The following is a 56994-nucleotide window of genomic DNA, read 5'->3' as shown; positions in this document are numbered from 1 at the left end:
CCTGGCCCGCACCCTGATCACCGCCGATCTGAATGCAGCGATCGTGCGCCCGACCGCCGCCAGCTACACCGGCAGCGTGGCCGTGGGTGGGGTGGTGCCGGTGGCCGATGCGGCCGCATCCACCAGCGTGCCGACCACGCCCGTAGCGCCGGTGGCCACGCCACGTCCGGCTGCGCGGCCGAAGCCGGTGCGCAGCCACAAGGTGGGCAAGGGCGAAACCCTCGGCGCCATCGCCGCGAAGTTCCAGTGCGATGTGCCGACCCTGGCCCGCGCCAACGGCCTGAAAGCCCCGGCCTACAGCCTGCGCCACGGCCAGACGCTGAAGCTGCAGGGCTGCGACAAGTAATCCCCCACGACCCCTGGAACCTGCATGGACCTCGAAGACACCCGCAACCTGTTCGCCAACCTCCGCGAAAACACCGACTGGGACATCAACGGCCCGTTGCTGTGGGGGTACTTCTTCGTCCATTCCAGCGCCGAGCCGCTGCAGGCACTGGCGGATCATCTGCAGGCGCAGGGCTACAGCTTCGTCGAACTGTTCGAACAGGAGCCGGAAGAGGGCGGTGCACCGTTCCATGTGCTGCATGTGGAGCGCGTGGAGATCCACGACGAAGCGTCGCTGGACCGCCGCAACCAGGAGTTCGCGGCGTTGGCTGCGGAAAAGGGTGTGGAAGACTACGACGGCATGGACGTCGGCCCTGCACCGGCCCTGCAGTAACGCGCGTACCAGTAGTGCCGGCCGCTGGCCGGCAATGCTCGACGCGTTGGATCAACGGAGATGCCGGCCAGCGGCCGGCACTAACGGAAGCCTCAGCGCAGCTTCGCCAGGGCCTGGCCCAGCTGCACCGGGCTTTCGGCACCCAGCTGCGGGGCAAACTCGGCCACGCCCGGCGGCAGCAGCACGATCACGGTCGAGCCGTAGTTGAAGCGCGCCATCTCGGCGAAGCGCTCCAGCTGGATGCCCTGGCCGCGGTAGTCCTTGCGGGTGATGCGGTCACCGTAGGCCGGAATTTCTTCGCCGCTCCACACGGTTTCCACGCCGGACACCAGCAGCGCACCGACCATCACGCTGACCATCGGGCCGAAGCTGGTGTCGAAATGGCAGACCAGGCGCTCGTTGCGCGCGAACAGGCGCGGCACGCCGTTGACGGCGGCCGGGCCAACGCTGAACAGGCGGCCGGGCACGTGCACGGTTTCGCGCAGGGTGCCGGTCCACGGCATGTGCACGCGATGGTAGTCGCGCGGCGACAGGTACACCGTGGCGTACAGGCCGTCGTTGTACGGCTTGGCATCCTCGTCACTGCCCAGCAGTTCGGCGGCGGTGAACGACTGGCCCTTGGCCTGGAAGATGCGGCCGGCCTCGATCCTGCCGAGCTGGCTGATGCGGCCGTCGGCCGGCATCACCAGGTTGCGCGGATCGGCATCGGCCACGCGCGCGCCCGGCTTCAGCGCACGGGTGAAGAACTGGTTGAAGGTTGCATAGCTGCGCGGGTCCGGATTGGCCGCTTCGTCCAGGTTGACATTGAACTTCCGGGTGACCGTGTCGATCAGCCAGCGCGACACGCGCGGATCGTCCGAGTACGCCAGCGAACGCGCCATCGAGGACAGCAGGCGGTGGGGCAGGGCGTACGTCAGGGCGGTGGTGAGACTCATGGGGCGGTTTTCTCGGTCAGCTTCTGCAGGTCGCGGGCAATCGCCGGCGCGTTGAACGGGGGCCGCACCAGGCCGGCGAGGCGGCCCTGCGGGTCGAGCACGGCCAGGCTGGCCGAGTGCTCGACGGTATAGTCCTCGGGATTTTCGTCGAAGTGCTTGCCCGGCACCTTCTGGAACACGAAGCCCAACGAGGTGGCAAAGCGCTCCAGCGAGGGCACATCGGCAGTCGCGGCCAGGGTGTCCTTGTGGAAGCCGTGCACGTATTCGCCGAGGCGGGTGGCGCTGTCGCGGTCGGGGTCGACCGAGACGAACAGCACGCGCGGGCGCAGGCTGTCGGGCAGGGCCTCCCACTGGTTCTGGGCGCCGGCCAGCTCGGCCAGGGTGGTCGGGCAGACGTCCGGGCAGAAGGTGAAGCCCAGGAACACCAGGGTCCAGTGGCCCTTCAGCTCGCCCGGAATCAGGCGGGTGCCGTCGGACTGGGCCAGGTTGAAGTCGGGCAGTTCGCGGGCCTGCGGGTACAGGGTGATCGCTTCGGTGGCCGCTGCATTGGCCGGAGGCTTCGGCGCGAACACCTGCTGCGCGGCCAGCAGGCCAAGGCCCGCCGCCAGGGCGACCAGCAGGATGATGCCGGCGTTGCGATTGAACATGGGAGCCCCCGCGCGAAGTGGGCTCCATCATACCGGCTGTGGCCCGATCGTTTCCGCCGCAACGGATGCCGCCACGGGCGCCAGCCCCTATAATCGGGGGCCACTTTGCCCGCAGTACCGCCATGACCGCTGAAACGGCCGCCGAACTCCACACGATCATCGATCTGATCCGCTACGGCACCAGCCGTTTCAACGCTGCCGGGCTGACCTTCGGCCACAGCTACGACAACGCGCTGGATGAAGCGACCCAGCTGGTGCTGCACAGCCTGCACCTGCCGCACGATCTGGGCCCGGCCTACGGCCAGGCGCGTCTGCTGCAGGAAGAGAAGGTGCGCGTGCTGGAACTGTTCCAGCGCCGTATCGACGAGCGCATCCCGGCCGCTTACCTGACCGGTGAAGCCTGGTTCGCTGGCTTGAGCTTCAAGAGCGATACGCGCGCCCTGGTGCCGCGCTCGCCGATCGCCGAACTGATCGAATGCGGCTTCGAGCCGTGGTTGGCTGGCCGCGATGTCAGCCGCGCGCTGGACCTGTGCACCGGTTCGGGCTGCATTGCCATCGCCATGGGGCACTACTACCCGAACTGGGAAGTGGACGGCGTGGACCTCAGCGACGACGCACTTTCGCTGGCCACCGAGAACAAGGAACGCCTGCAGGCGCACAACGTGACCCTGCTCAAGTCGGACCTGTTCAACGGCCTGACCGGCCGCCACTACGACCTGATCGTCACCAACCCGCCGTACGTCACCAACGACGAGACCGATGCCCTGCCGCAGGAGTACTCCTACGAGCCGGAGATGGGCCTGCGTGCCGGTGACGACGGCCTGGACCTGGTGCTGAAGATCCTGCGCGACGCGCCGCTGCACCTGAGCGAAGACGGCCTGCTGATCTGTGAAGTGGGCGAGTCCGAACAGCACCTGATCAAGCTGCTGCCGGAAGTGGATTTCGCCTGGGTCGAGTTCAAGGTCGGCCAGATGGGCATCTTTGCGGTCGAGTGCCGCGAGCTGATCGCCCACAGCGCGCGCATCACCGAACTGGCGGCGCAGCGCCCGTGAGCTCCAATTCGTTCGGCAAGCTGTTCACCGTCACCACGTTCGGCGAATCGCACGGGCCGGCCATCGGCTGCGTGATCGATGGCTGCCCGCCGGGGCTGGCGCTGGACGCGGCCGAATTCGCCCACGACCTGCAGCGCCGCGCCACCGGCAAGAGCCGGCACACCTCGGCGCGCCGTGAGGCCGATGAGGTCGAGATCCTGTCCGGCGTGTACGAAGGGCTGACCACCGGCACCCCGATCGCACTGCTGATCCGCAACACCGACCAGCGCAGCAAGGATTACGCCAACATCGGCCAGCAGTTCCGCCCGGGCCATGCCGACTACAGCTACTGGCACAAGTACGGCATCCGTGACCCGCGTGGCGGCGGCCGTTCCTCGGCGCGCGAGACCACCATGCGCGTGGCCGCCGGCGTGGTCGCCAAGAAGTGGCTGGCCGAGCGCTTCGGCGTCACCGTGCGCGGCTACCTGTCGCAGCTGGGCGAGATCACCCCGGCCGGTTTCGACTGGTCGGCGGTGGAAGACAACCCGTTCTTCTGGCCGCATGCCGCACAGGTGCCGGAGCTGGAGGCGTACATGGATGCGCTGCGCAAGTCCGGTGATTCGGTCGGCGCGTGCGTGGACGTGGTCGCCGACAACGTGCCGCCCGGCTGGGGCGAGCCGATCTACGGCAAGCTCGACGGTGACCTGGCCGCCGCGTTGATGAGCATCAATGCGGTCAAGGGCGTGGAGATCGGCGACGGTTTCGCCAGCGCCGTGCAGAAGGGCACCGAACACCGTGACCTGCTGACCCCTCAGGGGTTTGCCAGCAACCACGCTGGCGGCATTCTCGGCGGCATTTCCACCGGCCAGCCGGTGGTCGCCTCGATCGTGCTCAAGCCGACCTCCAGCCTGCGCCTGCCCGGCCCGTCGCTGGATACATCCGGCAACGTGGTCGAGGTGGTCACCACCGGTCGCCATGATCCCTGTGTTGGCATCCGAGCCACGCCGATCGCCGAGGCGATGGTGGCGATGGTGCTGATGGACCAGGCCCTGCGCCACCGTGCGCAGTGCGGCGACGTCGGCACCGTCACCCCGCGTATTCCTGGTCAGCTCGATGGCTGACACGCGGCCGACGGTATGGGTGAGCCAGCCGCTGATCGACGCGGCCATCGCGCCGCTGCGCGATCGCGTGCAGCTGCGCAGCACCGACACCGTCACCGCGTGGTCGCCTGAGCAGATTGCCGAACAACTGGCCAGCGCCGACGGCGCGATCATCACCCTCAACGAGCGCATCGGCGCGGCTCAGCTGGCCGATGCCGCGCAGCTGCAGGTGATCGCCAATGTCGGGGTCGGCTACAACAACCTGGACGTCGACGCGCTCAGCGCGGCCGGCATCCTCGCCAGCAACACCCCCGACGTCCTCACCGAAACCACTGCCGATCTCGGCTTTGCGCTGCTGATGGCCACCGCGCGCCGGATCACCGAATCCGAACGTTGGTTGCGCGAGGGGCAGTGGGGCCAGTGGTCATTCCAGACCATGCTTGGCGCCGACATCCACGGCAGCACGCTGGGCATCCTTGGCATGGGCCGCATCGGCCAGGGCATCGCCCGCCGCGGTGCGCACGGTTTTGGCATGAAGGTGCTTTACCACAACCGTTCGCGCCTGCCGGCCGACACCGAGGCCGCTGTCGGCGCTTCGTATGTGGATCTGGATACGCTGCTGGCGCAGGCCGATCACCTGATCACGGTGCTGCCTTATTCGCCGTCCTCGCATCACATCATCGATGCAGCCGCACTGGCGAAGATGAAGCCGACGGCCACGCTGGTGAACATCGCCCGCGGCGGCATCGTCGACGAACTGGCACTGGCCGATGCACTGGCCAATGGCCGCCTGGCCGCTGCCGGGCTGGATGTGTACGAAGGCGAACCGACGGTGCGTCCGGAACTGCTGGCGCTGCACAACGTCGTGCTGACCCCGCATATCGGCAGCGCGTCGCTGGCCACACGCACGGCGATGGTGCAGCTGGCCGTGGATAATCTGCTTGCCGGGCTTGGCCTGGACGGCGCCCCATCACGCATGCCAAGCGCGATCAACGCTGACGCGGCGATGGCCGCCCGCGTGACGCTGGGCAAAAAAACCGGGAAACGATAGGGAACCTCCGTGCGTGCCGCTTGAGGAGGTTCCCCGAACCCAGCTGTCGTGCGTGATTTTTCCCCATCCCTGTTTTCGTGAGAGTTTCCCCCATGAGCAATGCACAACGCAGCTTCCACGTCGCCATCGTCGGCGCCACCGGTGCGGTCGGCGAGACCATGCTGGCCATCCTGGCCGAGCGCGATTTCCCGGTCGGCACCCTGAGCCTGCTCGCTTCCGAGCGCTCGGCCGGTGGCGAAGTCGAGTTCAACGGCAACAAGGTCAGGATCCAGGATCTGGCCACCTTCGATCCGAGTGGCGTGGATATCGCCCTGTTCTCGGCAGGTGGCGGCGTGTCCAAGGAATACGGCCCCAAGTTCGCCGCTGCCGGTGCCGTGGTGATCGACAACTCCTCGGCCTTCCGTTACGACGACGACGTGCCGCTGGTGGTGTCGGAAGTCAACCCGGACCAGATTGCCAACCGCCCGCGCGGCATCATCGCCAACCCGAACTGCTCGACCATGCAGATGCTGGTCGCGCTGGCGCCGCTGCATCGCAAGTACGGCATCGAGCGCATCAATGTATCCACCTACCAGTCGGTGTCTGGTGGCGGTCGTTCGGCACTGGAAGAACTGGGCAAGCAGACCGGTCAGCTGCTGAGCTTCCAGGAGATCGATCCGCAGCGCTTCCCGGTGCAGATCGCCTTCAACCTGATCCCGCACATCGACGACTTCCAGGACAACGGCTTCACCAAGGAAGAAATGAAGCTGGTCTGGGAAACCCGCAAGATCCTCGGCGACGACAGCATCCTGGTGAACCCGACTGCAGTGCGCGTGCCGGTGTTCTATGGTCACTCCGAGTCGGTAGCGATCGAAACCCGTGACAAGGTGACCGTCGCCGAAGCACGCGCGCTGCTGGAGCAGTCGCCGGGCATCGAAGTGGTCGATCGCCACGAGGCTGGCGGCTACCCGACTCCGGTCACGCATGCGTCGGGCACCGACGCGGTGTACGTCGGCCGCATCCGTGAGGACCTGTCGCATCCGCGCGGCTTGAACCTGTGGATCGTGTCGGACAACGTGCGCAAGGGCGCGGCCCTGAACGCCGTGCAGCTGGCCGAGCTGGTCGCTGCCGAACAGCGCTGATCACATCGGTTGCCTCACCGGTAGTGCCGGCCGCTGGCCGGCATTGCCCTGATCCACCAGCTGAAGGGATTGCCGGCCAGCGGCCGGCACTACCTCAAGGGTCTTTCCGGTTGGTGCGGACTCCGGTCCGCACGCTTTATAGTGTCGCCCATGAATAAACGGGCCAAGGGCGCAAAGCGCCCGCTCAGCTATCTTTCCGCCGCGCTGCTGGCCCTGGCCAGCAGTTCGGCGCTTGCCCTGGGCTTGGGTGACATCCGTGTCCTGTCCAAGCCGGGCCAGCCCCTGCTGGCAGAAATCCCGGTGGTCTCGGCCGACCCGTCCGAACTGGAAAACCTGCGCGTGGCGCTGGCCTCACCGGTCACCTTCGAACGCGTAGGCCTGCAACGGCCAACCGGGCTGGTCAGCGAGTTGCAGTTCGAACTGACCCGCAATGCACAGGGCAGGGCGGTGGTGCGGGTGACCTCGCAGGCACCGGTCGAGACCCCGTCGCTGAGCTTCCTGATCGAGGCCGACTGGGGCCAGGGCCGGCTGGTGCGCGAGTACTCGGCGCTGGTCGATGCACCGTCCAGTGCGCTGGCCGTGGCCGAACCGGAGATCGTTGCTCCTGCAGGCACCCTGTCCAACACCATCACGCGGGACGCGGCGCCTGAGCCTGCAGCAGCCGAAACGGCAAGCGTGCCAGCGCCCGTGCGTGCATCCACCGCTGCGCCGGTGCCGGCTCGCCCGCGTACAGCAGCCACACCTGTTGCCGCGCCGTCAGCCGATGGCAGCGTCACCGTGCAGCGCGGGCAGACCCTGTCGCAGATCGCCGGCGCGGTGGCACGTGGCAACCAGATCAGCCGCGACCGCGCGATGATCGCCCTGCTGCGCGCCAATCCCGAAGCCTTCATCCGGGGCAACGTGAACCTGCTCAAGCAGGGCGCGGTGCTGCGCATGCCGGGCAGTGATGCGCTGGCAGCCGTCGATGCCGCCGAGGCCGCTGCGCTGGTGCGCGAGCACGCCGCGCAATGGCGGCAGGCGCGTACCGTGCCGCAACCCGCGGGCACGGTCGCCCCGGTCGCCAAGGCGGTCGCGGCCACCGATTCCTCCCCGGCTGCGGCCAACGGGGCACGACTTGAGATCGCTCCGGCGCTGGCGTCCGACGCCGCGCGTGCGGGCACAACCACCGGCACCGCTGCCGGCAGCGAGGGTGACATGCTGGGCAACGAACAACTGCGCCAGGCGCGTGAGGACATCGCCACCCGCGATGCCGAGATCGGCGAGCTGAAGCAACGCGTGGCCGACCTGGAAGCGCTGAAGCAGCAGCAGCAGTCGCTGATTGCCATGAAGGACAACGATCTGGCCGCCGCGCAGCAACGCCTCGCGCAGGCCCCCGGTGCCCGCGACGCAGCAACGCCATGGTACTGGCTGGGCCTGCCGGTGCTGCTGCTGGCGGCCGCTGCGGCGTGGCTGCTGCGCCGTCGCAAGCCGTCGCCATTGCCGCCGTTGCGTGAAGAAGACGATGCCACCGGGCTTGCTGCGGCGGTTCCGGCTGGAGCCGCGCTGGATACCCTGGCCGAGCAGTCTTCATGGTCGTCGGTGGTTGCCGAAGGGGGGCGCCAGGAGCCGGCGATGCCAGCGTGGGCCACCGAAACCGAGCTCGAAACGCATGACCCGTCGCATGCCGAGCCGACGGCCCATCAAGCAGTGCAGGCCGACTGGCAGGTCGGGACGCTGCGCGCAGAGGATGTGGTGGAGCTGCCTGCGGCAGTGACCGAACAGCCGCGCTGGGACGAGCCAGCGTCCGGACATGACGACGGGCTTGTCGTCGAACAGCACCCTGACGAACCGGCGGTGCAGGAAGCCGCTGCCGACGTCGGTGTGCCGGACTATGCGCTGCACGCCGAACAACAGCCGCAGTTCCGTGGCGTATTTGACCTGCCGGCGGAGTCGCATGAGGTCGAGGCCGTGGTCGACCGCGTCCACCATGACCGCATCGACAACGCGCACGCTGATGACGTCGCTACGGCGGATGCCGCACCCACCAACGATGCTGGCTGGTCACCGCGTGCTGGCCAGGAGCGCCTGGAACTGGCCATCGCCTATCTCGACCTGGGTGACGCACAGACTGCGCGTACCCTGCTGCTGGAAGTCGCCGAAGGCGGCGACCTGCACAGCCAGGCACAGGCCCGGGAACTGCTGGCCCGCCTGCCCTGACCGAACCTGCCGACAAGGACTGTGCCATGAGCCGCGAGCGCCGCATCGATTACGTTGAATTCGCTTCCAGCGATCCGGCCGCCAGCCGTGCATTCTTCGAGAAAGCGTTTGGCTGGTCATTCGTCGACTACGGCAACGATTACACCGCCTTCGACGACGGCCGCCTGCAGGGCGGTTTCTTCCGCGGCCAGCCACAGCGGGCCACGGAAGGTGGCGCACCGCTGCTGGTGCTGTATGCCGATCAGCTGGCGCCGGTCGAAGCGGCCGTGCGTGATGCCGGCGGCGTGATCGTGCGCCCGGTGTTCTCTTTCCCCGGTGGTAGCCGCTTCCAGTTCGTCGAGCCCGGTGGCAATGAACTGGCGGTCTGGTCCGAGCGCGACCCGGCCTGAGCGTCACCCCCTCCGCAACTCCGAGGTAGCACATGCGTTACGCGCTTGGCGTCGAGTATGACGGCAGCGATTTCAGGGGCTGGCAGAACCTGGGCGAAGGTGGTCCCAGCGTGCAGGCCAGTCTTGAACAGGCCCTGTCGTCGGTGGCGGACACGCCGCTGCAGGTGGTCTGTGCCGGTCGTACCGATGCCGGTGTGCACGGCCAATGCCAGGTCGTGCATTTCGATACCGACGTGGTGCGCGATCCGCGCGCCTGGATGCTGGGCACCACCACCCGTCTGCCGCGTTCGATCGCAGTGCGCTGGTGTGTTCCGGTCGCCGACGATTTCCATGCCCGTTTCTCGGCGCGCGCGCGCCGCTACCGCTACCGACTGCTCAACCGTGAAGTGCGGCCGGCGCTCGAGCGGCAGACCCTGAGCTGGGAGCGGCGTGCGCTGGACGAGACGCTCATGCACACCGCCGGACAGGCCCTGCTCGGTGAGAACGACTTCAGTGCATTCCGCTCGGTCCAGTGCCAGGCGCTGCACGCGCGGCGTGAGCTGCAGTCGCTGCAGGTCAGCCGCCACGGCGAGGTGATCGAAGTCTCAGTACAGGGCAATGCATTCCTTCATCACATGGTCCGCAATATCGTCGGTTCGTTGATCCTGGTGGGCAGCGGCGAAAAACCGGTGGAATGGATCGCTGAACTGCTGGCCGGGCGTGATCGAACCGTAGCCGGTCCCACCGCACCGCCGCAGGGCCTGGTGTTCCTTGGGCCCCTGTACCCCGACAACTGGCATCTGCCCGCCGAGGTCACGCTATGAGCCGTTCCTACTACCGTACGCGCATCAAGTTCTGTGGCATGACCCGTGCCGGCGACGTCCGCCTGGCCGGTGAGCTGGGCGTGGACGCAGTGGGTTTCATCTTTGCCCGCGAGAGCAGTCGCCGGGTCGCTCCGGCCGAAGCGCGCGCGATGCGCCAGGCGATCGCACCGATGGTCGACGTGGTGGCGCTGTTCCGCAACAACAGCAAGGAAGAGGTGCGTGAGGTGCTGCGCACGGTGCGACCGACCCTGCTGCAGTTCCACGGTGAGGAAGACGAGAGCTTCTGCCGCAGCTTCAACATGCCGTACCTGAAGGCGATCGCCATGGGCGGGCGTGAAGAGGTCAACGCACGCACCCTGCAGCTGCGCTACCCCAGCGCAGCCGGCTTCCTGTTCGACAGCCATGCGCCGGGCGGCGGTGGCGGTACCGGCGTGGCGTTCGACTGGAGCCGCGTCCCGACCGGACTGCACCGTCCGTTCCTGCTGGCCGGAGGCCTGAACCCGGAAAACGTCTACGACGCCGTGCTGGCGACGCTGCCGTGGGGCGTGGACGTCTCCAGCGGCATCGAACTGGAGCCGGGCATCAAGGACGGCTACAAGATGCGCACCTTCGTCGAGGAAGTGCGCCGCGCCGATTGCACCGTTCTGGAGTGATCCGCGTCACCTGAGGGGGGCGCCCGGAATGTCATCGGCGACGGTGCATTCCGCCGGGTCTGTCTCCTTGGCGGGTGTGCGTAGCCTGCGAGCCTGGCCTGTAGCGCGCTGCGCTTTGAAGGCGGGCGCCCCCTGAATGCGACGAGCATCACGCTTCCGGCTGATTCAGGTTCCAGCGCCAAAAAGTCGACAGCCCCCAAACATCTGATCGGACACAATGCGCCCAGCCTGTCACGGTTGGGTGCGACGCTGCGTGCGTGTCGCTGGCAGCACCCTCGAGATACGCCTTACCTTCCAACGAGGACGCAATGGATATGCCCCATCTCTCTTCCCGCCGTATCCGCCTGGCCCGCCTGGCGATCGTGCCCGGCCTGCTGCTTGCCCTGGGCGCGTGTGCGGCCGGCGACTCATCCGCCCCGGCCACATCGGCACCGGCTGCTGCCACACCGGCAGCCGCACCTGCCACGGCACCGGCCACGGTTCCGTCGGCAGCACCGGCTGCCGACGGTCTGGCGTCGCTGATCCAAGCCAGCGGCGTGAAATGCAGCAACGCGAGTACCGGCAGTGGCTGCACGGCCGGCGACGTGGACAGCGGTGATTTCTACGATGTCGAATTGTCGCCGGACTGTGGCGACCAGGGTTTCTTCGCTGGCGTGGCCGACGCCAAGGGCGTGGAGACATTGAATGCGGTGCCATCCACCGGCAGCAAGGTCAGCGTGACCGCGAAGCTGTCGAAGGGGCAGCTGGTCTGTGTGCAGGGCATCGGGCGCGCCGGACAGAACCCGCTGTTCTATTACGTCGTTGCGGTTCCCGCTGCGACAGTCGGGAAGTGCAAGGGAAACACATTGTGTGACACCTATGGCGACAGGCCGATCACTGGCCTGGCGAACACGGGGGGCGAGGCCTGCCATGCGGCGGCGCCGGGACATTACGCCGGGAACTGCGCACAGGGTTGGGTCAGTGCGGACGTGCTCGACGTGTTTTCCAACGGAATGTAATCACCGCCAGGGGAGCGGTCCAATCAACCACTGGCAAAGGAACAGCTCATGTCGGATCCAAAAATCACCCGGCTGGTCAGCAGCGTAGGTACCACGCGCACGATGGAAATGGACGATGGCAGCGTCGTCGAACGATCAGGTGGCAGCGTCTCGTGGCGCAACAACAATCCTGGCAATCTCAAGTTCGAATTCGCCGGCAGCGCGGACAAAACGGTCACCAATCCGCGTACCCGCGAGCAGGCACTGGAATCGGCGCAGGGGCGCTACAAGGGCGTGGTCGATCTCGACCAGTGGGGCAACGCGGTTTTCGAGAGCTATGAAGCCGGCCGGGTGGCGAAGATCCAGCTGCTCGAACGCCGGTTCGGTGACAAGACCGTGGAGGAAATGCTGCCGAGCTACTCCACGAAGGATTACAGCGGCACCACCCACCACAAGGAACAGGCGGCCACCATCTATGCCGAGGGCGATCGCCAGGGTGTCGACCTGCGCTCGAAGACCGTCGGCCAGATGAGCGTGCGCGAGCGCGAGGTGCTGGCAGACGGCATCCGCCGTTTCGAGGGCTGGCAGCCGGGTGAGGTCGCCACGTTGCAGCAACCCACGCGCACTCAGCAGTCGGCCGCGCCCGTGCAGACACAGACCCAGGCGCAGGTGCAGTCGCCTTCGGCGACGGCGCCCGCTGTGGGCCAGGCCGCGGCTGCAGTCGGCAGTGCCGCGGTCTACAACGAGGCCTATCAGCATTTCATGGCCTCGGGCCGCCAGTACGAATACGGGCGCCCGGACCATCCACGTCCCGGGCGTGACAGCAGCCGGCTGGAGCGTGACCTCGATGGTGACGGACGCTTCGGCGTGGATTGCTCGGCATTCGTATGGCGCGGCCTGAAGAACGCGGGTTACAACGTGCGCGGCGAGAATGCTGCCGGGTTCACTACTTCGACGCTGTTCAATGGTGCGAACACCACGGCTTACGCACGCGAGCATTTCGATGTGACCCCGGCTGCCGAAGCACGCAAGCCGAACGGATCGCTGAAGCAGGGCGACATCCTGATGTTCTCCTCGTCGCAGGGCCAGCATGTCGGCATTTTCAAAGGCTACGATGCGCAGGGAAACATCCAGTTCATCGGATCACAGGGAAGCACCGGGCCGGCCGAAGTCACCATCCGGCCGGGCGGGTACTGGGATGGCGGAAGCACCCGCATCGTTGGTGCGCTGACACCGAAGCCGGAATTCCAGGTGCGCGCGCCGCTGCACGGCAGTGGCGAACCTGCGCCGTCCCGGCCTGCCGCCAGCGTGCAGCCGGCTGCATCGCACCCGGCGGCCGGCGAGGTGATGAAGCATGGGCAGCGCGGCACCGACGTGCAGGCGTTGCAGCAGACTCTCAACCAGCTCGGCGTGCGTGATGCGCAGGGCCATCGATTGTCAGAGGATGGCCGTTTCGGTGACCACACCCGCGAAGCGGTGATCGCGCTCCAGAAACAGCAGGGGCTGGTGGCCGATGGAATTGTCGGTCGCCAGACCACTGCCGCACTGGCGGCGGGCCGTGTGCAGGGCCATGAACCTGCAGCGGCTGTGCCGAAGGGGCCGTCGCTGAACGATGCATCACATCCGGACCACGGACTGCACAACGCCGTCCGCAGCAAGCTTCCCAGCGTGTTCTCCGAAGAAGCTGCGGCCAATATCACGCTGCATGCAAAGCAGAACGGTATCGACGCGGCCGACAAGCTGCAGAGCATCACGGTGCAGGATGGCAAGGCGTTCGTGATGGGCACGACGCCGGGTTTCCGCACCGCGGTCGACCTGGCCCAGGCGCCACCGTCGCTGGAGCAGACCAGTGCCAAGCTGCTTGCAGATCCGTCGCATCAGCAGCAGGTGCATGAGGAGCAGCAGCGGGTCGCGATGGGCGGTCGCTGAGGAATGTGTTGCCGGCTCCGGGTGGTGAATGCCGCCCGGGGCCTCGCCTCATCGCAGTTGCGCTGCTGCCCAGTCGGCCAGGGCATCCACGCGCGCATCGACCGGGCCGTCCGGCCGCGCCAGTACCCAGAAGCCACCCGTGGCGGCAAATCCCCACGGCGCGACCAGCCGGCCCGCCGCCAGATCCTCCGCGACCAGCGGCTCGGGCGCGATCGCAGGGCCCAGCCCGGCCACAGCCGCCTCAAGCAGGTAGTACAGGTGCTCGAAAGCACTGCCCAGCTGCAGTCTGGACGTTTCCAGGCCGTGCGCCTGCGCCCACGCCGGCCACGCCTGTGGCCGTGAGCTGGTGTGCAGCAGTGTCTCCTTCAGCAGTGCAGACGGCGGCACGTTGCGCAGGCGCAGTGCCGCCGGATGCGAGGGGGCCACCACCACGCCGACCCGTTCCGCTGCCAGTTCGCGCACCTGCCAACCGCGTGGCCACGGTCCCTGTGCAAGCAGCAGCACCGCATCCAGTGCCGCCTGCGCCTCGGTGAAGCTGCCGTCCAGCGCCGACCATTGCAGGCGCACGCCGGGCAAGGCGGCCTGCAGCGCGGGCAGGCGCGGGATCATCCAGCGCGCGAGCACGCTGCCACTGCAACCCAGGACCAGTACCGGAGAGGCCGCGGGTCGTCCCAGCTCGCGCACGCAGTCCTCGATGCCGGTGAAGGCTTCGCTGCAGGCGGCCTGTAGACGGATGCCCGCAGTGGTCAGGCGCAGGCCACGGCCGGCACGCTGGAACAGCGCCAGGCCGAGGTGGTCTTCCAGCAGCTTCAGCTGCCGGCTGACCGCACCGTGGGTGACGTGCAGGTCCTGTGCAGCGCGGCCAACCCCGCCCAGGCGGGCGGTGGCCTCGAAGGCGCGCAGCGCATTGAGCGGTGGCAGCAGGGAGCGGCTCATGTGAGATTTCCTGACGATATACGCGAGATAATATCGATTTTCCGGTCACGACCCGTGCGCTAGAGTATCCACCTGTCTCGAACCAGCGGTCGCTTCCATGTCTGCCTCCCCCATTGCCGACTACCACGCCTTCCCGGATGCCCAGGGCCACTTCGGCCGCTACGGCGGCAGCTTCGTCGCCGAAACCCTGGTCGGCCCGCTGCAGGAACTGGCCCAGGCCTATGACCAGGCCCGCCAGGATCCGGAATTCCAGCTGGCCTACGACCGCGACCTGGCCCATTACGTGGGCCGGCCGAGCCCGATCTACCACGCGCAGCGCCTGAGCGACCATGTCGGCGGCGCGCAGATCCTGCTCAAGCGCGAGGACCTGAACCACACCGGCGCGCACAAGATCAACAACACCATCGGCCAGGCGCTGCTGGCGGCGCGGATGGGCAAGAAGCGCATCATCGCCGAGACCGGCGCAGGCCAACATGGCGTGGCCAGTGCCACCGTCGCCGCACGGCTGGGCCTGGAATGCGTGGTGTACATGGGCGCCACCGACATCGAGCGGCAGAAGATCAATGTCTACCGCATGAAGCTGCTGGGCGCGACGGTGGTGCCGGTCACCTCCGGCTCGGCCACCCTGAAGGATGCGCTCAACGAAGCGATGCGCGACTGGGTGACCAATGTGCAGGACACCTTCTACATCATCGGTACAGTCGCCGGCCCGGATCCCTATCCGCGCATGGTGCGCGATTTCAACGCCATCGTCGGCCGCGAAGCACGCGAGCAGATGCTGGCCGAGTACGGCCGCCTGCCCGATGCGATCACCGCCTGCGTCGGCGGAGGCAGCAATGCGATCGGCCTGTTCCATGCCTTCCTCAATGATCGTCAGGTCGAAATCGTCGGTGCCGAAGCGGCCGGTGATGGTATCCATACCGGTCGCCATGCGGCCTCGATTGCTGCCGGTCGCCCCGGGGTACTGCATGGCAACCGCACCTACGTGCTGTGCGACGACGACGGCCAGATCATCGAGACCCATTCGGTGTCGGCCGGCCTGGACTACCCGGGCGTCGGCCCGGAGCACGCGTTCCTGGCCGACAGCGGCCGCGCGCGCTACCTGGGCATCACCGATGAGGAGGCCCTGCAGGCCTTCCATCTGCTGGCGCACACCGAGGGCATCCTGCCGGCGCTGGAATCCAGCCACGCGTTGGCGCAGGCGATGAAGCTGGCACGCGAGCGTCCGCGCGATCAGATCGTGCTGTGCAACCTGTCCGGCCGTGGTGACAAGGATGTGCACACCATCGCCGCGCGCGAAGGCCTGGTGCTGTGAGCGCGCGTCTGCGAAGCAGCGGCGTGCTTCTGCTGGCCTTCGGCCTGGCGGCATGCCAGCCGCCGGAACCGCCGGTGCTGGCACCGGCGGCCAAGGCCACCACGCAACCGGTGCAGCAACCGGCGGCCAATGATGACCTCGACCCGATGGCGCGCACGCCGATCGACGATCCGCCCTCCACGGAAGAGACCAACAGCGATGACGCGCCGGCGGTGGTCTCGGTGGCGCTGGACCATGCCGGCGAGGTGCTGATCGGACAACACATGACGGATCTGAAGGCATTCGGGCCGTGGACGGCACAAGGAGCGGTCGAAGCGCTCGGCGGAAGCTGCGAGTACTACGACGGCAAGGGGCTGCCGCCCGGCGTGTCGATGATGACCGACGAAGATCGCGTGGTCCGTTTCGACCTCGGCCTGGATCCGGAGAGCGGGGCGCCGACCCAGCAGCCGGGCCCGTTCGGCCTGCGCGTCGGCATGACCCGCGCCCAGGCGGTAGCCCGGTTTCCGAAGCCGCCTGTGTCCAGCCCGCATGCCTACGATGGCGAGCAGGGCGAGTACCTGACCTGGCAGGACCCGGGCTCGGCCCTTGGCATCCGCGTGGAACTGTTTGAAGGGAGGGTCATCCAGATGTACTGGGGGACCAGCGATGCGATTGAACTGATTGAAGGATGTGCCTGAGATGCCTGTTTCCCGACTCGATGCCTGTTTCCAGCGCCTGCGCGCGCAGCAGCGCAAGGCGCTGATCCCTTTCATCACCGCCGGTGATCCCTCGCTGGAGGCGACCGTGCCGGTGATGCATGCACTGGTTGGAGCCGGTGCTGATGTGATTGAGCTGGGCGTGCCGTTCTCCGACCCGATGGCCGACGGCCCGACCATCCAGCGCAGCTCCGAGCGCGCGCTGGCACGCGGTGCTGGCAGCCGTTACGTGCTGCGGGCGGTGGCGCAGTTCCGCGAGCGCGACGCGCAGACCCCGGTGGTACTGATGGGCTACCTGAACCCGGTGGAGATCCATGGCTACGCAGCATTCGCCAGGAACGCCGTGGACGCCGGTGTCGATGGAGTGCTGCTGGTCGACCTGCCGCCGGAAGAAGCCGGTGAGGCGCAGCAGGCCTTCGATGCAGCCGGCCTGGCGCTGGTGCTGCTGGCCTCGCCGACCACCAGCGAGGCACGTGCCGACAAGCTGCTGGCATTGGCGCGTGGTTACCTTTACTACGTCAGCTTCGCTGGCGTCACCGGTGCCTCCGAGCGGCTGGACAGCGATGCCGCAAGCGCTCGGCTGCAGGCCCTGCGCGCGCGCGCATCGGTGCCGGTGGTGGCAGGTTTCGGCATCAAGGATGCAGCCAGTGCTGCGGCCATGGCCCGCCAGGCCGATGGCGTGGTGGTCGGCAGCGCGCTGGTCGCCGCGCTGGCTGAGGCGGGCTCGGTGGAACAGGCCGCGCAGCGTGCCGCTGCCTTCCTGGCCCCGCTGCGGCAGGCATTGGACCAGTAACGGTAGCGCCGGGCCATGCCCGGCGGTGCCGGGCGCAAGGGGATCCGCCGGGCATGGCCCGGCACTACCCGCGCGGCGTTGCCGCGCTAAACGTACGTCCCAGCATGGTTTTTCCCGGCCTTCCGCCGGTGGCACAGGGGGTGCACGGGCAGGGAAAGCGGAGCTAGACTGTCCGCCTTTGCGGCCCATGGGCCGCCCTGAACGGAAGTGTCCTCCCGCATGAGTTGGCTCAGCAAGTTGATGCCGTCCGGCATCCGCACCGACAACACCCCCAGCAAGAAGCGCAGCGTCCCCGAGGGCCTGTGGGAAAAGTGCAGCAACTGCGGCAGCGCGTTGTACCGGCCAGAACTGGAAGAGAACCTGGAGGTCTGCCCGAAGTGCGGCCACCACATGGCGATCCGTGCACGTGCGCGCCTGGCAGCGTTGTTCGACGCCGACAGCACCACCGAGATCGCTGCGCGCCTGGGCCCGACCGACCTGCTCAAGTTCAAGGACCAGAAGAAGTACAGCGAGCGCATCAAGATCGCGCAGAAGAACACCGGCGAGTACGACGCGCTGATCGCCATGCGCGGCCTGCTCAAGGGCCGTGCGCTGGTGGCCTCGTCGTTCGACTTCGCCTTCATGGGCGGCTCGATGGGCTCGGTGGTGGGTGAGCGCTTCTCGCTGGCTGCCGAAACCGCAGTCGAGATCGGTGCCCCCTATGTATGCTTCTCGCAGAGTGGCGGTGCGCGCATGCAGGAAGGCCTGTTCTCGCTGATGCAGATGGCCAAGACCTCGGCGGCGCTGGGCAAGCTGCGTGAAGCCGGCCTGCCGTTCATTTCGGTGCTGACCCACCCGACCACCGGTGGCGTATCGGCATCGTTTGCGATGCTGGGCGACATCAACATCGCCGAGCCGCAGGCATTGATCGGCTTCGCCGGCCCGCGCGTGATCGAACAGACCGTGCGCGAAAAGCTGCCGGAAGGCTTCCAGCGTTCGGAGTTCCTGCTCGAGCACGGCGCCATCGACCAGATCTGCGACCGCCGTGAAATGCGTGACCGTCTCGCCGACCTGCTGGCGATGCTGGGCCGTCAGCCGGCGCCGGAGGTGGCGTGATGGGAGGCCGCAAGTACTTCGGTACTGATGGCATCCGTGGGCGGGTCGGCCAGGGCGTGATCTCGGCCGACTTCGTGCTGCGTCTGGGCAACGCCCTGGGCCGGGTGCTGGTGGCCCAGCGTGGCCAGGACGGGCGCCGGCCGATCGTGATCATCGGCAAGGACACCCGCATTTCCGGCTACATGTTCGAAGCGGCGCTGGAGGCTGGGCTGGTCGCCGCCGGTGCTGATGTGCAGCTGCTGGGGCCGATGCCGACCCCGGCCGTGGCTTTCCTGACCCGCACGCTGGGCGTGGATGCCGGCATCGTCATCAGTGCTTCGCATAACCCGCACTACGACAACGGCATCAAGTTCTTCTCCGCCCAGGGCGAGAAGCTCGACGATGCCACCGAGCTGGCGCTGGAAGCGGCACTGGATGTTCCGTTCACCACCGCCGAATCGGAGAAGCTGGGCAAAGCTTCGCGTGCACGTGAGGCGGTCGGCCGCTACATCGAATTCTGCAAGGCCAGCGTGCCGCGTGCATTCGACCTGCGTGGCGTGCGCCTGGTCCTGGACTGTGCGCATGGGGCCACCTACCAGATCGCACCGCTGCTGTTCCGCGAGCTCGGTGCGGAAGTGATCGGTATCGGTGCTGAACCCAACGGCGTCAACATCAACGCCGGCGTCGGTTCCACCCATATCGACAACCTGGCGGCCAAGGTCCGCGAGACCCGCGCCGATCTCGGCATCGCCTTCGATGGCGATGGCGACCGCGTGCTGATGGCCGACGACCAGGGCAATCCGGTCGATGGTGATGACCTGCTGTACATCCTGGCACGTGCGTGGAAGGACGAAGGTCGCCTGCGCGGTCCGGTGGTCGGTACGCTGATGAGCAACTACGGTGTGGAGAAGGCCTTCGCCGATCTGCAGATTCCGTTCCTGCGCAGCAACGTCGGTGACCGCTACGTGCACCAGGCGCTGATCGAAGGTGGTGGCGTGCTCGGCGGTGAAGCGTCGGGACACCTGCTGTGCCTGGATCGGGCCACCACCGGCGATGGCATCGTCAGTGCCCTGCAGGTGCTGGTGGCGCTGCGCAACAACGGCCAGACCCTGCGCCAGGCGCTGAAGGGGCTGGTGCGGGTGCCGCAGAAGACGGTGAACGTGCGGCTGGGCAATGTCTCGGCCAAGGCCACGGTGCAGGCTGAAAGTGTGCAGTCCGCGCTCGCCGACGCGCAGCAGGCGGTGGCCGGTCGTGGTCGTGCCTTCCTGCGTCCTTCCGGTACCGAGCCGGTGGTGCGGGTTACGGTGGAAGCTGACGACGCGACGCTGATGCAGGACACGCTCGATCGCCTGTCTGCCGCGGTACGCGCCGCCGCCAGCTGAGGCTGCCGCGCGGTGAAATGAAAACGCCCCGGGAAGCCGGGGCGTTTTTCTTTGCGCGGGCGGTGCACGCGGTACTCAGGGCCCCGGCACCATCTTCTTCTGCCGCGCCTTGAAACCATTGAACAGTGGCCCGATCAGAGGGTTGTAGCTCAGCCTGATGCGCTTGCGCAGCCAGCTGGCCGGCCGGTTGCGGATGGCGAACCGGTAGATGCGTTCCGGGTCGCCTCCGACCAGGTTGCGGCCGAAAGGATGAGTGGTGTGCAGGTAGCGGAAGCCGTGCTCGCGCGCCACCTCGATGTGGTCCTGGTCGAAATCGCCATACGGCCAGCACAGCGTGTCCGAGACTTGGCCCAGCTTGTCCTGCAGGACCTCGCGCGAAACCGCCAGGTCGTGGCTCAGGCCTGCGCGGCGCTGCGCACGGTCCAGGTCGGTGCGGCGCAGCCAGCGCGTATGGGTATGGGTATGGCAATGCATCTCGAAGGTGCCGGCGGCAATGCTGGCGCGCGCTTCGCTCCAGCGCATCATCACATCGTCGCTGCGGTCCTGTTCGTAGATCGCCGCTTCGCAGCCCCGGTGGTCCGGGGTGGCAGGCAGCGTTGCCCCTTCGATGCCTGCATGCGGGCGTTCCGGGCCTTCGCCCATCCAGCCGGTGACCACGAACACCACTGCGTGCATGCCGTACTTGTGCAGGATCGGATGCGCATACACCCAGTTGTCCAGGTAGCCATCGTCGAAGGTGATCACGATTGATTTGCGTGGTACCGGCTTGCCGGCGAGGAAGCCGGCATATTGGTCCAGCGTCAGCGACGTCCAGTCATTGCCGGCCAGCCACGCGATCTGGCTCTCGAAGTTTTCCGGCGACACCGTGATCATGCCCGGTGAAGGACTGACGTGATGGTGCATCAGCACCGGTACGGTTCGGGCCTCAGCCATGTCCCAGCTCCTTCAGCCACTGGTGGTAATAGTGTTCGGTGGTCTCGCCGTGACCGTCCGGGGTGAAACGGTGTGCGCTGTGCATCCAGTCCCAGCCGGCGCGGCCCATCTGCCGACGCCGCTGTGGATCGTCCACCAGCAGGCGCAGGGCACCGGTCAAGGCTGCATTGTCGCCCAGGCGGGTGAGGATCGCATTGCTGCCATCAACCACCATTTCCGGTACGCCGCCGACCCGGGTGGCCACGATCGGTACACCGACATAGGCCGCTTCCAGGAATACGGTACCGGCCGCTTCCTTGTGTGAGGCGAGGGCGAAGATGTCGAAGCCGGCCATCAGGCGGCAGGCGCCATCGCGGTATCCCAGCAGGTGTACCTGCTGCTGCACTCCATGCTCTGCGCACAGCGCCCGCAGCCGTTCCATCACCTGTTGGCCATCGCCGACGATGACCAGATGCAGGTCCGGGTTGGCTTTGCACAGGGGAACCATCGCCTGCAGCAGGTCGGCATGGCCCTTGGGCTCACGCAGCACCGCCACGCAGCCGACCACGATGTCCCGTTCGCCGAAACCGAGCTCGGCACGCACTTGCGCGCGCACCTCCTGCAGGCACTGCCAGGGATCGGCCTTGCGGATCTCGCTCCAGCGCGGCGGCACCGCGATCGGCGGCACGATGCCGATATGCTCGGCCGGTATGCCACGGTCGACCAGCAGCTGCTTGACGAAACTGCTGACGGTCAGAACCCGGTGTGGAAGCCTGGTATAGGTCAGCAGCGAATTGACCGGACTCATCAGATGGCGCGAGCGCACCACCAGCGGCGTACCGCCCAGACGCGCACCTGCAGCGGCGATCAGCGCGTCACGGCGGCTGGTGGTATTGACCACGTCGTAACGTTCGCGGCGGACCAGTCGTGACACCGACCAGATTCCGCGCAGCAGGCGGGCGAGCCCGCCCATGCGCAGCGCGTGCACGGTGAAACCGTCATCACGCGCCAGCTTGGCCAGCCGTGCATCCGGCTGGCACAGCAGCGACACATCATGGCCGCGCGCACGCATCACCTGCATGTGGCGGAAGATGTAGATCTCCTGCCCGCCCATTCCCTTGGCGGCTTCGGTATGCAGGATGCGCAGCGGACGGTTCATGCGGGATGATCCTTGGGGGTCAGCGGTTGCGGAAGCGGGTCAGCGCTTCCCATGCAGAGCGGACGGCGGCGGAGTCCGGGACCTGCTGAGGCAGCGGGCGGTAACGCAGGTCAAGCGCCGTTGCGTTGCCGAATTTGTCGAACACGTAGATGGCGTCGCCGTGGCGGACCGCGCGTTGCGACCAGCTTTCCACCACCAGTGCGCGTTGGCCCGTGGGTTCGCCCAGCAGGTCCTGGCCGGTGCTGAAGTCGGTCAGCGCGTTCTCGCAGCCCAGTGCGTGGCGCATCAGGGTCGGCACCCAGTCTTCGTGGGAACTGGTGCGTGTCTGAATGCCGCTGGCCTGGCCTGGCCAGTGCAGTACGAACGGCACCTGCAGCTGGTAATCGGAGAAGTTGCCGTTGTGGCCCCAGTAGTTCAGCTTGAGGTCGTTGAATTCTTCGGCGTGATCACCGGTGACCAGGACGATGGTGTCCTCGGCCAGACCCTGCGCGCGCAAGTCGTCCAGCAATGAGCCGATAAGACTGTCGGCGTAGTGCACGGCGGTGCGGTAGCGGTTGAGCTCCGGCGTCGGGTCGTGGTCGGGGCCGAATTTCAGGAAGTCGATTTCCTTGGCCATCGGTGTGGCCACCGGCGGATAGCTGGCAGGCAGGTGGTAGCCAGCGTGGGTGGAGTCGAGGAACACGAAACCGAACCAGGGCTGCTGTGCCGCCTGGCTGGTACGGATGTCCTTCTGCAGCGCAGCGACGATGGCACGGTCGCGGCCATCCGGGCCGAGTTCGGACGGTCCTTGATGCAGCTGATCGCGGACGTCGGCAAACACGGTGCGGTCGAATTCGGGGCTGTACAGCGGCGCACTGCCATACAGGTGCAGGTCGTAGCCCTGTTGGCGCAGTACCTGGAACAGCTGCGAGCCACGCTGTTCGTCCAGCATGCTCTGCCAGTAGCCACCGGGCAGGCCGTAGAGCAGGCCGAACAGGCCATAGCGGGTGGCGTTGCCGGTGCTGAAGTGGTGGTCGTATACACGCGACCCCTGTGCCAGCGCCGAGGCATTGGGCATCAGCTGGGGGGTCAGGACGTCGTGGCGCAGCGACTCCAGCACCACCATCAGCACGTTGGGGCGGTGCGGGTTCTGGCAGCGCAGCGGCTGCAGCGGATACTGCAACTGGGCGTGGCGCGGATCTGGCAGCCCGGCCTGCTGTTCGCTGACCACACCGAGCTTGCGCATGAAGCTCTTGGCGGTGATCGGCTGTGCCCACGGCAGATAGTTCCACTGCGCGATCACATCGCGGTCGCCGCGGGCATCGTAGTAGGCGGTGGCGACCTGGCCGCCGGCCATCAGCAGTGCGACCACCGCCCAGGCCTGCAGTACCGTGCGCCGACGGGGCAGGGCTGGCAGCAGCTTCCAGCAGGCCCAGGCCAGCAGGCCTTCGGCGGTGAAGATGGCGGCCACCAGCAGGCCCGCCTGCAGCCAGGTTTTCCAGGACAGCGCTACCTGGTCCTGCAGTGCGCCACCGAAGACCATGTTCACCACCATGGCATTGAGGTGGAAGCGGTACAGGGTGAACACCTTGGCGTCGACCAGCAGCAGGCACAGCCACAGGCCCTGCAGCAGCACTGCACTGACACTCAGGATGCGTGCGTTGCGCTGCCAGAGTCCCAGCAGCAGTGGCAACAGGCCGGCCAGCGCGCCGAATGCCAGCAGATGGCCGGGCAGGGCGACGGACAGGTAAACCAGGCCGATTGCGCCACCGGGGTTGTCGGTCAGCGGCACGTTCCCAACAGTGATGGCTGCGGCCAGGATCGCGTTGCCGGCCACGAACAGCGACCACCAGGCCAGCCGGCGCCAGTGGCGGGCGGTATCTGCTACGGGCGTGGTGTCGGCTGGGTCGGAGGGCATGGTGCGGGCGGGGTCGGGTGGCTGGAAGAAACGCGCGGCACCAACGTGATTGAATCGTTAAATGTGCTCGGGTCGCGCATTGTATCGGTTTGTTTCCTTGTATCGAGTCGCGTTCGCCGGGCGATCTGTCACAATGTTCAGGCGGGCCCTGAATGCGCAGGCCCGTTTCAGACCCAACGACAAGCCAGGAACCGCTGTGAGCCAGATCCCGACCCTCGACATCACCCGTTTCGACAGCGACCGCGAAGCCTTCGTGGCCGAGCTGGGCGCGGCCTACCGCCAATGGGGATTCGCGGGCATCCGCAACCACGGCATCCCGCAGGCCGACATCGACGCGGCCTACGGTGCCTTCAAGGCCTTCTTCGCCCTGCCGGATGAGGTCAAGCGCAAGTACCACGTGGCCGGCAGCGGCGGCGCCCGCGGCTACACCCCGTTCGGTGTTGAAACCGCCAAGGGTTCCAAGCACTTCGACCTGAAGGAGTTCTGGCACATCGGCCGCGAGATCGCCGACGACTCCAAGTACCGCGATGTGATGGCCCCGAACCTGTGGCCGACCGAGGTCGAGGGCTTCCGTGAGCGTGGCTACGGCCTGTACCAGGCGCTGGACAACCTGGGTTCGCGCGTGCTGTCGGCGCTGGCCCTGCACATCGGCCTGCCGGAGAATTTCTTCGCCGACAAGACCAATTTCGGCAACTCGATCCTGCGTCCGATCCATTACCCGCCGATCACCACCGACGACATCCCGAACGTGCGTGCGGGCGCCCATGGCGACATCAACTTCATCACCCTGCTGGTCGGCGCCAGTGCCGCCGGCCTCGAAGTGCAGTCGCATGATGGCGAGTGGGTGCCGTTCACTTCGGACGCCGACACCATCGTGGTCAACATCGGCGACATGCTGCAGCGCCTGACCAACCATGTGTATCCGTCGACCATCCACCGCGTGGTCAACCCCCCGGGTGAGCTGGCGCGCCAGCCGCGCTACTCGGTACCGTTCTTCCTGCACCCGAACCCGGACTTCCTGATCGATGTGCTGCCGTCCTGCATCACCCCGGAGAACCCGAGCCGGTACCCGGAGCCGATCACCGCCCACGGCTTCCTCGAGGAGCGCCTGCGCGAGATCAAGCTGAAGTAATGAGAAGTGAAGGCCGCCGAAAGGCGGCCTTTTTCTTTGCAGGGCTGCGCCCTGCACCCGCAGAGGCCGAAGCCGAAGCCAAGGCCAAAGCCAAAGCCAAAGCGGCTCTGGGATGTTCCGTGGGGAGGCGGGGAGGTGTCGGATGGCGGGGACGCCGTGAACCCGTCCATGGGGGCTTGGCCGCGGCATCCATGCCGCGGACACTCCGCCATCCGACACCTCCCCGCCTTCGACAGTTTCCCGGTGACGGCGGGTAACTCGCGATTTCCGGTAGGTGTCGACCTTGGTCGACACGGTAGATCCACGCCATGCGTGTGGGGTAGGGGTCAGATCCCTTTTCCGCAGGAAAAGGGATCTGACCCCGGCAGCTAAAGCAGGGGAGGGGGCCGAAGCTCTGCTTTCGCTTTTGCTTTTGATCTTCTTTTTTCTTTCCGTGGCGGGCGGACCGCCGCAATGTGTCATGGGCCGGGCGGGTGGGGCTGGCGAGGGTGTCCGCGGCATGGATGCCGCGGCCAAGCCCCCAGGGATGGGTTCACGGCGTCCCTCGCCAGTCCCACCCGCCCGGCCAACCCCACAAATCCAGCCGGGGCTCTCCGCGACCAACCCCACCCCGCCACGAGGGGCTGCGCTGTTGGCTGAAAATCCATGTAACCGCTTACAAGGAAACGGATTTTTGCCGTAACGGGTATCATGACCGGCTGACTTCACACAGGAGCCACCCGCTCATGCGCCGCAAGATCGTCGCCGGAAACTGGAAGCTGCATGGCAGCCGTCAATTCGCCAATGAACTGCTGGGGCAGGTGGCCGCCGGGCTGCCGCTGGAGGGGGTGGACGTGGTGATCCTGCCGCCGTTGCCGTACCTGGGGGAGCTGGTCGAGGACTTCGGCGAAACCGGCCTTGCCTTTGGCGCGCAGGACGTGAGCAGCAACGAGAAGGGGGCCTATACCGGCGAGGTCTGCGCGGCGATGCTGGTCGAGGTCGGTGCCCGCTATGGCCTGGTCGGCCACTCCGAGCGCCGCCAGTACCACCATGAAAGCAGCGAGCTGGTTGCCCGCAAGTTCGCCGCCGCCCAGCATGCCGGCCTGGTGCCGGTGCTGTGCGTGGGTGAGACCCTGGAGCAGCGCGAAGCGGGGCAGACCGAGGCGGTCATCGCCAGCCAGCTGGCGCCGGTGCTGGAACGGGTCGGTGCGGCAGGCTTCGCCAAGGCCGTGGTTGCCTACGAGCCGGTCTGGGCCATCGGTACCGGCCGTACCGCCAGCAAGGAGCAGGCGCAGCAGGTGCACGCGTTCATCCGTGGCGAAGTCGCGCGTATCGATGCTAGAATCGCTGATTCACTGCCCATTGTTTACGGCGGTAGCGTGAAGCCCGACAATGCCGGGGAACTGTTCGCGCAGCCGGATGTCGATGGTGGGCTGGTCGGTGGCGCCTCCCTGGTGGCCGCGGACTTCCTGGCCATCGCACGGGCGGCGGCCGCGAACTAATCCTAGAAGTATTGTCCGAGGGCGGTTTTCAATGCTGATGTTGATCCTCAATGTCGTCTACGTGCTGGTCGCTGTGGCCATGATCGCGCTGATCCTGATGCAGCGTGGTTCGGGTGCGGCGGCGGGTTCGGGCTTTGGCGCCGGTGCCTCGGGTACGGTGTTCGGTGCGCGCGGCGCTTCGAATTTCCTGTCCAAGTCCACCAAGTGGCTGGCAGTCGTGTTCTTCGGCATCAGCCTCTTCATGGCCTGGTATGCCGGTCACGGCACCCGTCCGGCGGCCGAGCAGGATCTGGGTCTGATGTCCGCCCCGGCGGTGACCGCTCCGGCGGCCCCGGCGGGCGAATTGCCGGCCGTTCCGAAGGCCGATGCGGTCCCGGCCGCCCCGGTTCCGGCCGCAACTGTGCCGGCTCAGGCGGAATCTTCGGTTTCTGGTGAAGAAAAGCCTTCGGAAGGCTCCCAGAAACACTGAAGCCGGTTACAATACGCGGCGCATCGGGAAGATAGTCTGATGTGATCGTTTGCCCAGGTGGCGGAATTGGTAGACGCACTACCTTGAGGTGGTAGCGACTTAGGTCGTAGGGGTTCGAGTCCCCTCTTGGGCACCATTTGTAAGTAAAGCGGGTTCGTCTGGCGCGCAAGGCGCCAGGCAGATTCCCGTCCACTCCCCCATGCCAAAGCGCCTGCAGGCGCAGCGGCAGAGGCAAGAGAGAATCGCTGTGCTGGCCGAATATTTGCCGTCTCTGCTGTTTCTGATCGTTGCCACCGGTATCGGCATTACGCTGATGCTGGTTGGCCGATTCCTCGGTCCCCGCCGCCCCGATCTGGAAAAGCTGTCGCCGTACGAGTGCGGCTTCGAAGCCTTCGAAGACGCGCGCATGAAGTTCGACGTGCGCTACTACCTGATCGCGATCCAGTTCATCGTCTTCGACCTGGAAATCATCTTCATCGTGCCGTGGACCCAGGTCTTCATGGAGCTGGGCGCGCGTTCGCTCATCACCATGGGCCTGTTCGTCGGCATGCTGTTCCTCGGTTTCATTTACGTCTGGAAGAAGGGAGCGCTGGAATGGGAGTGATTCAGACTCTCGATGGCCTCATGAACAATCCGACGCCGGAAGGCCGGGTTGATGACATCCTGCGGCCGGAAGGCGACAACCCGCTGCTGGAAAAGGGCTTCGTCACCACCAGCGTCGACGCACTGCTGAACTGGGCGCGTACCGGCTCGATGTGGCCGATGACCTTCGGCCTGGCCTGCTGTGCGGTCGAGATGATGCATGCCGGTGCCGCGCGCCTGGACCTTGACCGCTACGGCGTGGTGTTCCGTCCGTCGCCGCGTCAGTCCGACGTGATGATCGTGGCCGGTACCCTGGTCAACAAGATGGCCCCGGCGCTGCGCAAGGTCTATGACCAGATGCCGGACCCGAAGTGGGTCATCTCGATGGGCAGCTGCGCCAACGGCGGTGGTTACTACCACTATTCCTATTCTGTGGTGCGCGGCTGTGATCGCGTGGTGCCGGTGGACGTCTATGTCCCGGGCTGCCCGCCGACCGCCGAGGCGCTGGTGTACGGGATCCTGCAGCTGCAGAAGAAGATCTGGCGTACACAGACCATCGCCCGCTGACCCCTTCACCTGACAAGAGCGCGCCAAGCCCCCATGGCAGAGCAAGCATCCTTCATCGACCGACTCTCCGCACGTTTCGCAGGTGCGAAGGTCATCGTGGTCGAACCCCGCGGCGAAGTGACGCTGGAAGTGCCTGCCGCCGAGTGGCACGCCACCGCCCTGGCGCTGCGTGACGAGTTTGGTTTCGAGCAGGCCGTCGATCTCTGCGGCGTCGACTATCTCGGTTATGGCTCCGATGAGTGGGACACCGCCGATGTGTCCTCGCAGGGCTTCAGCCGTGGTGTCGAAGGCAAGGCCCAGGGCCGTTTCGCGTGGGGCGAGTTCCCCACCGAGGAAAACGGTGCCGACGGCGCCCGCCCGCAGCACATGCCGACCCAGCGTTTCGCCGTGGTCGCCCAGCTGCGTTCGTACCAGCACAACCTGATGATGCACCTGCGCTGCTTCGCCCCTGACGAAGCGCTGCCGGTGGTGTCCTCGCTGACCGGCATCTGGCCGGGCCTGAACTGGTTCGAGCGCGAAGCGTTCGACCTGTACGGCGTGATCTTCGAAGGCCACCCGGACCTGCGCCGGATCCTGACCGATTACGGTTTCGTCGGTCATCCGTTCCGCAAGGACTTCCCGCTGATCGGCAATGTCGAAGTCCGCTACGACGAAGAAAAGAAGCGCGTGATCTACGAACCGGTCACCTCGGTGGAGCCGCGTGTCGGCGTGCCGCGCGTGATCCGCGACGACGCCCGCCTGCAGACCGCAGAAGGTGAGCGCGCGCAGGAGGCAGTGAAGTGAGCCACGTACACCAGGCCGGCGAAGCATTCGCCAGCAGCCCGGCCGAGAGCCGGCAGGAAATCCGCAACTACACCATGAACTTCGGCCCGCAGCATCCGGCCGCCCACGGTGTGCTGCGCCTGATCCTGGAAATGGACGGCGAAACCATCATGCGCGCCGACCCGCACGTGGGTCTGCTGCACCGTGGTACCGAAAAGCTGGCCGAGTCCAAGCCGTTCAACCAGTCGATCGGCTACATGGATCGCCTGGATTACGTGTCGATGATGTGCAACGAGCACGCCTACGTGCGCTCGATCGAGACCCTGATGGGGATCGAGGCGCCGGAGCGTGCGCAGTACATCCGTACCCTGTTCGATGAAATCACCCGCATCCTCAACCACCTGATGTGGCTGGGTTCCAACGCCCTCGATCTGGGCGCAATGGCGGTGATGCTGTACGCCTTCCGCGAGCGTGAAGAGCTGATGGACTGCTATGAAGCGGTCTCCGGCGCGCGCATGCACGCGGCGTACTACCGTCCGGGCGGTGTCTACCGCGACCTGCCGGACCACATGCCGAAGTACAAGGAATCGCGCTGGCACAAGGGCAAGGCCCTGAAGAACCTCAACGCCGCGCGCGAAGGTTCGCTGCTGGACTTCCTGGAGAACTTCACCAACGAATTCCCGGGCCGTGTCGACGAATACGAGACCCTGCTGACCGACAACCGTATCTGGAAGCAGCGTACCGTCGGCATTGGCGTGGTGACGCCCGAACTGGCCCACCAGTGGGGCATGACCGGTGTGATGCTGCGCGGCTCGGGCGTTGCCTGGGACCTGCGTAAGAAGCGCCCGTACGCCAAGTACGATGCCGTCGATTTCGACATCCCGCTGGGCAAGGAAGGCGACTGCTACGACCGTTACCTGGTCCGCATCGCCGAAATGCGCGAGTCCAACCGCATCATCAAGCAGTGCGTGGCGTGGCTGAAGGCCAACCCGGGCCCGGTGATGGTGAAGAACTTCAAGGTCGCTCCGCCCAAGCGCGAGGACATGAAGGACGACATGGAAGCGCTGATCCACCACTTCAAGCTGTTCAGCGAAGGCTATTGCGTGCCTGCCGGTGAAACCTACGCCGCCGTTGAAGCCCCCAAGGGCGAGTTCGGCTGCTACCTGGTCTCCGATGGCGCCAACAAGCCGTTCCGCGTGCACCTTCGCGCGCCGGGCTTCGCCCACCTGTCCTCGATCGACTCGATCGTGCGCGGCCACATGCTGGCCGACGTGGTGGCGATGATCGGCACCTACGATCTGGTGTTCGGCGAGGTTGACCGGTAATGCCGTCCGCCACGCCAACGCCCGCTGCAGGCAGCCGGCGCAAGCCGGCGCCGCAGTTTCTGCAATTTCACGTTATGCATTTCGCTGAGGTCGGCCGATGAAGGCGACAGGTAATTTCGAGGCGGCGCGCGACGTCGACCCGATGGTGGTGCTGAGCGACAAGACCCGCGCTCACATCGATCACTGGCTGTCCAAGTTCCCGCCGGACCGCAAGCGCTCTGCAGTGCTGCAGGGCCTGCATGCGGCCCAGGAGCAGAACCAGGGCTGGTTGACCGACGAGCTGATCGCCGGCGTGGCCAAGTACCTTGATCTGCCGCCGGTGTGGGCCTACGAGGTCGCCAGCTTCTACTCGATGTTCGAGACCGAGAAGGTGGGCCGCAACAACGTGGCCATCTGCACCAACATCAGCTGCTGGCTCAATGGCGCCGAGGACATCGTCCGCCATTGCGAGAAGAAGCTGGGCATCAAGCACGGTGAATCGACCGCGGACGGCCGCGTCTACCTCAAGCGCGAGGAAGAGTGCCTGGCAGGCTGCGGTGGCGCACCGATGATGGTCATCAACGGTCATTACCATGAGCGTCTGACCCTGGAAAAGGTCGACGAGCTGCTGGACGGGCTGGAGTAAGGGCATGGCACATCACCACGAATCCAAGGGGCCGGTCGGTCCTGCGCCGCTGCCGCACCAGGTGGTCTACACCACCCTGCATTACGACACCCCGTGGTCGTACGAAAGCTACCTGAAGACTGGTGGCTATGCCGCCCTGCGCAAGATCCTCGAAGAGAAGATCCCGCCGGAGCAGGTCATCGAGATGGTCAAGGCCTCGGGCCTGCGCGGCCGTGGCGGCGCGGGCTTCCCGACCGGCCTGAAGTGGTCCTTCATGCCCAAGGGCAACATGCAGAAGTACATCCTCTGCAACTCGGACGAATCCGAGCCGGGCACCTGCAAGGACCGCGACATCCTGCGCTACAACCCGCATTCGGTGGTGGAAGGCATGGCGATCGCCTGCTACGCCACCGGTTCGACCGTGGGTTACAACTACCTGCGCGGTGAGTTCCACCACGAGCCGTTCGAGCACTTCGAGCAGGCCCTGGCCGACGCCTATGCAAATGGCTGGCTGGGCAAGAACGTGATGGGCTCGGGCGTGGACATCGACATCTACGGTGCGCTGGGTGCCGGCGCGTACATCTGCGGCGAAGAAACCGCACTGATGGAATCGCTGGAAGGCAAGAAGGGCCAGCCGCGCTACAAGCCGCCGTTCCCGGCCAACTTTGGCCTGTACGGCAAGCCGTCGACGATCAACAACACCGAAACCTACGGTTCGGTGCCGGCGATCATCCGCAACGGTCCGGAGTGGTTCAAGGGTCTGAGCCTGACCGCCAACGGCGGCCCGAAGTGCTTCTCGGTGTCCGGCTGCGTGCAGAACGGCGGCAACTTCGAAGTGCCGCTGGGCACCACCTTCCACGATCTGCTGCAGATGGCCGGTGGCCTGCGTCCGGGCCGCACCCTGAAGGGCGCGATCCCGGGCGGCGTGTCGATGCCGGTGCTGACCGCGGCCGAGCTGAAGGACCTGCCGATGGACTACGACACCATCCGTGCGCTGGGCTCCGGCCTGGGTTCGGGTGCGATCGTGGTGCTCGACGACAGCGTCTGCTGCGTCAAGTTCGCCTGCCGCATCAGCCAGTTCTTCCACAAGGAATCCTGTGGCCAGTGCACGCCGTGCCGTGAAGGTACCGGCTGGATGCACCGCGTGCTGGAGCGCATCGTGGCCGGCAAGGCCACGATGGAAGACCTGCACCAGCTGAAGGCGGTGGCCGGCCAGATCGAAGGCCACACCATCTGTGCGTTCGGTGAAGCGGCTGCATGGCCCATCCAGGGCTTCCTGCGCCAGTTCTGGGACGAATTCGAGTACTACATCGTCAACGGTCATTCGATGGTTGACGGCAAGAAGGTGGAGGCAGCCGCCGCATGAGCGCGCAACCCGTAAACCCGAGCGTGCCACCGGATCACGTGACCATCGAGATCGATGGCAAGTCGCTGGTCGTACCCAAGGGTTCGATGATCATCCAGGCCGCCGACAAGGCCGGCATTTCGATTCCGCGCTTCTGCTATCACGAGAAGCTGCCGATCGCCGCCAACTGCCGCATGTGCCTGGTGGACGTTGAAAAGTCGCCGAAGCCGGCGCCGGCCTGTGCCACCCCGGTGATGGATGGCATGAAGGTCGCCACCCGCAGCGAGAAGGCACTGAAGTTCCAGCGCTCGGTGATGGAGTTCCTGCTCATCAACCATCCGCTGGATTGCCCGATCTGCGATCAGGGCGGCGAGTGCGAGCTGCAGGACGTGTCGCTGGGCTATGGCCGTTCGGTCAGCCGCTTCAACGAGCGCAAGCGTGTGGTGCCGGACGAGGACATGGGCCCGCTGGTCGCCACCGAGATGACCCGCTGCATCCAGTGCACCCGCTGCGTCCGCTTCACCGCCGACGTTGCCGGTACCTATGAACTGGGTGGCATGTACCGCGGTGAGAACCTGCAGATCGGTACCTTCGACGGCAAGCCGTTGACCACCGAGCTGTCGGGCAACGTCGTCGACGTCTGCCCGGTCGGCGCGCTGACCAACAAGGTGTTCCAGTTCCGCGCCCGTCCGTGGGAACTGACCGCGCGCGAATCGCTGGGCTACCACGACGCCATGGGTTCGAACCTGTTCCTGCACGTGCGTCGCGGTGAAGTGCTGCGCACCGTGCCGCGCGACAACGAAGCCGTGAACGAGTGCTGGCTGTCCGACCGTGACCGCTACTCGCACCAGGGCCTGTACAGCGAAGACCGTGCGGTCAAGCCGCTGCGCAAGGTCAATGGCGAGTGGAAGGAAGTGAGCTGGGCCGAAGGCCTGGCCGCCGCTGCCGAGATCCTCAAGGCCAACCAGGGCGACAACCTGGGCGTGCTGGTGCACCCGTCGACCTCGAACGAGGAAGGCGCGCTGCTGGCCCGCCTGGCCAAGGGCCTGGGCTCGAGCAACATCGACCACCGCATCAACAACCGCGATTTCTCCGACGCTGCAACCGCTGAAGTGTTCGGCCTGCCGCTCGCCGAGATCGAAGGCGCCGACCGCATCGTCGTTCTGGGCAGCAACATCCGCCACGAACTGCCGCTGCTGCACGCTCGCCTGCGCAAGGCGCAGACCACCAATGGCGCGAAGATCCACGTCGTCAACCCGGTGGACTTCGACTTCGCCTTCAGCATCGCCGGCAAGCAGATCGTCGCGCCGTCGAAGTTCGTCGACGCGCTGGCCAACGCCGAGCTGCGTTCGGCGGTGCAGGGCGGCAACAACACCGTGCTGATCGTCGGTGGCATCGCTGAAAACCATCCGCAGGCTGCCGCGATCCGCGCCGCTGCGCGTGAGTTCGCCGCCGCCACCGGTGCCAAGCTGTGCCGCATACCGCAGGGCGCCAACGCCGTTGGCCTGACCCGCGCCGGCGTGCTGCCGGCCGGCAAGGACGTCGCCGAGATGCTGGCGCAACCGCGCCAGGCCTACGTGGTGTACGGCCTGGAGCCGGGTCTGGACTTCGCTGACGCTCCCGCCGCGCGCAAGGCGCTGGTCGGTGCCAAGGTGGTGGCCTTCAGCCAGTTCGCCTGCGTCTCCACCCGCGACGTTGCCGACGTCATCCTGCCGATCGGTGCGCTGCCGGAAATCGACGCCACCCTGACCAACCTCGATGGTCGCGAGCAGTCGGCCCGTGCCGGCGGCAAGCTGCCGGGCGAGGCCCGTGAGGGCTGGCGCGTGCTGCGCGCACTGGGCGGCGACATGGCGCTGGCCGGTTTCGACTTCACCGACCTGGCCGGCCTGCGTGCCAGCCTGGCCCCGGTGTCGGTCACCGTTGCCGCTTCGGCGCAGCCGGTGGTTGCCGGTGAAGGCCTGGAAGTGGCTTCGACCGCCGCGATCTACCGCACCGATGCGGTGGTCCGTCGCGCCCCGGCGCTGCAGTCGCATCCGCTCAACAACGCGCCGCGCATCGTGCTGAACGCTGAAGACGCCGCTCGCCTGCAGCTGCAGGAAGGGCAGATGGCCAAGGTCGGCACCGATGCCGGCAAGGCCACCCTGCCGGTGGTGATCGACGCCCGCGTCGCTGCGGGTTCGGTCTGGATTGAATCGGGCCACGGCGCGACTGCGCCGCTGGGTGCCGCTCGCGTAACGGTGGTGGCTGCATGAACGAATTGCTGTTGAACGCGGTCGACCCGCTGCACCAGTGGCTGCTTGGCCTCGGTGACATCGGCGCGCTGATCTGGATCATCCTGAAGATCCTGGTGATCACCGTTCCGGTGATCATCTCGGTGGCCTTCTACGTGGTCTGGGAACGCAAGCTGATCGGCTGGATGCACGTCCGCCACGGCCCGATGTACGTGGGCATGGGCATCTTCCAGGCCTTCGCCGACGTCTTCAAGCTGCTGTTCAAGGAAGTGGTCCAGCCGAGCAGCGCCAACAAGGCGATCTACCTGCTGGCACCGCTGATCACCCTGGCTCCGGCCTTCGCGGCCTGGTCGGTGGTCCCCTTCGATTCGCAGATCGTGTTGTCCAACGCCAACGCCGGCCTGCTGTACCTGCTGGCGATGACCTCGCTGGGCATCTACGGCATCATCCTGGCCGGTTGGGCATCCAACTCGAAGTATGCGTTCCTGGGTGCGATGCGTGCCTCGGCGCAGATGATCAGCTACGAAATCGCCATGGGCTTCGCCCTGGTCGGCGTGATGATCGCGTCGGGCAGCCTGAACCTGAGCAACATCGTGATGGCGCAGGCCGGCAATTCCGGTTTCTTCGACTGGTTCCTGCTGCCGCTGTTCCCGCTGTTCGTCATCTACTGGGTGTCGGGCGTTGCCGAAACCAACCGCGCGCCGTTCGACGTGGTGGAAGGTGAATCGGAAATCGTCGCCGGCCACATGGTTGAGTACTCGGGCGGTGCGTTCGCGCTGTTCTTCCTGGCCGAATACGCCAACATGATCCTGATCAGCTTCCTGATCTCGATCTTCTTCCTCGGCGGCTGGCTGAGCCCGATCCAGGGCTGGGTCAACCCGGGCGATATCTCGCCGCTGGTCGACTGGATCTGGAAGGGCGGTGCACCGTGGCTGTTCGTCAAGGTGTTCTTCTTCGCCAGTGCCTACATCTGGTTCCGTGCCAGCTTCCCGCGCTTCCGCTATGACCAGATCATGCGCCTGGGCTGGAAGGTCTTCATCCCGCTGGCCATTCTGTGGATCGCGGTTACCGCCGTCATGGTGTTCTTCGGCGTGATTCAAAAGGGCGTCTAAGTGATGAACAGGATTACCCATTACTTCAAGAGCCTTCTGCTGCTCGAACTGCTGGGCGGCCTTTGGCTGACGCTGAAGTACAGCTTCAAGCCCAAGTACACGATGATGTACCCGATGGAGAAGTTCCCGCAGTCGCCGCGCTTCCGTGGCCTGCACGCCCTGCGCCGTTACCCCAACGGTGAAGAGCGCTGCATCGCCTGCAAGCTGTGCGAAGCGGTGTGCCCTGCATTGGCCATCACCATCGACTCGGCCAAGCGCGAGGACGGCACCCGCCGTACCACGCGCTATGACATCGATCTGTTCAAGTGCATCTTCTGTGGCTTCTGTGAAGAAAGCTGCCCGGTGGACTCGATCGTCGAAACCCACATCCTCGAGTACCACTTCGAGAATCGTGGCGAAAACATCGTTACCAAGCCGCAGCTGCTGGCCCTGGGCGACCGTCTCGAGTCCGAGATCGCCGAGCGTCGCGCCGCCGATGCCGCTTACCGCTGAGGTCGAGAGATGGATTGGGTAAATATCGCTTTCTGGGTCTTCGCCATCGCGGCAACGGTTTCGGCCGGTGCGGTGATCAGCGTGCGCAATCCGGTGCATGCCGTTCTGTGTCTGGTGCTGACCTTCTTCTCCATCGCCTGCGTGTGGCTGCTGGTCGGCGCCGAGTTCCTCGGTGTGGCACTGGTGCTGGTGTATGTCGGCGCTGTGATGGTGCTGTTCCTGTTCGTGGTGATGATGCTCGACATCGATCCCACCAAGCTGCGAGAGGGTTGGGTGCGCTACCTGCCGGTCGGCCTGATCGTCGCCGTGGCGATGCTGGTGCAGATGCTGATCCTGATCGGCGTGAAGGGCAGGGCGGTCACCCCGTTCCCGGCCGACAACGCCGCCGCGCTCGCCGCCGACAGCTCCAACGTCACCTGGCTGGCCCGTACGCTGTTCACCGAGTACCTGCTGCCGTTCGAGTTCGCTGCGGTCATCCTGACCGTGGCCGTGGTGGCCGCCGTGATGCTGACCCTGCGTCGCCGTACCGGCGTGAAGAGCCAGAACCCGGGCGAGCAGACCATGGTCAAGGCCGGCCAGCGCCTGCGCATGGTCAAGATGGACGCCGAAGCGCCGGTCGTGCACAGCAACAGCAAGCCGGCCACCGGCGAGGAGACCCAGCCGTGATTACCCTTGGCCACATGCTTGCGCTTGGCGCGGTGCTGTTCGCCATCAGCCTGGCCGGCATCTTCCTCAACCGGAAGAACGTCATCGTCCTGTTGATGTCGATCGAGCTGATGCTGTTGTCGGTGAACGTCAATTTCGTCGCCTTCTCGCGTCAGCTGGGCGATCCGTCCGGCCAGCTGTTCGTGTTCTTCATCCTGACCGTCGCCGCCGCGGAAGCCGCCATCGGCCTGGCGATCCTGGTGACCCTGTTCCGTACCCGACGCACGATCAATGTCGGCGAAGTCGATTCGTTGAAGGGCTGATCCACAGATGGAAATCACTCTCTCCAAGAGTCTGTTGATCGCAGTGGTGCTTGCACCGCTGTTCGGCAGCATCATCGCCGGCCTGTTCGGTCGCCAGGTCAAGCGCTTCGGTGCGCAGACCATCACCATCCTCGGCGTCGCGGTGGCCTGCGGTCTGTCGATGTACACGCTCTACCAGCTGCTGTGGGGCGGTGCGCAACCGTTCAACCAGAACATCTACACGTTCTTCGAAGTCGGCCAGTACTCGGCCCATGTCGGCTTCATGGTCGACAAGCTGACCGCGATGATGATGGTGGTGGTGACCTTCGTGTCGCTGCTGGTCCACATCTACACGATCGGCTACATGCAGGACGATCCGGGCTATCAGCGGTTCTTCAGCTACATCTCGCTGTTCACCTTCTCGATGCTCACCCTGGTGATGAGCAACAACTTCCTGCAGCTGTTCTTCGGCTGGGAAGCGGTGGGCCTGGTGTCGTACCTGCTGATCGGCTTCTGGTTCAAGCGCCCGACCGCGATCTTCGCCAACATGAAGGCGTTCCTGGTCAACCGCGTCGGTGACTTCGGCTTCCTGCTCGGCATTGCCGGCGTGCTGTGGGTGTTCGGCACCCTGGATTACTCGCAGGTGTTCTCGCAGGCCGGCATGCTGGCCGACCCGCGCGCCCAGCTGCAGATCTGGGACGGCACCATGTTCGGCATGCAGCTGTTGAATGAGCCGGTGATCTGGTCGATCGCCACCGTCATCTGCATCTGCCTGTTCATCGGTGCCATGGGCAAGTCGGCCCAGGTCCCGCTGCACGTGTGGCTGCCGGACTCGATGGAAGGCCCGACCCCGATTTCGGCACTGATCCACGCCGCGACGATGGTGACCGCCGGTATCTTCATGGTCACCCGCATGTCGCCGCTGTTCGAGCTGTCGCAGACCGCGTTGAACTTCATCCTGTTCATCGGTGCGACCACGGCCTTCTTCACCGGCCTGATCGGCATCGTGCAGAACGACATCAAGCGCGTCGTCGCGTACTCCACGCTGTCGCAGCTGGGCTACATGACCGTCGCACTGGGCGTGTCGGCCTATTCGGCGGCCGTGTTCCACCTGATGACCCACGCCTTCTTCAAGGCGCTGCTGTTCCTGGGTGCCGGTTCGGTCATCATCGCGATGCACCATGAGCAGGACATGCGCAAGATGGGCGGCCTGCGCAAGTACATGCCGATCACCTTCGTCACCATGTGGATCGGTACCCTGGCCCTGGTCGGTACGCCGTTCTTCTCCGGTTTCTACTCGAAGGACACCATCATCGAAGCGGCCGAGATCCACGCCCACATGCAGAACAGCTGGGTGGCCACCTATGGCTACTGGGCTGTGCTGGGTGGCGTGCTGGTGACCAGCTTCTACAGCTTCCGCCTGCTGTTCATGACCTTCCATGGCAAGGAGCGCTTCCGCGACGCGCACAATGACGATCATGGCCATGGCCATGACGATCACCACGCTGCTGATGCGCATCATGGCGACGCGCACCATGACGACCACGGCCATGGCCACGGTCCGCATGAGCCGCACGAAACCCCGTGGGTGGTGACCCTGCCGCTGATCCTGCTGGCCATCCCGTCGATCGCCATCGGTTTCTTCAGCATCGGTCCAATGCTGCACGGTACCGACTGGGCGGGTAATCACGCTCACGCGGCGATCAAGGGCCAGGCACAGACGTTCTTCACCGGTGTCGTGGACTTCTACGATCCGGCCAAGAACACCGTTGCCTTCCTCGGTGAGGAGTTCCATGGCCCGGTCGCGTTCGCGCTGCACGGCATGATGCTGCCGCCGTTCTGGCTGACCCTGGCAGGCTTCCTGCTGGCCGCGCTGTTCTACCTGTGGAAGCCGGACCTGTCGGGCAAGGCGCGCAAGACCTTTGCTCCGCTGGTGTCGGTGCTGGAAAACAAGTACGGCTTCGACAAGCTGTGGATCGATGGCTTTGCCGGTGGCGGTGTCAAGCTGGGCAAGGTCTCGCGCTGGATCGACAGCAACATCGTCGATGGCGTGGTCAATCTTTCGGCACGTGTTGTGGACGTTGCAGCCGGCGTGCTGCGTCGTACCCAATCCGGTTTCCTCTATCACTACGCCTTCGCGATGATCATCGGCCTGATTGCCCTTCTGGGCGTGCTGATGCATTACCTGCGTTGATGACCTGTACGGAATAAGAAGACGTGTCGAACTGGCCTCTACTCAGTGTCCTCATCTGGCTGCCGATCATCGGTGGCGCCCTGATCCTTGCGATCCGTGATGCGCAGACCGCCCGCTGGGCGTCCCTGGGCGTCGCCGTGCTGACCTTCGTGGCGAGCCTCTCGCTGCTGAGCGGCTACAACGCGGGTGTCGACGGCATGCAGTTCGTCGAGACCCATGCCTGGATCCCGGCGTACAAGATCGGCTACAACCTGGGCGTGGACGGCATTGCCGTGGCGCTGATCCTGCTGACCACGCTGGTCAGCGTGCTTGCCCTGATCGGTGCCTGGAGCGCGATCGACAAGCGCGTCAACCAGTACGTGGCGGCCTTCCTGATCCTGGAAGGTGTCACCGTCGGTATCTTCGCCGCAACGGACGCGATGCTGTTCTACGTGTTCTTCGAAGCGATGCTGATCCCGATGTTCCTGATCATCGGTGTCTGGGGCGGCCCGCGCCGCATCTACGCCGCGCTGAAGTTCTTCCTGTACACCTTCCTCGGCTCGGTGCTGATGCTGGTGGCGCTGATCTACCTGTACATGAAGGGCGGCAGCTTCCAGCTGGCCGACCTGTACGCGCTGCCGCTGTCGGCCAAGGAACAGACCTGGATCTTCTTCGCCTTCCTGATCGCCTTCGCGGTCAAGGTGCCGATGTTCCCGGTCCACACCTGGCTGCCTGACGCCCACGTGGAAGCGCCGACCGCCGGTTCGGTGATCCTGGCCGCCATCGCCCTGAAGATCGGTGGCTACGGCTTCCTGCGCTTCAACCTGCCGATCGTCCCGGACGCGTCGCAGGAATGGGCCTGGCTGGTGATCGCGCTGTCGCTGATCGCGGTGATCTACGTCGGCCTGGTCGCGCTGGTGCAGGACGACATGAAGAAGCTGATCGCCTATTCGTCGATCGCGCACATGGGCTTTGTCACCCTGGGTACCTTCATCGCCCTGTGGTTGGTGCGTGAAGCCGGCAACGCCGATGCCGCCCGCCTGGGCCTGCAGGGCGCGATGGTGCAGATGATCTCGCACGGCTTCGTGTCCGGCGCGATGTTCTCCAGCGTCGGCGTGCTGTACGACCGCATGCACAGCCGCCGCATCGCCGATTACGGCGGCGTGGTCAACGTGATGCCCTGGTTTGCCACTTTCGCCATGCTGTTCTTCATGGCCAACGCAGGCCTGCCGGGCACCAGCGGTTTCGTCGGCGAGTTCATGGTCATCCTCGCGGCCTTCCAGCGTAATCCGTGGATCGCGCTGGGCGCGGCCACCACCCTGATCATCGGCGCCGCCTACACCCTGTGGCTGTACAAGCGCATCTTCTTCGGCGAAGTGGCGAACAGCCATGTTGCCGAACTGAAGGACATCAACGGCCGCGAATGGCTGGTGCTGGGCGTGTTCGCCATCGGCGTGCTGGCCCTGGGCATCTACCCCAAGCCGCTGACCGACCTGATGGAGCCCTCGATCGCGAAGCTGGCGATGCAGATCGCATCCAGCAAGCTGCTGTAATTCCAGGATTTGATGATGACCACCTCGCCGCTGCTGCCATTGACCGCCGCTGACCTGCCACCGCTCGCCCCCGAGCTGGTGCTGATCGGCAGCGCCTTCGCCCTGATGATCCTCGACCTGTTCGTCAGCAACCGGAACAAGCTCGTCACCCACCTGTTCTCGCTCGCTGCGCTGGCCGTGGTGCTGTTCATGCTGGCCACCGGCGTGGGCGGGCAGGGGGAGGTCTTCCATGGCATGTTCGTGCGCGATACCGCCGCGGACGTGATGAAGACCGGGATCGTTCTGCTCAGCGGCCTGACCCTGGTCTATGGCTGGCGCTACCTGCGTGACCGCAACCTGTTCCAGGGCGAGATCCCCGTGCTGATCCTGTTCGGCACCGCCGGCATGATGATCCTGGTCTCGGCCGGCAGCCTGCTGATGGTCTACCTGGGCCTGGAACTGCTGGCGCTGTGCTCCTACGCGCTGGTTGCCAGCAACCGTGAGAACGGCCTGGCGTCGGAAGCGGCGATGAAGTACATCGTGCTGGGCTCGCTGGCCTCGGGTCTGCTGCTGTACGGCATGTCGCTGATCTACGGCGCCACCGGCAGCCTGCACCTGGACGTGATCCGTGAGGCCATCCCGCACTCGGAAGAGCGCGTGCTGCTGATCACCGGTGCGGTGTTCATGATCGCCGGCGTTGCCTTCAAGCTGGGTGCCGCGCCGTTCCACATGTGGCTGCCCGACGTCTACCAGGGGGCTCCGGCACCGATCGCGCTGTTCATCAGCTCGGCACCGAAGCTGGCTGCCTTCGGCATGGCCTACCGCCTGCTGGAGATGGGCGTGGGCCCGCTGTCGGCCGAACTGCAGCTGCTGATTGCCGGCCTGGCCGCGGTCTCGCTGGTGATCGGCAACCTGATGGCCGTCGCGCAGAGCAACCTCAAGCGCATGCTGGCGTTCTCCACCGTTTCGCACATCGGCTTCCTGCTGATGGGCATTGCTGGTGGCGGTTCGCAGGGCTATGCCGCCGCGCTGTTCTACGCACTGGCTTACGCCATCATGTCGACCGCGGCCTTCGGTGCGATCATCGCGCTGTCGCGTGCCGGTTTCGAAGCCGAGAACATCGAAGACTTCAAGGGCCTGAATGCCCGCAACCCGTGGATGGCCGGCCTGGTGCTGTGCATCATGGCGTCGCTGGCTGGCATCCCGCCGTTCCTGGGCTTCTGGACCAAGCTGGCGGTGCTGGGCGCAGCCATCAACGGTGGCCTGCTGTGGTTGGCCATCCTGGGTGTGCTGTGTGCCGTGGTCGGCTGCTTCTACTACCTGCGCGTCATCAAGGTCATGTACTTCGATGAGCCGGTAGGCGAGGCCATGCCGCGAAGCAACGACCGCGTGCTGGGCCTGGTGCTGGGCGTGAACGCACTGGCGCTGCTGGCGCTGGGCCTGGCCTGGAACCCGATCATGATCTGGTGCCAGAAGGCATTTGCGCATATTGCATAAAAGTTGACACAAAGCTGCGCGATTCGTGTAATATGCGCAGCCTGAGTTGTCACTGCAGCGGTTCAGCCAGAACATCGTTGCAGGGCGCCTCCCTCGCCAGAGAGGGGCAGCAGTTCAAACACTTCCGGTGCGGGGTGGAGCAGTCTGGCAGCTCGTCGGGCTCATAACCCGAAGGTCGCAGGTTCAAATCCTGCCCCCGCTACCAACTTCATATCGGCGCCAACCGGTTTGATGAATGAGGAAAAGCTTGCATGTTTTGAAGCTATGCCTCATAATTCCGCTTCTGATGCGGGGTGGAGCAGTCTGGCAGCTCGTCGGGCTCATAACCCGAAGGTCGCAGGTTCAAATCCTGCCCCCGCTACCAAGTAAAGAATGCGCCTTCGAAGTCCTGCTTCGAAGGCGTTTTTCTTTTGTGCTTCCGCTCGATCCGCGGGGCCATGCCCGGCGAGCGCAGCGGCAGGTTCAAGGGTGGTCCAAGCCTTGCACCAGCGCGGTGCAGTCGCTATCATCAGCGGCCTAGCAGTACCCCTGAAGGCGGCCTCCCAGCGGGAGTCCACACCCGGAAGGAGGGCCGCAACCGGCAGGCAATGCAGGTTGCAACCGGAATCCAGTCACCGGAGTCTTTCCGGAAAAGGGGCCCAGCGGGCCCTTTGTCGTTTCCGGGGCGTCATGTTTCCACGCCGGCCAAGGCCGGCACCCAACCAAGAGATCAAGGCAGGCTGTGAGCGACAAGGCAACCGACATCGCGAATCTGCTCGCCCCGACCGTTGTGTCGCTGGGCCTGGAGCTGCTGGGCGTTGAATATCTGCCGGCCCCCGGCGGTGCGACCCTGCGCCTTTACATCGACGTGCCGCTGGCTGAGCAGCCGGAGCGCATCATCAATGTCGACGACTGCGAGCGGGTCAGCCGCGAAGTGTCGGCACAGATGGACGTCGAAGACCCGATCAGCGGCAACTACACGCTGGAAGTGTCTTCGCCGGGTGTCGATCGTCCGCTGTTCAATCTGGAACAGTTCGGCCGCCACCTCGGCGAATCGGCCAAGGTCACGCTGAAGCTGCCGCAGGACAACCGTCGTCGCCTGCAGGGCCGCATCGAGGCGATCGACGAAGCCGCGGGCGCCATCACCTTCATTGTCGACAAGGCCGAAGTGGTCGTGTCGGCGGACAACATCGACAAGGCACGGATCATGCCCGACTGGGTCGCGCTGGGGCTCGCCCCGAGCAAGCCGACCGGTCCGGCACCGAAGCGTCCGAAGCCGAAAACGAATTCTTCTTCCAACGAGCCGGCGGCAAAGAAGCCGCGCGCGGAGTGAGCCAATGAGCAAGGAACTGTTGCTGGTAGTCGACGCAGTCGCCAACGAGAAGGGCGTGCCGCGTGAAGTGATCTTCGATGCCATCGAGGCCGCCCTGGCCTCGGCAGCGAAGAAGCGCTATCCCGACGAGGAAGTGCTGACCCGCGTGGTCATCGACCACAAGGATGGCAGCTACGAAACCTTCCGCCGCTGGGAAGTGGTGGCCGATGACGTGGTCATGGAATCGCCGGATCGCCAGATCCGCCTGATGGATGCCGTCGACGAAGCCGAAGGCGTGGACGTCGGCGATTACATCGAAGAGCAGATCGAAAACCCGGATTTCGGCCGCATCGCCGCCCAGGCTGCCAAGCAGGTGATCGTGCAGCGCGTGCGCGAAGCCGAGCGCCAGCAAGTCGTGGATGCATGGAAGGACCGTGTCGGCGAGCTGATCACCGGCGTGGTCAAGCGCGCCGAGCGCGGCAACATCTATGTCGACCTGGGCGGCAACGCCGAAGGCTTCATTCCGAAGGACAAGGGCATTCCGCGCGACGTGCTGCGCGCCGGTGACCGCGTGCGCGGCTACCTGGCCGAAGTGCGCTCGGAACCGCGTGGCCCGCAGCTGTTCATCAGCCGCGCCGCCCCGGAATTCATGATCGAGCTGTTCAAGCTGGAAGTGCCGGAAGTCGGCCAGGGGCTGGTGGAAATCAAGGCCTGTGCCCGTGATCCGGGTGACCGCGCCAAGATCGCCGTGCTCGCCCACGACCAGCGCACCGATCCGATCGGTGCCTGCATCGGCATGCGCGGTTCGCGCGTGCAGGCCGTGTCCAACGAGCTCAATGGCGAGCGCGTGGACATCGTGCTGTGGAACGACAATCCGGCCAACTTCGTCATAAATGCGATGGCACCGGCTGAAGTGCAGTCGATCATCGTCGATGAAGACAAGCATTCGATGGACCTGGCCGTGGCGGAAGACCGCCTGGCCCAGGCGATCGGCAAGGGCGGCCAGAACGTGCGCCTGGCCAGCCGCCTGACCGGCTGGCAGCTCAACGTGATGACCCAGGACCAGGTCACCGCCAAGTCGGAGGCCGAGCAGGCTTCGGCCCGCCAGCTGTTCATGGACAAGCTGGAAGTGGACGAGGAAATCGCCGGCATCCTGGTCAGCGAAGGCTTCGGCACCGTCGAGGAAATCGCATATGTACCGGTCGGCGAACTGCTGGCCGTGGAAGGTTTCGACGAGGACATCGTCGAAGAGCTGCGCGCTCGTGCCCGCGATGCGCTGCTCAATGAGGCCCTGGCAGTCGAGGAAGGCCTTGAAGACGGCCAGCCGGCGCAGGACCTGCTGTCCCTGAAGGGCATGGACGAAGCCACCGCGTATGCGCTGGCCGGCCACGGCGTGCGTACCAGCGAGGAGTTGTCCGACCTGGCCGCCGACGAGGTCATGGACTTCGGCATCGAAGGGCTGGACCAGGCGCGCGCCGCTGCGCTGATCCTGGCCGCGCGTGCCGAGGAGATCGCCCGACTGGAACGCGGCGAATGAGCCGGCAATGAACAGGGCCCTGAGCCGATCAGGGCGTAGAATCCGCGCCACCTCCAGATGCGGGGGGGCGCCCACAAGATCATAGGATCCGAATGTCGCAGCAAACCACCATCCGCAAGCTTGCCGAACTGGTCAACACGCCGGTCGAAAAACTGCTGGAACAGCTGGCCGGTGCCGGCATGAAGTTCAGCGGTCCCGACCAGGTCGTGACCAGTTCTGAAAAAGTGAAGCTTCTTGGCTTCCTCCGTCGTTCGCACGGCAAGCCCGAGCAGGCCCCGGAAGAGACTGATCAGTCTGCAAAGAAGATCACGCTCAACCGTCGGAAGCAGCAGGAAGTGACGGTCAATTCCGGTCGCAGCAAGACGACCGTGAACGTCGAGGTGCGCCAGAAGCGTACCTACGTCAAGGCTGATGGTGGTCGCGCGATGACCCCGGACGAAGAGCGCGCCGACATCCTGCGCAAGCTGGAAGAGTCGCGTGCGCGCAACCTTGCCGAGCAGCAGGCGCTGGCCGAGAAGGACCGCCTGCGTGACGAGGCCATCGTCCGCGCCCGCGAGGAAGAAGTCGCGGCCAAGGAACGTGCCGAGGCCGAGAAGAAGGCGGCCGAGGAAGCTGCGGTTGCCGCCAAGGCGGCCGAAGCGCTCGCTGCCAGCCAGCCCAAGGTGCGTGCACCCATCGATGAAACCGCGCCGCGCCCGCCGCGTGCGCCCGCTGCAGCCCCGGCCGCGCCGCGTGGTGCGCCGCCGCGCAGCGACGATCGCAACAACCGCAGCGCGCCGCGCAATGAGCGCGGCCCGGGCGACCGCTTCGCCGGCCAGATGCATCTGTCGGCGGCCGACCGTGCGCGTCGTGGCAACAGCAACAACAGCAACAACCGTGGTCGTCCGGGTAGCCGGAACCAGGCCGGTGGCCGTCGTGACATGTCGCGCGGTGGCAACAACGCCGGTCCGCACGGCTTCGAGCGTCCGACCGCACCGGTGGTGCGTGAAGTGGCGATCGGCGAGACCATCACCGTGGCCGACCTGGCACAGAAGCTCGCGCTGAAGGGCGGCGAGGTGGTCAAGGCGCTGTTCAAGATGGGCGTGATGGCCACCATCACCCAGTCCATCGACCATGACACCGCCGCGCTGGTCACCGAAGAGCTGGGCCACAAGGCCATTCGTGCCAACGACAACGATGCCGAAGACGCACTGCTGGCCTCCGCTGGCGAGAACCAGGGCGAAGCCGTGCAGCGTCCGCCGGTGGTCACCATCATGGGCCACGTCGACCACGGCAAGACCTCGCTGCTGGATTACATCCGCCGTACCAAGGTCGCCACTGGCGAAGCCGGCGGCATCACCCAGCACATCGGTGCCTACCACGTCGATACGCCGAAGGGCGTCATCAGCTTCCTGGACACCCCGGGCCACGCCGCGTTCACCTCGATGCGTGCCCGCGGTGCCAAGCTGACCGACATCGTGGTGCTGGTGGTTGCAGCCGACGACGGCGTCATGCCGCAGACCAAGGAAGCGATCCAGCACGCCCGTTCGGCGGGTGTGCCGCTGATCGTGGCCATCAACAAGATCGACAAGTCCGGCGCCGACCCGATGCGGGTCAAGAACGAACTGCTCTCCGAGCAGGTCGTGGCCGAAGACTTCGGTGGTGACATCCAGATGGTGGAGATCTCGGCCAAGACCGGCCTGGGCATCGACGACCTGCTGGACGCGGTGTCGGTACAGGCCGAGCTGCTGGAACTGAAGGCTGTCGATGAAGGTCGCGCCAATGGTGTTGTCATCGAATCCTCGCTGGACAAGGGCCGCGGCCCGGTCGCGACGGTGCTGGTGCAGCAGGGCCGCCTGAAGAAGGGCGACTACCTGGTGTGCGGCATCCAGTACGGCCGCGTGCGTGCACTGTTCGACGAAACCGGCAAGCAGCCGGAGTTTGCCGGACCGTCCATCCCGGTACAGGTCCTGGGCCTGTCCGGCGTGCCGGAAGCCGGTGACGACTTCGTCGTCGTCGACGACGAGCGCCTGGCCAAGGACGTCGCCCAGCAGCGTGAAACCAAGCGCCGTGAATCGCGCCTGGTCGCCACCGCTGGCAGCCGCATGGAAGACATCATGGCGACCCTGGGCAAGGGCGAGGGCCAGCAGGTCCTCAACCTGGTCATCAAGGCCGACGTGCAGGGTTCGGTGCAGGCGCTGAGCCAGGCACTGGTCGCGCTGTCCAACGAAGACATCCGCATCAACGTGATCCACTCCGGCGTGGGCGGCATCACCGAGTCGGACGCCAATTCGGCGGCCGCTTCGAAGGCCACCGTCATCGGCTTCAATGTGCGTGCGGATGCTTCGGCCCGCCGCATCATCGAATCCAACGGCGTGGATCTGCGTTACTTCTCGATCATCTATGACGTGATCGATCAGGTGAAGCAGGTGGCCTCCGGTCTGCTGGGCGTGGAGATCCGCGAAGAGATCATCGGTATCGCCGAGGTCCGCGACGTGTTCCGCAGCTCCAAGCTGGGCGCCGTGGCCGGCAGCATGGTCATCGAGGGTGTGGTCAAGCGCAACAAGCCGATCCGCGTCCTGCGCGACAGCGTGGTGATCTTCGAAGGCGAGCTGGAATCGCTGCGTCGCTTCAAGGAAAACGTCGAGGAAGTCCGCAACGGTACCGAATGCGGTATCGCGGTGAAGGCCTACAACGACGTCAAGCCGGGTGACCAGATCGAGTGCTTCGAGCGTATCGAAGTGCCGCGCACCCTGTAATGCTGTGCAGTGGCCCGACCAACGGTCGGGCCCTGCCATGATGTAGAACCCGACCAACGGTCGGGTACCATGTAGATGTAGCGCCCGACCGTTGGTCGGGCGACAACTGAACCAAGAGTCCCTCGTGCCCAAGACTTTCCACCGAACCGACCGTGTCTCCGCCCAGCTGCGCCGTGAACTCGGCACCCTGGTGCACAACGCCGTGCGCGAGCATGGGTTGCCCTCGGTGAGCGTGTCCGACGTGGAAATCACCCGCGACATGGCCCATGCCAAGGTGTTCGTCACCGCACTGATGCCCGAGCGTTCGGCCGAAGCCGTCGCCGGCCTGAAGGAGCTGGGCTATCGCCTGCGCATGGACCTGGCCCGGGCGATGAAGCTGCGCCATGTGCCTGAGCTGCATTTCCACTACGACGACTCGGTCGATCGCGGTGAGCATATCGACAACATCCTGCGCGACCTGCCCGATACGCTGGCCGCGGAGAAGCGTCGCGAAGGCGACGACGAATAACCGCGCGACGCCGGGCATGCCCGGCGTTGTTGCATTCCGGCCGCGCGATGTCTGATGCAGACCGCGCTGAGCGCTCGCCGGGCATGGCCCGGCGCTACCCGTACCTGTCATGACCCGAATTCAGTTCCGCCGCCTGGATGGCATCCTGCTGCTCGACAAGTCCGCCGGCATGAGCTCCAACGCCGCCCTGCAGGTGGCACGCCGCCTGTTCCGTGCCGAGAAGGGCGGCCACACTGGCAGCCTGGATCCGTTGGCCACCGGCCTGCTGCCGCTGTGCTTCGGCGAGGCGACCAAGATTGCCGGCCTGCTGCTGGGCTCGGCCAAGGCCTATGACGCCGAGATCGTGCTTGGCCAGACCACCGACACCGACGATGCCGAGGGCCAGGTGCTGCTGCAGCGGCCGGTGCCGCAGATCAGTGCCGAGGCGCTGCAGGCCGCGCTTGCAGCGCTGACCGGCAGCATCCGCCAGCGTGCCCCGATCTATTCGGCGCTGAAGCAGGGGGGTGAACCGCTGTATGTGAAGGCCCGCCGCGGGGATGCCATCGAGGCACCCGAGCGCGAGGTCCAGGTGCACGCCATCGAGGTGCTGGAGCAGCAGCCGGAGCGGTTGCGCCTGCGCGTGACCTGTGGCTCGGGCACCTACATCCGCAGCCTGGCCCGTGACCTCGGTGAAAGCCTGGGCTGCGGTGCCCACATCAGTGCGCTGCGCCGGCTCTGGGTCGAGCCCTTCCATCAGCCGGCCATGGCCACCCTGGACCAGCTGCGGGCGATGGTCGAGGCGGGCGACGAGGCCGGCATGGACGCGCTGCTGCTGCCGCTGGCTGCCGGCCTGGCTGAATACCCACGGGTTGAGCTGGATGCCGACCAGGTTCACCGCTTCTGTGTCGGCCAGCGCCAGCGCGATCCCTCCTGGCCACGCGGGCTGGTTGCCGTGTTTGGTCCGGACGCGGTTGTCCAGGGACTGGGCCAGGTCGATGACAGCGGGCTGCTGGCGCCGCAGCGTCGTTTCAACCTCTGACCCGGGCAGGCCGGTTCAGCCCCGGACCTTGTCCCGGAGCCCCCTGGCCGTTACAATTTCGCGGCCGTTTTCCGGCAGCCTGCCTTGCGCAGGTTTCATCCTCGTAGTCCACGGCGAGCCTGGCGGTGCGCGAAGCGCGTTCCTGCCGGCCACGCATCACTGAGAAAAAAGAAATGTCGATCGACACCCAGAAGGTCATTGAAGACAACAAGCGCAGCTCGGCTGACACCGGCTCCCCGGAAGTCCAGGTTGCACTGCTGACCGCCCGCATCGAACTGCTGACCGGCCACTTCAAGACCCACAAGAAGGACCACCACAGCCGCCGCGGCCTGCTGCAGATGGTCAACCGCCGTCGCAGCCTGCTCGACTACCTGAAGAAGAAGGACGTCGAGCGTTACAAGGCCCTGATCGAGAAGCTTGGCCTGCGTCGCTAAGCAACGAATCCCCCGCGGCGCAGCGATGCGCCGCGGTTTTGTTTTGTAGCACCGCAATCCCCGATTCAGGCCGGAACGATCCGGTCACCCGCTGGCGGCAAGGGTCGCCGACGGTCCAATTCGCAGACAGCATCCCCAAGGACATCCATCCGTGGCAAAAATCACCAAAACCTTCCAGTACGGCAAGCACACCGTCACGCTTGAGACTGGCGAAATCGCCCGCCAGGCCGGTGGCGCCGTCATCGTCAAGTTCGACGACACCGTGCTGCTGGTCTCCGCCGTTGCCGCCAAGAGCGCGCGTGAGGGCCAGGACTTCTTCCCGCTGACCTGCGACTATCAGGAGAAGTTCTACGCCGGTGGCCGCATCCCGGGTGGCTTCTTCAAGCGTGAAGGCCGCGCGACCGAGAAGGAAACCCTGATCTCGCGCCTGATCGATCGTCCGATCCGTCCGCTGTTCCCGGAAGACTACAAGAACGAAGTCCAGATCATCGCCACGGTGATGTCGCTGAACCCGGAGATCGACGGTGACATCCCGGCACTGATCGGTGCATCGGCCGCGCTGTCGCTGGCCGGCACCCCGTTCAAGGGCCCGATCGCTGCCGCCAAGGTCGGTTACAAGGACGGTGAGTACATCCTCAACCCGACCGTGTCCGAGCTGAAGGATTCGCAGCTGGAGCTGGTTGTTGCCGGTACCGCCAACGCCGTGCTGATGGTGGAATCCGAAGCCGCGCTGCTGTCCGAAGACGTGATGCTGGGCGCCGTGACCTTCGGTCACCGCGAAATGCAGAAGGTCATCAACGCCATCAACGAGCTGACCGTCGAAGCCGGCACCAAGCCGTCGACCTGGGAAGCCCCGGCCAAGAACACCGCGCTGATCAGCGCCGTGCAGGAAGCGGTCGGCCCGCGCCTGGGCGAAGCCTTCCAGGTGCGTGACAAGCTGCAGCGCCGTGACGCCATCTCGGCGATCAAGAAGGACGTGGTCGAGTCGCTGGCCGGCCGCGTTGCCGCCGAAGGCTGGAACCCGGCCGAGCTGTCGAAGGAATTCGGCGAGCTGGAATACAGCACCATGCGCAACTCGGTGCTGGACACCAAGGTCCGCATCGACGGCCGTGCGCTGGACACCGTCCGCCCGATCGCGGTGAAGACCAGCGTGCTGCCGCGTACCCACGGTTCCTCGCTGTTCACCCGTGGTGAGACCCAGGCCATCGTGACCATCACCCTGGGCACCGCCCGTGATGGCCAGGTCATCGATGCCGTCTCTGGTGAGTACAAGGAAAACTTCCTGTTCCACTACAACTTCCCCCCGTACTCGGTGGGTGAGACCGGCCGCATGATGGGCCCGAAGCGTCGCGAGATCGGTCACGGCCGTCTGGCCAAGCGCGGCGTGCTGGCAGTGATGCCGTCGCTGGAGTCGTTCCCGTACACCATCCGCGTCGTCTCGGAAATCACCGAGTCGAACGGTTCCTCGTCGATGGCCTCGGTCTGCGGTTCGTCGCTGGCCCTGATGGACGCCGGCGTGCCGGTGAAGGCCCCGGTTGCCGGTATCGCCATGGGCCTGGTCAAGGAAGGCGATCGCTTCGTCGTCCTGTCCGACATCCTGGGTGACGAAGATCACCTGGGCGACATGGACTTCAAGGTTGCCGGTACCGCCGAGGGCATCTCTGCCCTGCAGATGGACATCAAGATCGAAGGCATCACCGAAGAGATCATGAAGCAGGCTCTGCAGCAGGCCAAGGCTGGCCGTCTGCACATCCTGGGCGAAATGGCCCACGGCCTGACCGCCCCGCGTGAGGAGCTGTCGGACTACGCGCCGCGCCTGCTGACCATCAAGATCCACCCGGACAAGATCCGCGAAGTGATCGGCAAGGGTGGTTCGACCATCCAGGCCATCACCAAGGAAACCGGCACCCAGATCGACATCCAGGATGACGGCACCATCGTCATCGCTTCGGTCAACGCCATCGCTGCGCAGGCTGCCAAGGCCCGCATCGAGCAGATCACCTCGGACGTCGAGCCGGGCCGCATCTACGAAGGCAAGGTCGCCAAGATCATGGACTTCGGTGCGTTCGTCACCATCCTGCCGGGCAAGGATGGCCTGGTGCACGTGTCGCAGATCTCCAGCGACCGCGTCGAGAAGGTCGGCGACGTGCTGAAGGAAGGCGATGTGGTCAAGGTCAAGGTGCTGGAAGTGGACAAGCAGGGCCGTATCCGCCTGTCGATGAAGGCCGTTGAAGAAGGCGACGCCGTCAGCGCCGAATAATCGGTATTGCTGATTGTGCGGTGGGTGAGGGCCGTTGGTCCTCACGCTTTCGCAAATGAAGAAGCGGGCCTCGGCCCGCTTTTTCTTTGCCTGCCGCCATCAGGCAGCGCCGGGCCATGCCCGGCGGGGCTACTACGCTTCCTCGTCTTCCTCTTCCCCCAGCCACCACACCTGGCCCGGCTCGGGGTCACTCAGCGGATGCTCGCGCTGTTCGATGGCCTCCAGCACGCGTCCCGCGCCAGCCGCCGTCCACGCCGCCATAAGCTTCTCCACCGCAGCCCGGCCTTGTGCGGCAATGCCCAGATTGCGATCGCGTCCCCAGCCTTCGTCGTCATCTGCGTCGCCATCATCATGCTGGTGTGGCGTGCCATAGCTGCAGCGCAGGCAGAGGTGGCGCACCGAATGGGTCCAGTCCTCGACCAGGCCGATGCCGGGCAGGCTCAGTCCACGTAGTGCGGCGATGTCCTCGGCCGCGTCGCATTGCACGAACACCGCATAGGTAGCCATGTCCGATTGCTGCAGGCGTTGCATGGCGTTGAACACGGGCACATGGCGCTCACCGTACAGGCGTTGTCCAGTAGAGGCGCCGTCGTGCAGCACGATGTCGCCGAAGCGGAATCCGCTCTCGGGCAACGGCACGTTCTCTACCCGTGCTCGCACCGGGTCCAGTCGGCGCATGTAGACGGTTTCGCCACTTGACCACGGATTCAGGCGCACACAGGCGACGCCGAAATTGCCTTCGATCGGGCCTTCACCTTCCGGCACGGCGATGCCGCATTGGTTCCACTGCCTGCGTGCTTCCACCCAGTCACCCGCGCCGGTGGCGGCAATGCCGGCATTCCACGCGGTAGCGACGTCGAATTCGTCGCGCAGCTGTTCCGAGCGCAGGTTGTCCTGCAGTGAAGCGGGCCAGTCACGCAGGTACTTGTGTGCCAATCCGCGCATGTAGTGCAGGTGGGGGATGCAAGGGGTCAGTTCGACCAGTTCGCCGAACAGATCGGCTGCATCGACCAGATCGCCCTCGTCGAATGCCGCATAGGCACGCGCCTCCAGTGCCTGCAGCTTTTCCAGTGTCTCGTCGTCAAGCGGTTCGCCATCTGCGTCGTGGTCTGTGCTCATGTCCGTGTGTCGGTAAAAATCCAGCGACACCATAGCCCAGCCAGGCCGCATGTTGTCCTGCAGCGACCTGCTTTCGACATGGATTGGCCAGGCCCGTGGCAGCTTGCAACAACCGGTGCCTGTCCGCGGGACGACATGCCGCGACAACCGTCCCACAGCCCCATCGGTTTGCTAACGTGGCTGCGCCTTTGAACCGGGAGATCCCATGTTCCGCCAGACCGTGGCCGTCCTTGCCGTGCTGATTGCCGGTGCCTTGCCCATCGCCGCGCACGCCGCGCCGGCGCAGCCGCCGATCTTCGGTGCCTACTACCCAGGTGGTTCGGCCGAGCGCTACCCGGTGTCGAGCATTCCCGCCGAGCGCCTGACCCATCTGTTCTACGCGTTCTCCACCATCGAGGACGGCCGCTGCACGGTTGGTGCGGAAGCGCCGAAGAACTTCGCCGCGCTGGCTGAACTAAAAAAGGCGCATCCGCACCTGCGCACGCTGATTTCGATCGGTGGCTGGGGCGCGGGTGGGTTTTCCGATGCAGCACTGACCGAGGCCAGCCGCAAGCGCCTGGTCGACTCGTGCATGGCGCTGTTCTTCGATCGTCATGCTGGCAGTTTCGATGGCGTGGACATCGACTGGGAATTCCCGGTCAGCGGTGGGCCGAAGGAGCTGGCGCACCGCCCGCAGGATCGCGCCAACCTGACCAAGCTCGCGCAGGCGTTCCGCGCGGCACTCGACGCGCGCGGCCGCAAGGCGGGGCAGCCGATGCTGCTGACTGCAGCGCTGGCGGCCGGTCGCCTGCAGACCGATGGCCCCTACGATCCCGCGGCGAGCTATGACCTGCCGGCGTTGGCCAGGGTGTTCGATTTCATCAACCTGATGAGCTACGACATGGGCACCGGCTTCTCGGCGGTGTCGACCTTCAATGCGCCACTGCACGAGGTGTCGGCTGACCCGCTGGCGCCGGAACTGCGACGTTGGAACAACGTGGCCGGCGCGGTGCAGTACTACCGCGAGCACGGTGTGCCGGCCGACAAGCTGGTGCTGGGCGTGCCGTTCTACGGACGCGGCTTCAAGGTCACCGGCGATGCTGCCGACGGGTTGTACCAGGCCTACAGTGCTCCGGCCGATGCTGGCGACTGGCGGGTGATCAAGGCGCGTTTTCTCGACCAGACGGGTTGGACGAAGCACTGGCAGCCGCAGGCGCAGAGCCCCTGGCTGTACAACCCGGAGCAGAAGATATTCATCAGCTATGAAGACCCGCGCTCGATCGGCCTGCGTGCGCAGTTCGCCCGCGAGCAGGGCCTGGCCGGGGTATTCATGTGGGAGCTGACCGGCGACGACGAACAAGCCAGCCTGCTCAACGCGATGCTGGGCCCGTGGCAGAAGGCCCGCATCGGCGATTGACCGCTTCGGTAGCGCCGGGCCATGCCCGGCGTCGGCTCAATCGGCCCAGACGCTGTTCGGGTCGCCGTGGCGGGCACGGCGCTGGCTGGCCACCGCCAGGCGGGCGAAGCCGAAGGCCATGGCCAGCGCGATCGCATCGACCCAGAACAGCGGCCAGTGGCCGCGCGCGGCCGCGCGCCACAACCAGTCGCCATTGAGTGCGCCGTGCACGACCGGCACCAGCGCGGTACTGATCGCTGCGGCCCACAGCAACTCGCGTGCGGCCTGTGCCGGCCGTCGCAGTGCTGCCCACAACGCGCACAACACCCAGCTGCCGAAGCAGGCCCAGCGGATGCCGTGGTCGACCGCCGACGGTGCCAGCCGCTCCAGCACCAAAGCGGTGACGAACGCGACCGAGATCGCCACGCAGAGGCCGATGCAGACGCCGACCGTGGCCCGCGCCATGTTCACCCCGGCGCGTGGCTGCTGCGGCTGGCGGCGTTTGCGCCGCGACTCGATCCACAGCAGGTTGCCCGAGTAGAACAGGAAGGCGCCACCCAGGCCGAGCAGGAAGTACAGCCAGACCACCACGCCGTTGCCGAACTCGCCGAAGTGCAGCGCATAGGCAGCGCTGAGCGTGGCATGGTTGGCGTCGCGCTGGCCGGGCAGCTGGGACGCCAGGACGTTGCCGGTAGCCACGTCCAGCGCCACCGCGCCGAGCGGGCCGAGGGTGCCGCTGGATTCACCGGTGATCTCGATGGTGGCGTTGGCGTCGCCGGCATTGGCCAGCTTCAGGTAGGCCGGCTCGAAACTGGCCACACCCTGTGCCCGCGCGACTTCCAGTGCCCGTGCATGCAGCACGCGCAGGCTGCCCGGCGGCGCCGGGATGCCAGTGGCCTCGCGCACCGGTGCGGTGTCCATCGCCGTCGGCACTGCCTGCAGCGCCTTGCCGTCGTAGATCAACGGATTGAGCAGTGCCATCTGCACGAATACCAGGCAAAGCAGAGCGCCGGTCACCGCGAACATCAGGTGGAAGGGCAGGCTGAGCACGCCGATCACGTTGTGGGCGTCCTGCCACAACTGCTTGAGATTGCGGCCGGGACGCAGTGCGAACAGGTCGCCGAACAACTTCGGCAGGTGGATCACCAGGCCGCTGAGCAGGGCCATGCCATACAGCAGGCTGACGATGCCCATGACGTAGATGCCGGCCACCGGCAGGCCGAGGCTGTAGTGCAGTTCGTTGACCAGTTCGGCCAGCCCGGTCTGCGGCGGCGTCGGACTGCCGGCGATCTGCCCTGGCCAGGCGTAGCGCCAACTGCCGTCGTCCGCCTGCCAGTAAGCCAGCGGTTGCGGGTGTTCAGCGCCGGGGAAGGTCATGCCGATGTGGCGGCGCGCCTCCGGATGCGCGGCCAGCACGTCTTCCAGCAGGTACTGTGCGTCGTCCAGGCCGGCCGGCAATGCGCTGGCTGCGCCCGGGGTCTGCCATAGCGGCAGGTCGTGGTGGAACAGGGTCAGTGCACCGGCATAGAAGGCTACGAACAGGCCGAAGCCGGCGACCAGGCCGACCCAGGTGTGCAGGGTGGTGAACGTGCGCAGGGTCTGCGAACTGAACTTCATGGGGTGTGTCTCATTGCACCGCGCCGGTGAGGCGCAGCAGCCCGAGCGCGGCAAAGCCGACGGCGGCACTGCCCGCCAGCACCAGCCAGGCGCGCAGCGCACTGCGGAAGCTGAATGCCCACAGGGCGGCCAGCATCCATAGCGGGATGAAAGCGATCAGGGTGGGGACCAGGGCACGCTGCCAGGGGCCGGGCGGCAGCCACGCCAGCAGGCCGGTTACAGCGGCTGCCAGGAAGAAGCCGGCAACAATGCCGGCGAAGGCGCGCGGCCACATCAGGGCGACTCCGTGCCGGGACGATGCCAGGCGGCCAGTGCCGGCAGCAGCATCGCCGCCAGCATCCAGGTGCACAGCATCGCCACCAGGCCGGCGGCAAATCCGAGCTCGGCCATCCACAGCCACAGCGCGGCAACGGCCGCGACCAGGCCGATCTGCCGCCCGAGGCGGCCGGCGCGGCGCAGGCGTGGCCAGCGGCAGTGCGTCGAGGCGGCATAGAACGCCAGCGCCGAGAACATCGCTGCCAGCATGCCCAGGCTGCAGAAGCCGAGCGTGGAAAGGCCGACGGTGATCATTGCGCGCGACCGGCGCCGCAGCGGGCTGGCGAACGCGGGGCACGGGCGGGGCCGGCGGGAGCCGGTCGGAGCGGGTGGCGCATCACGGGGTCCTGGGGGGAAGCGGGCAGGCTGGCACGGGGCGACCTGCGCCGACATGGTAATCATTGCAATTTGACGCCGCCAGCGAAGCCCATTCAGCGGGCCGTACGGTAGCCCTTGGGCTTTCCCCTGCGCTGGTTTAAGATCATTGTTGAATCCTGACTGGAACAAGGTGGCCCGCGCCCAGCGCCGGCCGAGCGTGCGACATGAGCACTACCACCGCCCACTGTTGACCTGCCCCCGAAGGCCCGAGTTCCCGGCGCCCTCGCGGCGCTTTTTTATTGCCCGGGCGCTGGCCCGGAACCGCTTTCCAGCCCGCCCGCGCGGGCCCCGCACGAAGCCACTGCGATGATCAACATTACTCTTCCCGACGGCAGCCGCCGCGAATTCGAAAACCCCGTCAGCGTCATGGACGTTGCCCAGTCGATCGGTGCCGGCCTGGCCAAGGCCACCATCGCCGGTTCGGTCGATGGTGTGCTGGT

The 56994-nt window shown here is 65.9% G+C and carries 53 protein-coding genes and 3 tRNA genes (2 of these 56 running past the window's edge); 46 read left to right on the top strand and 10 right to left on the bottom strand.

Going from position 1 to position 56994, the window contains the following annotated elements:
* Both ACZK2G_RS15665 and ACZK2G_RS15660 read left to right on the top strand, forming a co-directional pair.
* Positions 1-346, top strand: partial view of a transglycosylase SLT domain-containing protein gene (locus tag ACZK2G_RS15665; RefSeq protein ID WP_006381476.1) — the 3' portion only. The gene continues 1259 nt to the left of window position 1, outside the view; only the last 346 of its 1605 coding nucleotides appear in the window; the start codon falls outside the window, past its left edge; it ends in the stop codon at positions 344-346.
* A gap of 24 nt (positions 347-370) precedes the next feature.
* Positions 371-718 carry a ribonuclease E inhibitor RraB gene (locus ACZK2G_RS15660; protein WP_136639373.1) on the top strand — a complete coding sequence of 116 codons (348 nt, stop codon included), beginning with the start codon at positions 371-373 and terminating at the stop codon, positions 716-718.
* A 92-nt stretch (positions 719-810) separates the two neighbouring features.
* Here the strand turns inward: ACZK2G_RS15660 and asd are convergent, their stop codons facing one another.
* A complete protein-coding gene (asd, locus tag ACZK2G_RS15655; protein WP_253078229.1) occupies positions 811-1653 on the bottom strand; it encodes an archaetidylserine decarboxylase in 843 nt (280 codons plus the stop codon).
* Positions 1650-2300 carry an SCO family protein gene (locus tag ACZK2G_RS15650; RefSeq protein ID WP_136639375.1) on the bottom strand — a complete coding sequence of 217 codons (651 nt, stop codon included), beginning with the start codon at positions 2298-2300 and terminating at the stop codon, positions 1650-1652. Before ACZK2G_RS15650 ends, asd begins: the two co-directional genes overlap by 4 nt.
* A gap of 122 nt (positions 2301-2422) precedes the next feature.
* Between ACZK2G_RS15650 and prmB the strand changes: the two genes are divergently transcribed.
* The 10 genes from prmB (at position 2423) to ACZK2G_RS15600 (ending at position 13550) form a co-directional block, all read left to right on the top strand.
* Positions 2423-3352: a 50S ribosomal protein L3 N(5)-glutamine methyltransferase gene (gene prmB, locus ACZK2G_RS15645; protein ID WP_426355536.1), complete on the top strand. Its 930-nt coding sequence runs from the start codon at positions 2423-2425 to the stop codon at positions 3350-3352.
* Complete coding sequence (gene aroC / locus ACZK2G_RS15640) at positions 3349-4452, top strand: chorismate synthase (protein ID WP_136639377.1); 1104 nt, start codon at positions 3349-3351, stop codon at positions 4450-4452. The genes prmB and aroC overlap by 4 nt, the downstream gene beginning before the upstream one ends.
* Complete coding sequence (locus tag ACZK2G_RS15635; protein ID WP_478473791.1) at positions 4445-5482, top strand: 2-hydroxyacid dehydrogenase; 1038 nt, start codon at positions 4445-4447, stop codon at positions 5480-5482. The genes aroC and ACZK2G_RS15635 overlap by 8 nt, the downstream gene beginning before the upstream one ends.
* A gap of 92 nt (positions 5483-5574) precedes the next feature.
* Positions 5575-6603 carry an aspartate-semialdehyde dehydrogenase gene (locus ACZK2G_RS15630; protein ID WP_295379484.1) on the top strand — a complete coding sequence of 343 codons (1029 nt, stop codon included), beginning with the start codon at positions 5575-5577 and terminating at the stop codon, positions 6601-6603.
* A gap of 150 nt (positions 6604-6753) precedes the next feature.
* A complete protein-coding gene (locus tag ACZK2G_RS15625; RefSeq protein ID WP_478473788.1) occupies positions 6754-8799 on the top strand; it encodes a FimV/HubP family polar landmark protein in 2046 nt (681 codons plus the stop codon).
* Positions 8800-8825: 26 nt separating this feature from the next.
* Positions 8826-9188, top strand: coding sequence for a VOC family protein (locus tag ACZK2G_RS15620; RefSeq protein ID WP_478473786.1), 363 nt, complete (start codon positions 8826-8828; stop codon positions 9186-9188).
* Between the two features lie 32 nt (positions 9189-9220).
* Positions 9221-9991, top strand: coding sequence for a tRNA pseudouridine(38-40) synthase TruA (gene truA, locus ACZK2G_RS15615; RefSeq protein WP_136639381.1), 771 nt, complete (start codon positions 9221-9223; stop codon positions 9989-9991).
* A complete protein-coding gene (locus ACZK2G_RS15610) occupies positions 9988-10644 on the top strand; it encodes a phosphoribosylanthranilate isomerase (RefSeq protein WP_135274607.1) in 657 nt (218 codons plus the stop codon). Before truA ends, ACZK2G_RS15610 begins: the two co-directional genes overlap by 4 nt.
* A gap of 308 nt (positions 10645-10952) precedes the next feature.
* On the top strand, positions 10953-11642 hold the full coding sequence (locus tag ACZK2G_RS15605) for a hypothetical protein (RefSeq protein WP_337302890.1): 690 nt from the start codon (positions 10953-10955) through the stop codon (positions 11640-11642).
* 48 nt (positions 11643-11690) lie between these two features.
* The gene (locus ACZK2G_RS15600; RefSeq protein ID WP_478473783.1) at positions 11691-13550 is read left to right on the top strand and encodes a C40 family peptidase; all 1860 of its coding nucleotides are present in this window, start codon (positions 11691-11693) and stop codon (positions 13548-13550) included.
* Between the two features lie 48 nt (positions 13551-13598).
* Here the strand turns inward: ACZK2G_RS15600 and ACZK2G_RS15595 are convergent, their stop codons facing one another.
* Complete coding sequence (locus tag ACZK2G_RS15595; RefSeq protein WP_478473781.1) at positions 13599-14486, bottom strand: LysR family transcriptional regulator; 888 nt, start codon at positions 14484-14486, stop codon at positions 13599-13601.
* Positions 14487-14583: 97 nt separating this feature from the next.
* Here ACZK2G_RS15595 and trpB point away from each other — a divergent pair, with 97 nt between their 5' ends.
* From trpB to glmM, 5 genes are all read left to right on the top strand, one after another.
* Positions 14584-15801, top strand: a complete 1218-nt coding sequence (gene trpB, locus ACZK2G_RS15590) for a tryptophan synthase subunit beta (protein ID WP_006381255.1) — start codon at positions 14584-14586, stop codon at positions 15799-15801.
* A complete protein-coding gene (locus ACZK2G_RS15585) occupies positions 15798-16478 on the top strand; it encodes a hypothetical protein (RefSeq protein ID WP_478473779.1) in 681 nt (226 codons plus the stop codon). The genes trpB and ACZK2G_RS15585 overlap by 4 nt, the downstream gene beginning before the upstream one ends.
* 1 nt (position 16479) lies before the next feature.
* Positions 16480-17289, top strand: coding sequence for a tryptophan synthase subunit alpha (gene trpA / locus ACZK2G_RS15580; RefSeq protein ID WP_253078222.1), 810 nt, complete (start codon positions 16480-16482; stop codon positions 17287-17289).
* A gap of 219 nt (positions 17290-17508) precedes the next feature.
* A complete protein-coding gene (gene accD / locus ACZK2G_RS15575; RefSeq protein WP_006381208.1) occupies positions 17509-18384 on the top strand; it encodes an acetyl-CoA carboxylase, carboxyltransferase subunit beta in 876 nt (291 codons plus the stop codon).
* On the top strand, positions 18384-19745 hold the full coding sequence (gene glmM, locus ACZK2G_RS15570) for a phosphoglucosamine mutase (RefSeq protein WP_136639387.1): 1362 nt from the start codon (positions 18384-18386) through the stop codon (positions 19743-19745). The genes accD and glmM overlap by 1 nt, the downstream gene beginning before the upstream one ends.
* Before the next feature lie 75 nt (positions 19746-19820).
* Here glmM and ACZK2G_RS15565 read toward each other — a convergent pair whose 3' ends face one another.
* From ACZK2G_RS15565 to ACZK2G_RS15555, 3 genes are read right to left on the bottom strand one after another with little or no spacing between them, the layout of a single operon-like run.
* Positions 19821-20678, bottom strand: a complete 858-nt coding sequence (locus ACZK2G_RS15565) for a polysaccharide deacetylase family protein (protein ID WP_478473778.1) — start codon at positions 20676-20678, stop codon at positions 19821-19823.
* Positions 20671-21816 (bottom strand): glycosyltransferase family 4 protein, encoded by a 1146-nt coding sequence (locus ACZK2G_RS15560; protein WP_478473777.1) that lies wholly within the window; start codon positions 21814-21816, stop codon positions 20671-20673. The genes ACZK2G_RS15565 and ACZK2G_RS15560 overlap by 8 nt, the downstream gene beginning before the upstream one ends.
* A gap of 19 nt (positions 21817-21835) precedes the next feature.
* Entirely contained in the window at positions 21836-23713 is a 1878-nt protein-coding gene (locus ACZK2G_RS15555) for a DUF3413 domain-containing protein (protein WP_295379512.1), read from the bottom strand.
* 196 nt (positions 23714-23909) lie between these two features.
* On the opposite strand from ACZK2G_RS15555, the gene ACZK2G_RS15550 reads away from it, so the two are divergent.
* The 27 genes from ACZK2G_RS15550 (at position 23910) to pnp (ending at position 51750) form a co-directional block, all read left to right on the top strand.
* A complete protein-coding gene (locus tag ACZK2G_RS15550) occupies positions 23910-24845 on the top strand; it encodes an isopenicillin N synthase family dioxygenase (RefSeq protein ID WP_136639391.1) in 936 nt (311 codons plus the stop codon).
* Positions 24846-25570: 725 nt separating this feature from the next.
* Entirely contained in the window at positions 25571-26326 is a 756-nt protein-coding gene (gene tpiA / locus ACZK2G_RS15545) for a triose-phosphate isomerase (protein ID WP_046983977.1), read from the top strand.
* 31 nt (positions 26327-26357) lie between these two features.
* The gene (secG, locus tag ACZK2G_RS15540) at positions 26358-26795 is read left to right on the top strand and encodes a preprotein translocase subunit SecG (protein WP_006381136.1); all 438 of its coding nucleotides are present in this window, start codon (positions 26358-26360) and stop codon (positions 26793-26795) included.
* 51 nt (positions 26796-26846) lie between these two features.
* A tRNA-Leu gene (locus ACZK2G_RS15535) sits at positions 26847-26931 on the top strand.
* Positions 26932-27042: 111 nt separating this feature from the next.
* The gene (locus ACZK2G_RS15530; protein WP_008265012.1) at positions 27043-27399 is read left to right on the top strand and encodes an NADH-quinone oxidoreductase subunit A; all 357 of its coding nucleotides are present in this window, start codon (positions 27043-27045) and stop codon (positions 27397-27399) included.
* Complete coding sequence (locus ACZK2G_RS15525) at positions 27390-27944, top strand: NuoB/complex I 20 kDa subunit family protein (protein WP_005410463.1); 555 nt, start codon at positions 27390-27392, stop codon at positions 27942-27944. Before ACZK2G_RS15530 ends, ACZK2G_RS15525 begins: the two co-directional genes overlap by 10 nt.
* 33 nt (positions 27945-27977) lie before the next feature.
* Positions 27978-28727: an NADH-quinone oxidoreductase subunit C gene (locus tag ACZK2G_RS15520; RefSeq protein ID WP_005410462.1), complete on the top strand. Its 750-nt coding sequence runs from the start codon at positions 27978-27980 to the stop codon at positions 28725-28727.
* Positions 28724-30031, top strand: a complete 1308-nt coding sequence (locus ACZK2G_RS15515) for an NADH-quinone oxidoreductase subunit D (RefSeq protein WP_046983976.1) — start codon at positions 28724-28726, stop codon at positions 30029-30031. The genes ACZK2G_RS15520 and ACZK2G_RS15515 overlap by 4 nt, the downstream gene beginning before the upstream one ends.
* A gap of 97 nt (positions 30032-30128) precedes the next feature.
* On the top strand, positions 30129-30656 hold the full coding sequence (gene nuoE, locus ACZK2G_RS15510) for an NADH-quinone oxidoreductase subunit NuoE (protein WP_180846260.1): 528 nt from the start codon (positions 30129-30131) through the stop codon (positions 30654-30656).
* 4 nt (positions 30657-30660) lie between these two features.
* Positions 30661-32001: an NADH-quinone oxidoreductase subunit NuoF gene (gene nuoF / locus ACZK2G_RS15505; RefSeq protein ID WP_012511708.1), complete on the top strand. Its 1341-nt coding sequence runs from the start codon at positions 30661-30663 to the stop codon at positions 31999-32001.
* Positions 31998-34232 (top strand): NADH-quinone oxidoreductase subunit NuoG, encoded by a 2235-nt coding sequence (nuoG, locus tag ACZK2G_RS15500; RefSeq protein ID WP_046983975.1) that lies wholly within the window; start codon positions 31998-32000, stop codon positions 34230-34232. Before nuoF ends, nuoG begins: the two co-directional genes overlap by 4 nt.
* On the top strand, positions 34229-35323 hold the full coding sequence (gene nuoH, locus ACZK2G_RS15495; RefSeq protein WP_046983974.1) for an NADH-quinone oxidoreductase subunit NuoH: 1095 nt from the start codon (positions 34229-34231) through the stop codon (positions 35321-35323). Before nuoG ends, nuoH begins: the two co-directional genes overlap by 4 nt.
* A 3-nt stretch (positions 35324-35326) precedes the next feature.
* Entirely contained in the window at positions 35327-35815 is a 489-nt protein-coding gene (gene nuoI / locus ACZK2G_RS15490) for an NADH-quinone oxidoreductase subunit NuoI (RefSeq protein WP_006381128.1), read from the top strand.
* 9 nt (positions 35816-35824) lie between these two features.
* The gene (locus ACZK2G_RS15485) at positions 35825-36481 is read left to right on the top strand and encodes an NADH-quinone oxidoreductase subunit J (protein ID WP_046983973.1); all 657 of its coding nucleotides are present in this window, start codon (positions 35825-35827) and stop codon (positions 36479-36481) included.
* The gene (nuoK, locus tag ACZK2G_RS15480) at positions 36478-36783 is read left to right on the top strand and encodes an NADH-quinone oxidoreductase subunit NuoK (protein WP_006381125.1); all 306 of its coding nucleotides are present in this window, start codon (positions 36478-36480) and stop codon (positions 36781-36783) included. The genes ACZK2G_RS15485 and nuoK overlap by 4 nt, the downstream gene beginning before the upstream one ends.
* Before the next feature lie 7 nt (positions 36784-36790).
* Complete coding sequence (nuoL, locus tag ACZK2G_RS15475; protein ID WP_046983972.1) at positions 36791-38956, top strand: NADH-quinone oxidoreductase subunit L; 2166 nt, start codon at positions 36791-36793, stop codon at positions 38954-38956.
* 23 nt (positions 38957-38979) lie between these two features.
* Positions 38980-40488, top strand: coding sequence for an NADH-quinone oxidoreductase subunit M (locus ACZK2G_RS15470; RefSeq protein WP_006381122.1), 1509 nt, complete (start codon positions 38980-38982; stop codon positions 40486-40488).
* Positions 40489-40503: 15 nt separating this feature from the next.
* Entirely contained in the window at positions 40504-41964 is a 1461-nt protein-coding gene (nuoN, locus tag ACZK2G_RS15465) for an NADH-quinone oxidoreductase subunit NuoN (RefSeq protein WP_478473775.1), read from the top strand.
* A 128-nt stretch (positions 41965-42092) separates the two neighbouring features.
* Positions 42093-42169: transfer RNA gene (locus ACZK2G_RS15460), tRNA-Met, on the top strand.
* An 82-nt stretch (positions 42170-42251) separates the two neighbouring features.
* Positions 42252-42328, top strand: a tRNA-Met gene (locus tag ACZK2G_RS15455).
* 357 nt (positions 42329-42685) lie between these two features.
* Entirely contained in the window at positions 42686-43276 is a 591-nt protein-coding gene (gene rimP / locus ACZK2G_RS15450) for a ribosome maturation factor RimP (protein ID WP_006381060.1), read from the top strand.
* Positions 43277-43280: 4 nt separating this feature from the next.
* Complete coding sequence (gene nusA / locus ACZK2G_RS15445; protein ID WP_006381058.1) at positions 43281-44792, top strand: transcription termination factor NusA; 1512 nt, start codon at positions 43281-43283, stop codon at positions 44790-44792.
* Between the two features lie 92 nt (positions 44793-44884).
* Entirely contained in the window at positions 44885-47530 is a 2646-nt protein-coding gene (gene infB / locus ACZK2G_RS15440) for a translation initiation factor IF-2 (protein WP_046983970.1), read from the top strand.
* 124 nt (positions 47531-47654) lie between these two features.
* On the top strand, positions 47655-48038 hold the full coding sequence (gene rbfA, locus ACZK2G_RS15435; protein ID WP_012511702.1) for a 30S ribosome-binding factor RbfA: 384 nt from the start codon (positions 47655-47657) through the stop codon (positions 48036-48038).
* A gap of 109 nt (positions 48039-48147) precedes the next feature.
* On the top strand, positions 48148-49056 hold the full coding sequence (gene truB, locus ACZK2G_RS15430) for a tRNA pseudouridine(55) synthase TruB (RefSeq protein ID WP_478473773.1): 909 nt from the start codon (positions 48148-48150) through the stop codon (positions 49054-49056).
* Between the two features lie 173 nt (positions 49057-49229).
* Positions 49230-49490, top strand: coding sequence for a 30S ribosomal protein S15 (rpsO, locus tag ACZK2G_RS15425; RefSeq protein WP_005410445.1), 261 nt, complete (start codon positions 49230-49232; stop codon positions 49488-49490).
* Positions 49491-49641: 151 nt separating this feature from the next.
* Complete coding sequence (gene pnp, locus ACZK2G_RS15420) at positions 49642-51750, top strand: polyribonucleotide nucleotidyltransferase (protein ID WP_046983968.1); 2109 nt, start codon at positions 49642-49644, stop codon at positions 51748-51750.
* 132 nt (positions 51751-51882) lie between these two features.
* Here the strand turns inward: pnp and ACZK2G_RS15415 are convergent, their stop codons facing one another.
* Entirely contained in the window at positions 51883-52869 is a 987-nt protein-coding gene (locus ACZK2G_RS15415; RefSeq protein WP_248298510.1) for a hypothetical protein, read from the bottom strand.
* Positions 52870-53074: 205 nt separating this feature from the next.
* Here ACZK2G_RS15415 and ACZK2G_RS15410 point away from each other — a divergent pair, with 205 nt between their 5' ends.
* Positions 53075-54265 carry a glycoside hydrolase family 18 protein gene (locus ACZK2G_RS15410; protein WP_046983967.1) on the top strand — a complete coding sequence of 397 codons (1191 nt, stop codon included), beginning with the start codon at positions 53075-53077 and terminating at the stop codon, positions 54263-54265.
* Positions 54266-54301: 36 nt separating this feature from the next.
* Here the strand turns inward: ACZK2G_RS15410 and ACZK2G_RS15405 are convergent, their stop codons facing one another.
* The 3 genes from ACZK2G_RS15405 to ACZK2G_RS15395 are packed head-to-tail and all read right to left on the bottom strand — an operon-like array spanning position 54302 to position 56431.
* Positions 54302-55861 carry a PepSY-associated TM helix domain-containing protein gene (locus ACZK2G_RS15405; protein WP_046983966.1) on the bottom strand — a complete coding sequence of 520 codons (1560 nt, stop codon included), beginning with the start codon at positions 55859-55861 and terminating at the stop codon, positions 54302-54304.
* Positions 55862-55871: 10 nt separating this feature from the next.
* Entirely contained in the window at positions 55872-56135 is a 264-nt protein-coding gene (locus tag ACZK2G_RS15400; protein ID WP_046983965.1) for a hypothetical protein, read from the bottom strand.
* Positions 56135-56431 (bottom strand): hypothetical protein, encoded by a 297-nt coding sequence (locus ACZK2G_RS15395; protein WP_046983964.1) that lies wholly within the window; start codon positions 56429-56431, stop codon positions 56135-56137. The genes ACZK2G_RS15400 and ACZK2G_RS15395 overlap by 1 nt, the downstream gene beginning before the upstream one ends.
* 429 nt (positions 56432-56860) lie before the next feature.
* On the opposite strand from ACZK2G_RS15395, the gene thrS reads away from it, so the two are divergent.
* Positions 56861-56994, top strand: the beginning of a protein-coding gene (gene thrS, locus ACZK2G_RS15390; RefSeq protein WP_046983963.1) for a threonine--tRNA ligase. It continues 1768 nt past the right edge of the window; 134 of the gene's 1902 nt are visible here — the first part of the coding sequence; it begins with the start codon at positions 56861-56863; the stop codon falls past the right edge of the window.

It is taken from the genome of Stenotrophomonas sp. 107298_Sma (genome assembly GCF_056480345.1).
The sequence above is the reverse complement of the archived record's forward strand: the minus strand, read 5'-3'. Positions and strand labels throughout refer to the sequence as shown.

Excerpts from the sequence above, each read along its gene's own strand:
- infB (WP_046983970.1), top strand. The coding sequence starts at position 44,885 with ATGTCGCAGCAAACCACCATCCGCAAGCTTGCCGAACTGGTCAACACG.
- ACZK2G_RS15565 (WP_478473778.1), bottom strand. The coding sequence starts at position 20,678 with ATGGCTGAGGCCCGAACCGTACCGGTGCTGATGCACCATCACGTCAGT.
- glmM (WP_136639387.1), top strand. The coding sequence starts at position 18,384 with ATGGGAGGCCGCAAGTACTTCGGTACTGATGGCATCCGTGGGCGGGTC.
- ACZK2G_RS15560 (WP_478473777.1), bottom strand. The coding sequence starts at position 21,816 with ATGAACCGTCCGCTGCGCATCCTGCATACCGAAGCCGCCAAGGGAATG.
- ACZK2G_RS15405 (WP_046983966.1), bottom strand. The coding sequence starts at position 55,861 with ATGAAGTTCAGTTCGCAGACCCTGCGCACGTTCACCACCCTGCACACC.
- ACZK2G_RS15525 (WP_005410463.1), top strand. The coding sequence starts at position 27,390 with ATGGGAGTGATTCAGACTCTCGATGGCCTCATGAACAATCCGACGCCG.
- ACZK2G_RS15400 (WP_046983965.1), bottom strand. The coding sequence starts at position 56,135 with ATGTGGCCGCGCGCCTTCGCCGGCATTGTTGCCGGCTTCTTCCTGGCA.
- ACZK2G_RS15650 (WP_136639375.1), bottom strand. The coding sequence starts at position 2,300 with ATGTTCAATCGCAACGCCGGCATCATCCTGCTGGTCGCCCTGGCGGCG.
- ACZK2G_RS15415 (WP_248298510.1), bottom strand. The coding sequence starts at position 52,869 with ATGAGCACAGACCACGACGCAGATGGCGAACCGCTTGACGACGAGACA.
- truB (WP_478473773.1), top strand. The coding sequence starts at position 48,148 with ATGACCCGAATTCAGTTCCGCCGCCTGGATGGCATCCTGCTGCTCGAC.
- nuoE (WP_180846260.1), top strand. The coding sequence starts at position 30,129 with ATGAAGGCGACAGGTAATTTCGAGGCGGCGCGCGACGTCGACCCGATG.
- ACZK2G_RS15520 (WP_005410462.1), top strand. The coding sequence starts at position 27,978 with ATGGCAGAGCAAGCATCCTTCATCGACCGACTCTCCGCACGTTTCGCA.
- nuoH (WP_046983974.1), top strand. The coding sequence starts at position 34,229 with ATGAACGAATTGCTGTTGAACGCGGTCGACCCGCTGCACCAGTGGCTG.
- tpiA (WP_046983977.1), top strand. The coding sequence starts at position 25,571 with ATGCGCCGCAAGATCGTCGCCGGAAACTGGAAGCTGCATGGCAGCCGT.
- ACZK2G_RS15605 (WP_337302890.1), top strand. The coding sequence starts at position 10,953 with ATGGATATGCCCCATCTCTCTTCCCGCCGTATCCGCCTGGCCCGCCTG.
- nuoL (WP_046983972.1), top strand. The coding sequence starts at position 36,791 with ATGGAAATCACTCTCTCCAAGAGTCTGTTGATCGCAGTGGTGCTTGCA.
- ACZK2G_RS15625 (WP_478473788.1), top strand. The coding sequence starts at position 6,754 with ATGAATAAACGGGCCAAGGGCGCAAAGCGCCCGCTCAGCTATCTTTCC.
- ACZK2G_RS15555 (WP_295379512.1), bottom strand. The coding sequence starts at position 23,713 with ATGCCCTCCGACCCAGCCGACACCACGCCCGTAGCAGATACCGCCCGC.
- nuoG (WP_046983975.1), top strand. The coding sequence starts at position 31,998 with ATGAGCGCGCAACCCGTAAACCCGAGCGTGCCACCGGATCACGTGACC.
- ACZK2G_RS15395 (WP_046983964.1), bottom strand. The coding sequence starts at position 56,431 with ATGATCACCGTCGGCCTTTCCACGCTCGGCTTCTGCAGCCTGGGCATG.
- accD (WP_006381208.1), top strand. The coding sequence starts at position 17,509 with ATGAGTTGGCTCAGCAAGTTGATGCCGTCCGGCATCCGCACCGACAAC.
- ACZK2G_RS15410 (WP_046983967.1), top strand. The coding sequence starts at position 53,075 with ATGTTCCGCCAGACCGTGGCCGTCCTTGCCGTGCTGATTGCCGGTGCC.
- nusA (WP_006381058.1), top strand. The coding sequence starts at position 43,281 with ATGAGCAAGGAACTGTTGCTGGTAGTCGACGCAGTCGCCAACGAGAAG.
- nuoF (WP_012511708.1), top strand. The coding sequence starts at position 30,661 with ATGGCACATCACCACGAATCCAAGGGGCCGGTCGGTCCTGCGCCGCTG.
- ACZK2G_RS15595 (WP_478473781.1), bottom strand. The coding sequence starts at position 14,486 with ATGAGCCGCTCCCTGCTGCCACCGCTCAATGCGCTGCGCGCCTTCGAG.
- ACZK2G_RS15610 (WP_135274607.1), top strand. The coding sequence starts at position 9,988 with ATGAGCCGTTCCTACTACCGTACGCGCATCAAGTTCTGTGGCATGACC.
- truA (WP_136639381.1), top strand. The coding sequence starts at position 9,221 with ATGCGTTACGCGCTTGGCGTCGAGTATGACGGCAGCGATTTCAGGGGC.
- nuoI (WP_006381128.1), top strand. The coding sequence starts at position 35,327 with ATGAACAGGATTACCCATTACTTCAAGAGCCTTCTGCTGCTCGAACTG.
- secG (WP_006381136.1), top strand. The coding sequence starts at position 26,358 with ATGCTGATGTTGATCCTCAATGTCGTCTACGTGCTGGTCGCTGTGGCC.
- ACZK2G_RS15620 (WP_478473786.1), top strand. The coding sequence starts at position 8,826 with ATGAGCCGCGAGCGCCGCATCGATTACGTTGAATTCGCTTCCAGCGAT.
- ACZK2G_RS15485 (WP_046983973.1), top strand. The coding sequence starts at position 35,825 with ATGGATTGGGTAAATATCGCTTTCTGGGTCTTCGCCATCGCGGCAACG.
- ACZK2G_RS15635 (WP_478473791.1), top strand. The coding sequence starts at position 4,445 with ATGGCTGACACGCGGCCGACGGTATGGGTGAGCCAGCCGCTGATCGAC.
- ACZK2G_RS15600 (WP_478473783.1), top strand. The coding sequence starts at position 11,691 with ATGTCGGATCCAAAAATCACCCGGCTGGTCAGCAGCGTAGGTACCACG.
- nuoN (WP_478473775.1), top strand. The coding sequence starts at position 40,504 with ATGACCACCTCGCCGCTGCTGCCATTGACCGCCGCTGACCTGCCACCG.
- ACZK2G_RS15660 (WP_136639373.1), top strand. The coding sequence starts at position 371 with ATGGACCTCGAAGACACCCGCAACCTGTTCGCCAACCTCCGCGAAAAC.
- rpsO (WP_005410445.1), top strand. The coding sequence starts at position 49,230 with ATGTCGATCGACACCCAGAAGGTCATTGAAGACAACAAGCGCAGCTCG.
- trpA (WP_253078222.1), top strand. The coding sequence starts at position 16,480 with ATGCCTGTTTCCCGACTCGATGCCTGTTTCCAGCGCCTGCGCGCGCAG.
- ACZK2G_RS15630 (WP_295379484.1), top strand. The coding sequence starts at position 5,575 with ATGAGCAATGCACAACGCAGCTTCCACGTCGCCATCGTCGGCGCCACC.
- trpB (WP_006381255.1), top strand. The coding sequence starts at position 14,584 with ATGTCTGCCTCCCCCATTGCCGACTACCACGCCTTCCCGGATGCCCAG.
- asd (WP_253078229.1), bottom strand. The coding sequence starts at position 1,653 with ATGAGTCTCACCACCGCCCTGACGTACGCCCTGCCCCACCGCCTGCTG.
- prmB (WP_426355536.1), top strand. The coding sequence starts at position 2,423 with ATGACCGCTGAAACGGCCGCCGAACTCCACACGATCATCGATCTGATC.